Here is a 57,671-nt window from a genome sequence, read left to right as displayed (position 1 = left end):
GATATGCCTTGTCTTGGCTTTATGTGGATTAACGGCTCTCCGTTTTCTGTTTGGAACGACTTCATTTGTTCTAAATCGCTTTGAATGGCACGAACCGAACCGATTTGTTCATTCGATATTTCTTGAAGGCTCCACCACTTATCTTTTGATACAAGCAGTTTTAAAATTTTTATCCATCTCTTTGATTTATTATCAATGAGCTCCATTAAACAACTAACTCCTTCCCTTGGCTTGCCTCTATATTATGAAGTTCACTTAAAGAACATTTGATTTTCTAAATAGGCATAAAATGATTTTAATATTTAGGCTAAATCGTTTTGTCTTCACTTTTCATGATAAAAGAGAAAAAAATTAGACGAAAACAAATATTATTCGTTAATTCTCCATATTTTTCTTTTAAAAGGTGATAAGTAAGCCATGAATCCTATAAAAATGGATCATTTTAGATATTTTGTTTATTTTTTTGCTGTTGAAACGGTAAATGAAAGAATAAAATGCAGCAGATTTTTGATTACCATATGAAAGGGAGTAGAAAGGAATGCGGTCTATATGATGCTGAACTGTCTAACCATACATACCATATGATACATGCTTGTTTCATATGAACGAACTATATGTGAATACATGCTTATATATGCATGTAAACATCGTTTATTGTTCATTCAAGTATCAATAGAAAAATTCATATTTATTCTTTCATGATCCCTCTCACTATTCCCCATTTCTATGGACCCCAATCCAGTTATTGAATCCACTATCATGATTGATCAACTCATTTTATTCATAGGGTCGTAAGGTGCAATTTTTTAGAAAATATTTGATCAGAAGAGGAGTGATTGATCTGACAGTATACAACTGATTTTTTTATCATTGCTGAAAATTAATTTTAGAAAAGGGTGGATGTATTGAAAAGAATATTGTCGCTGGCACTCATTACAGTGCTAGTCATACAGTCTAGTATATTAGGAGTCTTGCCTTTAGCAGGGGCACAAGCAAAAGAAATTCAAGAAAATATTTATGGGGATATTGAGTTTGCTGATAGCGAAGGCAATAAGTTATCAAGCATGGAAGATCAGCAAGTAAGAAAGGCCACTGTGCATTGGTCAATAAAAGGAATTGATCTAAAAAAACAATATCCGTATGTTCTCACTCTTCCTTCAGCCATCCAGGTAGAGAAGGAGCAGAAGGAACCCATTACTGTAGGTGACATACCTGTTGGCGAGTATACCGTTTCAAAACAAAATGAAGTGACGGTAAAATTTAAAGAAGATGTTGAGATCGATCCAAATTTAGAAGGATCAATTGACATCGATGTCACCAGTATAACTCAGCAAGAAGAGAAAACAAAGCAAAATGAGGGTGAAGAAAGCCTTCCAAAAGATGACTCAACCTCATCTGAGAAAGATAAAGCTTCTAACAATCAAGAAGCCGCTCAAACGAAACAAAACGAAGAAGATGAATTACTAAAAAACAAAGTGAGCGTGTCTAAGCGTGCAGGGCTGCAAAGTGTTACAAAACAAACGCTGATACAAGAAAATCTCCTCACTGATGCGAAATTAATATTTGAAGATCCGGAAGGAAATTCAATTGAGAAACCTGATATCAACTCGCTGATTTCCATTAACTATGAGTGGGCCATCCCGAATGGGCATAGCTATAATGGCGGAGATGAATTCCATTTCAAGGTTCCAGAGGAATTAGTGATTTACGAAAAAATCGATCGTCTCGAGATGAAATTTAATCAGGCAACCGTTGGTTATTTCTCTGTAGATGAGAGCGGAAATGCCTCCATCGAGTTCACCGATTTTATTAAACAATATTCAAATATTCATGGAACACTTCAAGTTTGGACGCAATTAGATCAACAAACAGTCATCACTGAAGAAAAAGATGTCATCATTACCCCGATTGAAGGCAAGGATACGGTATCTATTCCGATTCAATACATTCCAAATGGTCCAAACGTCTCTAAAAAGGGAAAACCAAATCGATCTTACAATGCTGAAACCATTCAATGGACAGTAGATTTTAATATGGACTTAGACGATGTGAAACAAGCGAAGCTATTAGATCCGATTCAAGAAGGTCAGGCATTGAAAAAAGATTCAATCAAGCTTTATCGTATTGATACAAAGCTAAATGGAGAAACATCGATTGGACAGCTGCTTGACGAAAACCACTACACAATCGGTCAAACAGCAGATGGTCAAGATTTCACGATTGAATTTAAAGATGACGTGCATCTAGCTTACCGTTTAATGTATGAAACGGACATTACAAATCAAGATCAGTCTGCATTTCGTAATAAAGCGTCCCTTGTTTCTGGTGATAAAGTGATCAGTTCAGCAGAAGGCACAGTGAATGTGACAAGAGGCAGTCCTTTAAATAAAAAAGCCGCTCACTACGATCCAGTCACACAAACGATTACTTGGGAAATTCGATATAACTATAACGAAAAAAAGCTGGCTCAAAAGGATGCTTTGTTAGAAGACTACTTTAATGGCACACAGGCGCTGATTTCTGATTCATTTCAAGTCAAAGAAGTCACAATTGATCAAAATGGCAACGAAGCAGGGACAAAAGCGTTTGAAAATTATGTAGTTCAACCTCAAAAAAAGGATGAACAAAACGGGTTTACCTTGCAATTCAATCAAGATATTCAATCAGCTTATCTCATCACCTATCAAACAAAAGCAACCGAGCGGGTTTTTGAAGCTGAAGAGATCATCAATACCGTAACAGCTGGCAAAGAGAGCAAACAAGGGAAGCAAAGAATTGACCAGCAAATCCTAACGAAAAATCATGGAACACCAAATTACAAGACCAAGACTATTCCATGGCGTATCACCTTCAACAAAGATCAACAAACGATGAACAATCTAATATTAAAAGATACGTTTACAAACGAAGGATTGACGCTGCAAAAAGATAGTTTAAAAGTGACGACAGGCAATTCAGTGCTTGAAGAAGGCACAGATTACCTAATAATTGAACATGAAAATGGATTTGATATTCAATTTACGAAAGAAATTAAGACAGAACATATCGTCACATATACAACGTCTTTTGATTATGAAAAAAGAGCAGATAAAGACCAAAAGAATCTGCGTAATCATGTAAAGCTTGAATGGATAAATGAAGATGGCAAGGATTTGACGAAGGAAAATCAATCTGTCTTCACGCCTGACACATACACGCAGTCAAATGGTTTTAAGAACGGAACTTATGATGCAAAGAAAAAAGAGATCACATGGAATATCGGTGTGAACTATAATTTGAAACATCTAGAAGAGGCGAGAATCGAGGATTTCATTCAAGGAAATCAGCGTTTGCTTAAAGATTCAATCATCGTCTATTCGCTTGATTTACAAGGCGGGGAAAATGGAGCAGAAGAAAAAGAGGTATTAGCGAAAGAACATTATGACATCAAATTCCTTGAAAATGAAAAGGGAGAAACAGGCTTCGAAGTCATCTTCAAAAAAGCCATTGATTCCCCATACAAAATCACGTATCAAACAAGTGTTGAAGGAATGGATTTAGTACAGAAAACCTACGAAAATAAAGCGACCCTTTATGATGGACAGACAAAAGAATCAGATGTGAATGCTGTGGTGTCCATTCCAAATGGAGGGAAATACACGAGCAAATCAGGAAATCAACAAGGGAAAGTTATTGATTGGAAAGTAAATATCAATTTTGGTCAATCAACAGTCCAAGATGCGACGATTATAGACCATCCAAGCAGTAACCAAGCCATAATTGAAAACTCATTTCATCTCTATTCGACGACAATAGATGAAAAGGGGCAAGTGACAAAAGCAGAAGAGCTGGAAAAAGGGAAGGATTATGAACTAGACCTTGAATTCGACCCAGATTCTTTTCAAATCAAATTTAAAGAAGAAATCACGAGACCATATATTTTGGAATACCAATCTCTCATTTTAGATAAGGTGGGAAGTACACTTCAAAACGAAGTAACGTTTAGAGGTGAAAATGTAAAAGAAATCAAAAAGGAATCCGAAGCCTCAATTGTGGTCAAACGCACAGCTGGCATGGGGGACGGCACAGGAGCGATTGGTGCTTTAACCGTTAAAAAGGTAGATGCGAGTACTGGAAAAGCGCTAAAAGGAGCAACCTTCTCTCTGACAGATGCTGCGAGCGGCATCGTCATTGGTACAAAGACAACAGATGAAGAAGGATCTCTTCGATTTGATCGTCTTCTGTATGGTGATTATATCGTGACAGAAGAGAAAGCACCTGATGGTTATATTAAAACCAAGGATCCGATCCATATAACGATTGATCAGCCTTACGAATCTGGAGATCAAGCGAAAACAGGAAATAGCATGACGGTGCAAAACCAAGAAATCCGCCAGCATGTCAAGTTAACGAAAAAAGACAAAGAGACGGGTGCAGCATTAGAGAATGCAGAATTTGAACTGAAAAATGAATCTGGAGATACCGTCCAAACCGATTTGAAAACGGATGAAAAAGGAGAAATCCTTTTCAAACATCTTGAGCCAGGTTCCTATTATTTTGTTGAGACAAATGCACCGAAAGGCTATCAATTAAATCAGCAAAAATGGCCGTTCACCATTAAAGAAAATCAAACAGAAACAACAATTGTAACTGCAGTAAATGACATCATCAAAGGCTCAGCAGAATTGAGCAAAATAGGTGAAGGCGGAGAGCGACTAGAAGGTGCACAGTTCAAGCTTTTAGATCAAGATGGGCATGAGCTAAAAGGTTCGCTTGTCACAGGAGAAAATGGCAAGATCACGATAAACGAACTAAGGCCGGGCACGTATCAGCTCATTGAAACAAAAGCACCCGATGGTTATGTATTAGATGAAACGCCAATCAAATTTGAAGTACCACTTGATCCAAAGGAACCAGTCGTCATTTCGCAAAAGAACTTCTATGAAACAAGTGCATTAGAAGTGAAAAAAGAAGGGGAAGATGGCAAGAAGCTTCAAGGTGTTCAATTTGAAGTCTTGGATCAAAATGACAAAGTCGTACGTAAAGATTTGACAACAGATGAAGATGGGAAGCTTTTGGTTGATGACCTCAAACCGGGCAAATATCAGCTCGTGGAGACAGAGAGTATTGATGGTTACCAAAAGAAAAATAAATCTTATCCTTTTACCATCGAAATCGCACAAAAAACACCGGCAGAAATCAAAGTGATCAATGATCTCAAAACTGGATCTGTCCAGCTCACGAAGCTCGGTGAAAAGGATGATGTGCTTGAAGGAGCAGAATTCAAGCTTGTAGATGCAAATGGAAAAGAGATGAAAACAGGTCTTGTCACTGATCAGAACGGGAAGATCATCGTCAACGATCTGAAGCCTGGAACCTATCAGTTTGTTGAAACGAAGGCGCCATTTGGTCACGAGCTTGACGAAACACCTGTCACTTTTGCTATTCCATTTAACCCTGAGAAGCTGGTCAGTGTGACAAAAGAAAATAGCCGCAAAACAGGCGGAGTGCTGCTCCACAAAAAAGGCGAAGATGGGAAATCATTAGAAGGGGTTGTCTTTGATCTATCTGATGATAAAGGAAAGATAGTGGCAGGAGGAGAAGGAATTACAACCAATCAGGATGGAAAGATCACCTTCACAGGGCTAAAACCTGGAACCTATCAATTTGTTGAAAGAAAGAGTCTTGAAGGCTATGAATTGAGTACGAAACCACTTGTCTTTGAAGTTGAATTAGGTCAAAAAGAATTGATTCAAGTGGAGGCAATCAATCAGCTTAAGAAAGGTTCTGTAGAACTCACAAAAATAGGGGAAGAAAAAGAAAGATTGAAAGGCGCAGAATTTACACTTTTCAATGACGATGGCAAAGAAATGATGTCAGGTTTAACAACAAACGAGAAAGGCATCATCACTGTCAACGATTTGAAACCAGGCGCTTACCAATTGGTTGAAACGAAGGCTCCGTTTGGACATAAACTAGATGCAGAACCAGTAGAATTTAAGATTGATTTCAACCCAAATCAACTGGTGAAAGTGACAAAAGAAAATATTCGGACGACAAGTGCTGTGAAGCTTCAGAAAAAAGGAGAGGATGGTCAGTTGCTGGCTGGGGTGACCTTCGATCTGATGGATGAGCATGATCAGCGTATTCAGAAAGACTTAAAGACAGACAAAAACGGTCAACTGACAGTCGATCAACTGAAGCCAGGAACCTATCGATTTGTCGAAACAGCAAGCATTGCCGGCTATGAATTGGATCAGACACCTGTCTCATTTACGATTCGTTTAGGTCAAGACAAACCAGCAAAAGTAGAAATGATCAACAAACTGACGCCGGGAGCAGTGGAACTGACCAAAATCGATGATGAGGGACATCCGCTGGAAAATGCAGAGTTTGCTCTTCTGAGTAAAGAAGGAAAAACGTTGAAGAAATCACTTGTAACGGATCAAAAAGGAAAGCTTCACATCAACGATCTAAAACCGGGAGAATATCAATTCGTTGAAACGAAAGCACCTCATGGTTATGAATTGGATAATAAGCCGATCCTGTTCACAATTGAGAAAAATCAGCAGAAGCCGCTTCAATTAACAGCGAAGAATCACTTGATCTTAGGAAGTCTGCGTATCATAAAGGTAGACCAGCAGACAGATAGAACCTTAAAAGGGGCAGCCTTTGACATTCGTACAAAAGCTGGGAAAACCATAAAATCTGTGACAACAGGAAAAGACGGAGAAGCCATTGTCAAAGGGCTTAAACCTGGAGAGTATCTACTCACAGAGACGAAAGCACCAGATGGTTATGTAGCTTTAAAGAAACCGCTCGCTTTTACAATTCAAATAGGCGAAGTGGAGATCAAGACAATGATTGTGAAAAATGCACCTGTGAAGAGTGAAGAGGACCACACGAATCCTCCAGCCTCAGATAAAGGGGATCAACATCCGCCTCATGACTCAAACGGAGAGCTGCCAAAGACTGGAGAAGAATGGCTGCGTTACTTGATGTATGCAGGGATTTTACTAGTAGCTTCTGGAACTGTTCTTCTTGTTCTTAGAAGAAGAACCATTCAGTAAGAGGAAGGAACGAGTGTATTGATGAAAAAAAGAACCTTATTAGGCAGCTTTTTGGTGGTCACGGGGCTGATGCTCATCTCCGTTCCTTTTCTATATGAGTGGCGAACTTCTCAAGAGACAGCAGCAATGGAACAGGCATTAAAGATGATTGAAGAAAATGAAAGTGATGCCCTTTCTTCAATTCCACATTTAACTGTGTCAGAAGAAGACCTGCGAGATGTGATGGAGCTAGAGATCCCGTCAATTGATTTAAACGAAAAAGTGCTGCCTGTTACAACAAAAGAAAATTTAGGCATTGCACTGACTCAAATCAAATCTCATCAAATGCCAGGTGAAGGAAATTTCACGATTGCAGGCCATAGAGGGTATAGAGGCGACCGGCTTTTCCGGCAGCTGCCAGAGGTACCTAAAGGAGAAAAAGTCGTCTTACATCATCAAGCTGAAACATACGAATATAAAATTGTCAGCTCTGCTACGATAGAACCGACGGATGTGGATGTATTAAAGGATCGCGGGAAAAATGAACTGACATTGATCACTTGTACACTTGATGGTCAGAAACGCTTTGTCTTAAAAGGAATACGAATCAACGCTTCAAAGGGTGAACAGCTGTCGGATGTATAACACCAACATAATAAATGATGGATGCGATGGAAAAGCAGCGCTCACGACCGATATGTTACACCAATTGTTATCAGAGCAATATCCAACTTTAAAAAACGAATGTTGGGATGTTGATGTAGATACAATTCGGGCTTCACCTATTCTTCACCCTTTATTAAAAAGAAAGCTGCCAGTTGGTATTGAAAAATTCACATGTGTTTTGTTCACGCAACAGACAGCAGCTTTTGGAGAACCTTTGATTGTGTACTTTCTGTTGGATGAGAAAGGCGAATCGATTTACGCAATGGATCTATTGCTTGAGCAGCAAGATACCCATTAAACGAGAAAGATTTTAAGGTAGAAAAATAAAATCAGTCATATCATGAGGACTCTAATTCGTATACGAATTAGAGTTCTTTTATTTGTTTATATATAGGCGTTTTACTAACTTTATTATCTACTAAAATTAGCATATCAATTGGTAGAAGTCCGCTGACTAGCAGGTAGTCTCCAATGACTGCTTCATAAGAAATAGTAGAAAATGCTAAAGATCATAATGTGTTGACTCCTAAATACTGATAAAATTTATTTGGATATTCCTTAATTATAGGTGTGGAGGTAAAAGCATGCGAAAAGAAGACCCCCAATATATTTTTCATCATGATAAACGACCAGAAGTTGTTCATGATTTAGCCGATGTAGATGAAAATTCTACTGACTTGTTAATTACAGGGAAAACAATAAACATTGAAAGGTTAAAATCTTTTTCTAACCTGACGAAATTGTGGATTTACAAAGTGGACCAAAAGGAATTCAATACGATCTTGAGTTTAGTTAATCCAAAAATGCTCTTTGTGCATGAACTGAGAGTAGAAGATTTATCAATGATAAGTTCTCTTAAAGATGTTGAGGTATTGGCACTTGAATGGAATACAAAGGCACAAAGTTTATGGGATCTATCAAAAAACACGTTTTTAAAAGCTTTATCCATAACAGATTTTTCAAAGTTGAATGACATAGCCCCTTTGCAAAAAAACACTGGTTTAGAATTGCTGCAATTGTCAGGCGGGGTTTGGAATTCATTAAATTTAAATACGCTTCAACCTTTAAGATACCTCAAGAATTTAAAATATCTGTGCTTATCAAATATAAAAGTGAAGGACGAGTCTTTAGAGCCAATATCGGAATTAGACGGACTCAAGGAACTTGAAATCTCGAACCAATTCCCGACAGAAGAATATGCTAGATTATCCGTAACCCTCCCAAATACGAAGTGTGATCGTTTTGCACCGTACATCTTTTTATCAAGTCCTATTGTAGATAAAGATGTGATGGTAATTGGAAAGCGAAAACCGAAATTAAATTCAAAAATTGATATGAAAAAGTTGCAAAAGTACGAAGAACAATTTAAAGCGTACCAAGAAAAGTATATAAATTAACTTAAAAAGCAATGGAAAATCAATTCCATTGCTTTTTGTATTAAGCAAACAACTTCAGCCCAACCACACCAATCACAATCAGCAGCAGGCTGAGTATACGAATCATGTTTTTCGGCTCTTTAAATAGAATCATATTAAATAAGACAGAGCCCGCCGTTCCAAGCCCGATCCAGACCGTATAAGCGACGGATACTTGAACGGACGAGAACGAGGCGTATAAAAACAAAAAGGATAACGCAAACCCGCCGACAAATAAAATGCCTGTCGTGATTTGCTTTTTCTTACTAAACATATTGAGGCCAATGGTCCCGCCGATTTCGCAGGCAGAGGCTAACAGTACAAAAAACCAGCCCATGTTATACCGCTTCTCCTTTCTGCTCATGTGCATCTCCATCAGACACTTTCAGTCCAATAATCCCGAGAATTAAAATGCCCATAAATAAGAGCTTTTCAACTGAAAACGAACCGCCAAACAGTGCATAATCCATCAAAGATGTCCCAATTGTTCCAACACCGGCAAACACGGCGTACACGGTCCCTGTCGGCAGCTTTTCGCAGGCCTTCATTAAAAAATAAAAATCAACCGGGATCAGGCAGATAATGATGGCCCACTCCCACAACGCATCTGCTCTATTTAAACCAAACACCCAAAGTAATTCGAATAAACAAGTAAGTGCAACATACATCCAGCTTTTTTTCATTGTATTTCCTCCTAAAACTCAAAACTGACGATTCGTCATTTTAAAGCCAAAAAAGAGCGTACAGCAAGTGCTGTATTCAGAATGTCGACAAAGGGCTAAAATGAACTTTATTTTAGCCCTTTGTTTTCTTTTCTGCGTGATAGAAAACCTTTGCAGTCTAGGAAGGACGAGCACTGGCGCGGAGCGAATTTGACATTCGTGAGCACCAGCGCGCAGGACTGACAACGAATGCGAGGGTTTGTCTACACGCTGCGTACAGCAAGTGCTGTACTAAGTTAAGGTGTCTCTATGCCAAGTGCGTAAAGAAGAAATTGCTTCACCTCTCGCTTTTGAATCAGAACCTCTTCTGTATCTGTTTCCGTAAATAAGTACATTTGCTCAGCAGACGATTCGAGTAAACCGATAATGAATTTCGCCGCGTAATGACAGTTCAAATTCGCACGGACTCGTTTGTCCTGCTTTGCTTTTTCTAGAAAAGCAGCGACCCATTTGTAAATCGGCTCATAAATATCTTCCCATTCCTTTAAATGCTCGGTGGCGGCTAAGCCTGAGTAGGTGAGGGCAAGGACATCACGGTATTGCCTTGTAAAAGCAAAAATGAATTCAACAAGTGCATCTGCTTGATCGAGGACATCTGCATGCTGAGTGAGTTCCTTTTCGATCGCAGGCACCATCTGAGCGATCAGATGTTCAGCGATCGCAGGCATGACGGAAAGCTTTGAAGGAAAATATAAATAAAACGTTCCTTGTGCTACTCCTGCTGCTTTCACAATATCCGAAATGGTCGTCTTTTCAATGCCTTTTTCTTTAAACGCATCAATCGCAGCAAGCATAATCTTTTGTCGTTTCGACATATCATCACCGACCTTAAATGACTGAATGTCATTCAGTCTAGCGAGAAAATGACGATTTGTCAATATGGTTTTCTCTTCATTGAATGTGAGAATAAGTGATGAATAGATGCGGGCAAGCCTGAATAAGCTGTAAATATGGTCAAGCATCATCATGTGAGAAAGGGGCAGCTTTCTGTATGACATCCAGTGCTATGTTTTCCATTGCTTATTTTCTCCTGCTCGTCCCGCTCTATTTACATATGAGATACAGACAGGCAAAAAAGCAACATCGTTTTATCTATTTACGAACAGAGTTGGTCCTTGCCTGCCTGTTTATTTATACGAATGTTTTATTATATTTGACGGTCTTTCCAAATCGTTTTTCCGCCCCAAGGGATCAGGTGAGTGTGAATCTCATGCCTTTGCAGTCCATTTATCAAAATCTTCACGCCTACCATCACGGCTATCCAAATCTCGTCTTTTTAAATTTAGCAGGGAACATATTGTTATTTGTTCCACTCGGTTTTTTTCTTTATCAAGCCTTTCGAACGATGCGCTGGCAAAAGGCGGTTCTTGGCGGCTTTCTCCTGTCAACCATGATCGAAATGCTCCAATGGATGTTCTCGCAATCTGGTATCATTACAAGAAGCAGCGATATTGATGATATTCTTTTAAATACACTTGGCACAGCGCTAGGCTGTATCGTGTTTCAGATCTATCGAAAAAGGAAGGAGAAAACCTGAGTGAAGCGAGTTTGTATCATTCCATGTGGCGCGAAGAAAATTTGGGACGTCGATCCAGAGGCGGGGAGCCAGCCAGCGAACCTTGTTTATTTAAGTCCCCTGCATCAGCGTACGAAAAGCTATGCTCAAACGTTCTTTTCAGACTGGATGATCTTATCAGCGAAGCACGGATTCTTAAAGGCAGATGATATCATACATGAAAATTATGATGTGGCTTTTGGTATACCGCATGCTAAGCAGATCACACGAGAAGAACTGAGCCAGCAATTTCATCAAAAAAATCTTTTCGCATATGATGAACTGGTAGTACTAGGTGGGAAGAAATATCGAAAAGTGATCGACCCTTTATTACATCCTCATCAAAAAGCGAATTACCCGCTGGCTCCATATAAAGGAATTGGCTATATGCTTCAGGCGTTACATCAAGCAGTGGAATCAAAAATAGAACTTCCGCCGCATATTTAACACATTCACATCTATCGGTAAGCAGGGTTTTGATCATTAAAAAGAGAATAATTGAAATAGCGATGCTGATTGTTTCATATCTTTTCAGCAGGCACTAGGATGCCCGTATCGCTCGGGTGAAGTGGCTCAATGAAAAAGGGAGGCGTATGAACATGACAACCATCTATTTAGCTGGTGATTCGACCGTTTCATCTTATCCAGATCGTCCTGTTCAAGGAGGATGGGGAGAGTTTTTACACCGCTATACAGCGCACGGCGTTCACGTCGACAATCGTGCCATTGGTGGAAGAAGCTCAAAAACATTCATTGAAGAAGGACGCCTTGATGACATATTGGCTGACATTCAGCCTGGAGACTGGCTTTTCACACAAATGGGGCACAATGATGCTTCCAAGGAGAAGCCCGAGCGCCATACAGATCCTTTCACGACGTATAAAAGCTACCTGTCTCAATATATTCACGGAGCAAGGGCAAAAGGGGCAACACCACTTTTACTCACTCCAGTCGGCCGTTTTCATGAAAAAGACGGAGAATATATCAACGATTTTCCTGATTACTGTGCCGCTATGAAAGAATTAGCCGATGAAGAAGAAGTTCTTCTCGTCGATTTAAATACCGCAAGTCTTCAGTTTTATCAAATTTCCGGCATAGAGAAAACGACCTCTTACTTTATGCTGTCAACAGGAATTGAGGATCGCACGCACTTTACAAAAGAAGGCGCAGATGCGATTGCAAGACTTGTTTCTCTTGAATTAAAAGACCTTGGTTTAACGATCGTGTGATGAATGACAGGACGAGTGAGCGCTCGTCCTGTTCTTTTTTTGCAGAAAGCTATTGATTCCCTTCACTAGAGTAGACTACAATAGATACATATGATAATGAGAATCAATATCACTGATAAATAGATCATTCGATGGAAAACTGGAGGGACTCAAATGTCAGATCAGCTTGAATTGTTTGACGTCACCATTATTGGCGGCGGGCCAGCAGGCATGTACACCGCCTTTTATAGTGGGATGCGGGACTTAAAGACGAAGGTACTTGAGTACAACGAAAGCCTTGGCGGGAAAATCCTTCTGTATCCTGAAAAGGTCATTTGGGATGTCGGCGGTTTGCCGCCAACAAGAGGAGAACAGCTGATACAGCAGCTGGAAACTCAGGCGAAAACATTTGAACCAGAGATTGCACTGAATCAAAAAATCACGTCATTCGAGCGAGATGAACATAATCATATCCTACTGACGGCTGAAAATGGTGATCGTCATTTGACAAAGACCCTCATATTAGCGATGGGTCACGGCATTCCAGTTCAGCGGAAACTTGAAATCGAGCATGCAGACCGCTATGAAGTGACAAACCTTTATTACACTGTCCAGGAGCTCAAGACATTTGCAGGGAAGCGGGTTGTGATTTCTGGAGGCGGCGACTCAGCGGTTGACTGGGCCAATGCCCTTGCTCCAATTGCTGAAAGTGTCACCGTTGTGCATCGCCGTGACATGTTTGGCGGACATGAGAAAAACGTCGCCAATATGAAGGCGACTTGCAAACGAATTTTAACCCCGCATGAACTGACAGAACTGCATGGTCAAGGTGACAAAATTGATGCTGTCACCATTCAAAACATAGAGACAGGTGAAAAAGAACGAATCGAAACAGATGCTGTGATCGTTAATCACGGGATGAAAGGCGATTTAAGCGTGCTATCAGAATGGGGTCTCAAGCAAGGTGAATGGGGACTGATCGAGGTCAATGAAAAAATGGAAACCAATTTACCGGGCGTCTACGCAGTAGGCGACTTGTGTACACATAAAAGCAAGGTCCGCTTAATTGCTGGTACGTTTGTTGATGGAGTCAATGCGCTGAATAGCGCAAAGCTTTACATCGAACCAGAAGCCGAAAAAGTGGCATACGTTTCCTCTCATAATGAACGCTTTAAGGAGAAAAACAAAGAATTACAAACAGCTGGAGCTCGCTGATGAATATCCAGTCAAACATTGAAGTGCTAAAATTTTAGCACTTTTTTTATATGGAAGGAGAAAGAGAAAATGACAACCCGTACTCATACCATTCTGCGCATGAAAGAAAGTAAAGAGCGATCTCTTTCTGTCAAACAAACAGTCTCCTGGCATACATCTTTCCCTATGTTCTTGACATGCGACGGATCTGTGAGAATTGAAATGGAAGGATTGCAATATCAGCTAAACGCAAAAGACAGTATGTTGATCCGCTCAGGTATCAATGTCATGCTCCAATCTTTATCCAACGAACAGGTGGCGATTTATACGATCACATTTGATCAGTTTATCCTGACAAATGATGCGCAAAATGAATTGGTTTTTAAGATGAGTTATGATGATCTGCCGGATAATGGAGCAATGGTCAAAGGCTCTGCCGTGCTGTTTTCTTACATCAAACAAATGAAGGTGAGTCAGTGCATCCGAGAACAGGAGAAAAGGCTGGAGGACATCATGCACATTTTTCACCGTCAATCCAAGCCATACGCTGAGAAGGTGCATTATTCAATTGAAATGATTTTGCAGTATATGGCGCAGCATTATGAAAAAAAGCTTACGAGAAAAGACTTAGCCCATAAGATGGGTTTTCATGAGAGTTATTTTTCGACCTTTTTCAAACAAAGTATGGGACTGAGTGTGAGTGACTATATTGCACAAATTCGAATAGATGAAGCAAAAAAACGGCTTCTGCAAACAGATGATCAAATTCAAATGATTGCGCGGCAAGTGGGCTATACAGACAGTTTATATTTCAGCAGGAAATTCAGGCAGAAGACAGGAAGGTCCCCTAGTCAGTTCCGAAACAATCGAAGACCAGAGCGAATTGCTGCTTTTCAATTTGTCGGGTTATTGGGCGCGCTAGGCATTCGCCCTGTCTGCATTGACCAAGATACCTTTCACCATTCAGATATACTCAAAGATCAGCTGGCCGGTACGCTGGTCATAGATGAACACACGCCTGATGACGTATTCAAATCACTTCAACTAGATTTAATCATTATTCCTAACTATTTTTATTCGAAGCCTGCGTTGATCAAGCGGTTTGAGCGAATTGCCCCTGTCCTTGTTCTGCCATATGCCGGTGGTCATGTTGTACAAGAGGTCTTATCTACAGGGCGCCTGTTAGGAAGAGAGAAAGAGGCAGTTGATTGGGTGAAACGCTTTGAACATCTGAGTCAAAAGGCAAGAAAGGATCTATCTTCCTTTAGGGAAAAAGGAGAGACAGTGGCGATTTATGAAATGAGAGGACATGACAAAGTGTACATGTGGTCCTATGATGCTAGAGGTGCCTTCTACCTTTACGAAACGCTTGACTTAAAGCCTCCGAAGACGATTCTAGAAGAAGTTCTTCTCCCCAATCAACATACAGTCATTCCTTTAGAAAGGTTAAGAGAATACGAGGCGGATCACATGTTTTTTATTGTAGGTGTTGAACATGGGTGGTATGAACAAATGGATCAGCGGATGGAGGAAAGCGATGTTCTTCGTCAATTGTCCGCTGTGAAAAATGGAACCTTCTACCCATTAAAGCTAGAGGATTTTCGATTTGATGAAGGGGAGCGGGCTCTTCATTTGATTGACCGTTTTGTCTCCCGATTGACTGCGGCAGCCAATCCAACAATTATCCATATGTAAGTTGCGAGAATCCTCCATAGACCACTTCGTATGAGGTTGGTAGAATACATGAGACTAGTAATTGATAACTATTCTCATTTGTATCTAGGAAATGAAGGAGGAATACTCATATGAAAAAGACATATTGGATATGTGCTGTCATCTTCATGCTGGTATTGTCAGCCTGTGGCAAAAAAGAAGAAGCCAAAACGGCAGAAACAGAGCAGCAAACGAAAACCATTGAGACTGTTAAAGGAAAAATCGACATTCCAGCAAACCCAAAACGCGTTCTCATAGATGGATATTTAGGCAGTGCAATTGCATTGGATGTTCACCCTGTAGGTGCAACGACTCAAGATTTAAAGAATGTACACTTGAAGGACAAGATCAAAGGTATAGAGGACATTAGTGACGAGCGTTCAGCTGAAAAAGCACTCAGCTTAAAGCCTGATCTAATTATCACCGCAGTACAGGATGAAAAAGTCTATGATGTGTATAAAAAAATAGCACCAACACTCGTATATCCTTACAATTCATTCAAAGACGCACATGAAGAAATCACAACTTTGGCCAAGGTGTTAAACAAAGAAGAGGAAGGAAAGGCGTTTCTCGCCTCCTTTGACAAACGAATCGAAGCAGCTCGAAAAAAAGTAAAATCTGTATTAAAAGAGAATGAAACAGTTTCTATCATGGGCGCATTTAAAAATGATGTGTTTGTGTATGGGAACGGAATTTACCGAGGTGGACAAGCACTATATCAACAATTGAAAGTGAATCCGCCAAAAGAGGTCAAAGATACAATTTTAAATAGTAAAACAGGCTATGAGGTACTCTCCTATGAAACCCTTCCGAAATATGCAGGGGATTATATATTCATTGATGAATCCAATGGCGGGACATTTGATAAAAATAATTCTATCTGGAAGAGTTTAAAAGCTGTCAAAAAGGAACAGACCTATCAACTGGATGCAGAATTCTTTTGGCCTTATGATCCCATTGCAGTCATGAATCAAGCTGAAAAGTTTGCTGATTTATTGACAGATTTATCTCATCATTAGGAGGTCTGTCAATTGTTCAAACGTTTTTTTTCATACTACAAACCCTATATGGGGCTGTTTATATTAGATTTTTCCTGTGCGGTACTAGCGGCCTTACTCGAACTATCCTTTCCGCTAGCCATCAGTAAAGTGATGGACGATTTACTGCCAAATGGTGATTGGGAAGCCATTTGGTTCTGGGGCAGTTTGCTGCTCATTTTATATGTCATCAGTTCCACCATGCATTACGTTGTGACTTATTTTGGCCATAAGCTGGGGATCAATATTGAGACCGATATGAGGAATCAACTATTCTCTCATGTACAAAGAATGTCCTTCCGTTTCTTTGACCAAAAGAAAACAGGCAAGCTCGTTTCCCGCATGACCAATGATTTAATGGATATTGGAGAGATGGCACATCACGGCCCAGAGGATTTATTTATCGCCATCATGACATTAACGGGTGCGTTTGGCCTCATGCTATCGATTAACTGGCAGCTTGCGGTTCTCACATTTATTGTCGTTCCATTCCTGATCGGATTATCTGTCTACTTTACGAAAAAAATGTCTGCTGCTTTTGATAAAATGTTTTCAAGCATTGGACAATTCCATTCACGTGTGGAAAACAATATTAGCGGCATTCGTGTGGTGAAAGCATTCGGGAATGAGTCACATGAAATGGATCGGTTTATCGAGCATAACGAGCAGTTTAGAAAAACAAAACTGACCACATATCAAATGATGGCACTGCATACAGCAGTGAGTCATTTACTCATTAAAAGTGTCACCGTATTTGGGCTCGTGTGCGGTGCATGGTTTGTGCTGCAAAAAAATATGACATATGGTGAATTTGTTTCATTCGTCCTATTAACAGGTATTTTCTTAGGACCCATTCAACAAATCAATGCAGTCATTGAAATGTATCCAAAAGGTGCAGCTGGCTTTAAACGATTCGCATCACTGATCGATCAAACACCAGATGAAAAGGATGATGAGGATGCAATCGAAGTCCATGAGTTAAAAGGGAATATCACTTTTGAGCATGTATCGTTTCAATATGAACCAAACAAACCTGTGCTGCATGACATCAATCTTGAGGTCAAACAAGGAGAGAAAATTGCCATCGTCGGTCCATCTGGTGCCGGGAAATCGACCCTTTGCAATCTGCTTCCCCGTTTTTATGAATGGCAGGAGGGGAGCATTACAATTGATGGCATAGAAACGCGAAAGATGACACTTGCATCGCTGCGCGCACAAATTGGTGTCGTGCAGCAGGAGATTTATTTATTCCATGGGACGATACGTGAAAACATCCTATACGGCAAACTGAATGCATCTGAAGAAGAGATTTGGCAGGCAGTAGAGAAGGCTCAGCTGACGGACTTAGTCAATAGTTTGCCAAAAGGACTTGATACGATGATCGGTGAGCGTGGGATGATGTTATCTGGAGGACAAAAACAGCGTATCTCCATAGCACGTATTTTCTTGAAAAATCCGCCGATTTTCATTTTAGATGAGGCGACCTCTTCGCTTGATACTGAGACAGAGTCATTTATCCAAGCATCATTAGAAGAGCTGGCTGAAGGACGAACGACCTTTATCATTGCTCATCGTTTAGCGACAATTCAGCATGCCGACCGCATTATTGTTCTCACAAAAGAAGGCGTAAAAGAGCAAGGAAAACATGAAGAGTTACTCAAAATAGATGGTCTGTACCGTCGTTTATACGAAACACAATTTAGAATGTAAGATTCGAAAAGAAGACAAAGGGCTAAAATAAACATCATTTTAGCCCTTTTTGATGTTAGAAATTAACTGCGCGGCGCAAATAATATCACACTGACTCCAGCCAAACAGATCAAAGACCCCATCCAGTCATATAGATCAGGTGTTTTTCGATCGACCCACCAGCCCCAGAATACAGCAAGAATGACAAAAACACCGCCATAGGCAGCATAAACCCGTCCGAAAGTCGGAAACTGCTGAAAGGTCGGAATGACGCCATATGCGACTAGGATAAGGCTGCCGGCGATCCCGAAGCTGACAGGCTTTGCTTCACGGAGCCAAAGTCACACCAAATAGCCGCCGCCAATTTCTGCTAAACCTGCTAATAAAAAAAGAACTATCGTCACCATCATATATGGACACTCCAATTTCTCCAATTTACACCCTATTATGACATGCGGAAAGAATGCGTTCTACCTCAATTGAATGGAGAGATCAACTGATTAGAGAGTGGTCACACATGGATTCTTGACTTTTGTACCATGAGTGATCCAAATGGTCTGTTATGTCGTAAAGTAAGTACATTCTCATGAGGAGCACACTTCCTTTTTTAGCGCTCTTTTTTTCTCCTTGAAAAAAGAGTAAAGTACAAGGTAGGCTTATTTCAGTAAATCGAGTGATAAGCAATACGTGAAGGATTTCATGATGGATGCGCATGCTCTTTCTCATGAAAAAGGAAGGAGATGACCATGGACACACTGAAAGATTTTGAGCTGTATCACAAGATCAAATATGATCGTCACAAGCCCTCGCTTGAAGTGCTGTACGATCGCTATGAACGTGTATTATATTCGTTTATTTATAAAATGACTGGAAACCGTGAGCTCGCGGAGGAAGTGCTTCAAGAGGTCTTTATCAAGCTCTGGCGCGGCATAGGAGAATATCATACGGATAAAGGGAAATTCTCTTCGTGGTTATTCATGATGTCACGCAACACGGCCATTGATCTCTTAAGAAAGCACCGGAATGAAACGGCTTTGGAAGATGAGCATATTGAATATTTAGCCGATCATCAAGAAGATGTATCAAAAGAAGTGGAATGGAAAGAGGAAAAACAGATCATACGTGAAGCAGTATCTACATTGTCAAAAGAACAGCAAACCATCATAGAAGATGTCTATTTTAAAGGAATGACACAAAAGAGCATCGCTGAAAAGCTGGGCATCCCTATTGGTACGGTAAAGGGAAGGGTTCGATTGTCTTTGAAGCATTTGCGATCGAAACTGTCTCGCGGAGGAAAGGAGGAAGAGGCATGACTCAGTGTAAACATCAAGTGATTGATTATTTCAACGGGCATTTGCAAGGAGAAGAAAAAATGCAATTTGAAGAGCACATCAAGCACTGCCCAGCTTGCAAAGAAGAGCTTGAAGAATTGACAGCGCTCATGTCTGACATTCCACTTCTAGCCGAAGACCAAACACCTCCGGCAGGGATGAAAGACCGTATTTTATCCCAGGTGTTTGAAGAAGAGACAGTCGAAGAAAACAATAGCGATAGAAAAGAGCAAAAGGCTGCACCTGAGCCAAACGAAATCAAACCGCTGCAAAAGAAACGAAACCAATGGCTATTACCGCTCGTTGCCGCACTGCTTCTTATTTCATCAGCTGGAAATGTGTATTTCTTATCGAATGGAAAACAGCAGGCGGAAGAATCTGTCAGGGTTGTTGCCACAAAATCACTGGCTTCTGCCGCATCACCAAAAACGACAGGTGCTTTCTCAGTGATAGAGCATAACGGCAAAAAAGAACTTGTTGTGAGTGCAGACGGCTTAAAGGGTCAACTTGATTCATCTGCTGTTTATCAAGTGTGGCTCATTAAAGGAGATCAGCCAGTGCCAGCCGGTGCTTTTAAAACAGATAACAACGGGGAAGGAACCGTCACCTATGCGTTATCTGAAAAAGAAGCAAACGAATCATGGGATACTGTGGCTGTTACCCTTGAACCAAAAAAGGATAACAAGCTTCCGCAAGGTCCAGTCGTACTAAGCGCTGCTTTTTAAGTTTGATTCATCAAGGATGCCTTTTTAGGGGTATCCTTTTTTTATAGGTTTGGGAAACTTTTCGGCAAATGAAACGTAGTACATATGGAGGTGAAACAGATGAAAACATCTATAGAAAAAGTCCTATTTCTTTTATCAGTCAGACACGCATTGATTGCCTGTTATTTTTTAGTCTTTCCGTTCGTTGCACAAGTCCTTTATACCCCATCACCTTTATTGCTCGTCCTCATCGCTCTTTTTATGATTCATAACCTAACAGAAAGTATTATTTTGTTCTACAAATCGAGAAGGATCAGAAAGCACCAGTCTGGTGATCTAACAAAACGCGGGCATGTCTTTAGCCAGCTCGTGCAAAGAGTTGAACAGCTCCTCATCGTCGGTTTTGTGATTCTTTTGATCAATGAATGGATACAGGGAAGAGTAGATCTAACTACTCTCTCATTCACTCTTTTTCTATTAATCATCGTTTTTCTGCAGCACATTCAGTTTTACTACGTTCAGCTATTTTTTAAATCCAACAGCTGGTTCACTTATGTTCCTTCTTTGCAAAAGGCACGTCCTTCATACATGGCGAGAGGGCGAAAGGCCCTGAAGAGGTCATAAATGTGCCATCACTCGTTTGACCCAGCCATAAACATCAGAAAATTATGATAAAATGTGGAAAGAAAGAATGGAGAAAGGGAGTGCGAGCGAGTGAAAGCAGTTGGACTATTGGAGTATTTACCGATTGAGCATGAGCAAAGCCTGATGGATCAAGAGGTTGAAAAGCCTAAAGCGTCTGGCAGGGATGTACTGGTGAAGATAGAGGCTGTGTCCGTGAATCCAGTTGATACAAAGGTGAGATCACCGAAGGATCAGAAGGAAGAAAAACTGAAAATTCTTGGCTATGATGCAAGCGGTACGGTTGTTGAAGTGGGCGAAGCGTGTACATTATTTCAGCCAGGCGATCACGTTTACTATGCGGGAGATATTACGCGTCAAGGCTCGAATAGTGAATACCAGCTTGTGGATGAGCGTATTGTGGCGAAAAAGCCAGCTAATCTATCCTTTGCAGAAGCAGCCGCGATGCCCCTTACAACAATTACGGCTTATGAGGCTTTATTTGACCGGATGCATATGAAGCGGAATGCAGAAGGCTCAACCTTGCTGATCATTGGTGGTGCAGGCGGGGTTGGTTCAATTGCCATTCAACTAGCCAAATTAGCGAAGGCAACTGTGATCGCAACCGCATCAAGACCAGAAACAAAAGAGTGGTGTCTGTCCTTAGGGGCCGATCATATCATTGATCATCATCAGCCGCTTCTCGAGCAGCTCAAGGAAAAAGGAATCGGTGAAGTGGATTTTATTTTATGCTTAAATGATACAGATGGACATTTCAAAGGCATGGCAGAAGCCATCAAACCGCAAGGCACGATCTGTACCATTGTCGAGAACAAGCACAACCTAGACATTCAGTTACTCAAAAATAAAAGTGCGGCATTTGTATGGGAATTCATGTTCACACGTCCTATGTATGAAACAGCGGACATGATCAAACAGCATGAGCTTTTGACAGAGGCGAGTGAGTTATTTGAGCAAGGAAAAATAACGCATACCTTAACAAAGGTTCTCAGTCCGATCAATGCTGCTAACTTGAAGCAGGCACATCAAACACTTGAGCAAGGAAAGATGATTGGAAAATTTGTTCTTGAAGGATTTGAGAGAGGAGAGAACGTATGACGTCATTACAATATCCGATTGGCTTATATGAACCAGTAGAAACAAAAACGAAAGCACAGCTGGAAGCATGGATTAATGAGCTGGCTGCAATCCCCGAAGAGTATGAAGCAGTGACTGCACCGTTGACAGATGCTCAGCTTGATACACCTTATCGGCCGGGAGGATGGACTGTTCGTCAGCTCATTCACCACGTAGCAGACAGCCATCTGAATGCATACTTACGATTCAAACTTGCTCTCACAGAAGATACACCGGACATACGTCCATATGATCAGGAGGGATTTGCCTCACTTCCTGACAGCAAGGCGCCCATCAGTTTATCCCTGCCTTTGATCAGCAGTCTGCATCGCAGGTGGGTCACTTTACTGCGGGGAATGTCAGAGAAAGACTTCAACGCTTCTTATTATCACCCTGCCGATCAACAAACGGTGTCCTTATATGATGCAACGGGAATGTACGTCTGGCATTCAAAGCATCACCTTGCCCATATTACGGAATTAATCAAAAGAAATCAGTGGAAGTAAAGGAGTAAACGCATGTCTGGAAGGAGAATTGTCGGCGCCATGTTTATCTGTATGGCGGCATTGTTTTATATAGCGAAATATGTTCTTTTTGAGATACGCTATAGTAACAGCTTAGGCTCAGAAAGAACGATTGAGGAACTTGAACAGCTGATTCCTGGCGGTACGTGGATCAGTATCCTTTTTCTCATTTTCGGCTTAGCCTATCTTTTATGGGATGACAGGGAAGTCATTCGTAAAAATCTTTTCACCCCAGATCGACAAATAGAAGAAACAAAAAAGACGGACCTCAAGTGACCGTCTTTTTTCTTTTTTACTTTTTTTAGCCGCGTTCAGGACGCAGTGCTTTTTCTAAGATAGCAAGGCCTTCATTGACTTTTTCTTTTTCCTCGTCATTGAGCCGCTGCAGGGAATTTTTGATTTTTTCGTGTCCTTTTTGATAAATACTTCTGAAAATATTTTTCGCTTCCTCTGTCAGCTCTACGACAATGATTCTCCGGTCACGCTCAGAGTGCTTTCGCACGACAAAGTTAGACTGTTCTAACCGGTCAAGCAGACCTGTCATATTGGACAAAGAAGCGCCCATTTTTTCAGCGATTTCGGATACTTTGAGAGAGCCATGGTTATTGAGCAGCATGAGCACCTTCATTTGAGGCATACTCATATCAAGCTTCATCCATTCAGAAACATCTCCAAGACCTGCAGCTGTGAGCACTTTCATATAAAGAACCCATGTCTTTTTTTCCTCTGGAGATAGAATCTCTTCTTTTAATACGGTGGTGTCATGAATATTATATTCCACGCTTGTTCACTTCCTTTAAGCGGCTCTTTTTCTTTATATTACTGATTTTTACTTCTAATTGAAAGGTTCGTCAAGCTTTTGAATGTTAAACTGCATGAATCAAGTGGTATTTGTTGTATAATAATGTTCAGTTGAAATAATTGAAGCAACCTAGAAAGTTGGGAAAAACATGTGGAACAAAAAAACGGGTATGACGATCTTAAAAATGCTTTTTCCGATCGTGATTATCCTTGTATTGATCTTTGTCGCGAAGCAGGAGCTAAGCGGACTTTCCATTAAAAAGACGTTTTATATTATTGACAGCTTGAACCGAATGGATTTGTTTATTCTTGTCTTTCTTGGACTTGTTGCGGTTTTATCGATGTCCTTATATGATTTTATTTTACGAAAAAGCCTAAATATGCCGATCAGCGGTTGGAAAACGATTCGCATTTCCTGGATTGCAAACTCCTTTAACAGTGTTCTTGGATTCGGCGGTCTATCAGGAGCAGGGCTTAGAACGCTTCTCTATAAGGAGTACATAACAGATACGAAAAAACTGCTGAAAGGCATTGCCCTTTTGACTTCCTCTGTCCTTTTGGGCTTATCTATTTTCAGTGATCTGATCTTGGTCAGGGTGCTTCCTGTTGAAAGTATTATCAGCCAGGAGCCGTGGCTATGGGCATTTGTCATTATCTTTGCCTGTATTGTACCAATATATATCGTCATGGCATCTATTCGAAAAAGCTCGATTGAGAGCGGTGAAAATGGACTAAAGCATCCAATTTACGCTTATATCGGTGCATCATTTTTAGAATGGCTGGCAGCTGGACTTGTTATGTACATGGCTGTCGTCTCTATGGGAATGAATGTCGATGTCCGAATTGTATTAGGTGTATTTGCGATTGCATCAATTGGCGGTTTAATCAGTATGGTTCCGGGCGGATTTGGCTCGTTTGACCTCATCTTTTTACTGAGCATGCAGTACATTGGTTTTGATAAAGAGATGGTTCTGACGGCGCTCGTCTTGTATCGCTTCGTGTACTCAATCTTCCCGTTTATCCTAGGGCTTTGTCTAGCTGCTTACGATTTAACGGGCACGACGCTTAGACGTCTTGAAGGCAATCCGAAAATGGCACCTGCCATTGAAACAACGAACGTCTTAATTGTTTTGCACCGTGCTTTATTAATCCGGTTATTGTACGGATCTTTATCGATTTTAACCTTTGGAAGCGGCTTGCTTATCATGGCATCTGTTGTGCTTCCAGTCGATCGATTAGGTGTGATTACCAGCATTCCGCGCTTTCTTTTATCAGGATTTAATGGTCTTTCTTTAATGTTCGGAATCATTCTGATGATTTTGTCCATTGAAGTGTATAAAAGAACGAAAAGATCGTACGTGCTGACAATGATCTCCTTAGCAGGCGGTTTTGTGTTTACTTTGTTAAAGGGGTTTAACCTCAGTCTGATCTTTATTTTGCCAGTCATCATGGCTGTGTTTTTCTCTCTTCGAAATCAATTTGTGAAGCAGCAGGCACCTTATTCTTTGAATCAGTTTGTGGCGGCTGCCGCTGGATATTTATTCGTGCTCTTTAACTATAATGTCATTGGCAACTATATTTGGACAAAAATAGGGCATTTCTTGAGTAAGGATTATCTCGTTCACAATGAACGGCATATCACGATGACAAGCATGATTGCTCTCATCGGTGTCCCGCTTTTCTTCTTCATTAGTAAATTGATTTTTAATAAGAAAGCATTTCCGATTGGAGAAAAAGCAGATGAGGAAAAATTAAAAACGTTTTTAGAAGAAAAAGGCGGAAATGCCCTCAGTCATCTTGGCTTTTTAGGCGACAAAAAACTATTTTTCTCAAGTGATGGAGAAGCGATGCTTCAGTTTGGACGAATTGGCCGCTGCGTCATTGTGCTCGGAGATCCATCTGGACGTGAGGCGTCTTATCCGCTTGTACTTGAAGAGTTTTTACAGGAGACAGAAAAAGCCGGCTACCGCGTCGCTTTTTATCAAGTAGAACGAGAAGGGATGGCTCTTTATCATGACTTAGGCTTTCACTTCTTTAAGCTTGGGGAAGAAGCCATGGTCGATTTAGAAACGTTTACTCTGTCAGGTAAGAAAAAATCAAATTTACGAGCTGTGGCGAATAAATTTGAACGAGAAGGCTACACCTTTGAAATGCTGGAACCTCCCTTTTCAAATGAGTTGATCTCAACTTTAAAACAAATCTCTGACAGCTGGCTCGGAAAGAAAAAAGAAAAAGGGTTTTCGCTCGGTTATTTTCAAGAAGACTATCTTCAAAAAGCACCGATTGCGATTTTAAAGGATGAACAAGGGCAAATCATTTCCTTTGTATCATTAATGCCGATGTATCAAGAAGGGGAGATTTCCATCGATTTAATGCGTCATATGCATGATGCACCGAACGGGATGATGGATGCGCTGTTTATCCACCTGTTTCAATGGGCGAAAGAAAAAGGCTATAAATCGTTTAACATGGGAATGGCACCTTTATCGAATGTGGGGACGTTCCATCAGTCCTTTCTCACGGAGCGTTTGGCGAGTGTTATTTTCAACAATGTCAGATATATGTACAGCTTCAGCGGTTTACGGTCGTTTAAACAGAAGTATAAGCCTGAATGGCGTGGGAAATATTTAGCGTATAAAAAAAATACGTCACTGCCTGTCACAATGGTGCTTGTCACCAAGCTGATTGGGACGGACCCAAATCGAAATCGGCGTCGATAAACCAAAAGACCTTTACCTTTCACTAGGTGAAGGTTTTTTTAGACAAAAGAATAGCAAAAGTGGTAAAGTTGAAGGGTAAGGGGGATGTTCATATGACATTAAATGAATGGTTTACAAAGGGATTAGCTGAACGTACATATGTACACAACATGGAGAAAAACCGGGAAAATCTACTCACGGTGTACAACCAGTACGCAATTCATCAAAAAGAAAAAGAGCTGCTTCAAAAGCTGCAAAAGAAAAAGCTCAGAGCACTTGTCATCACAGCGGATTGGTGTGGGGATGCAATGGTCAATGTCCCGATTTTCATGCGTATTGCAAATGAAGCACTCATTGATGCGCGCTATTTCATTCGGGATGAGAATCTAGACCTGATGGATCAGTATTTAACGAACGGGACCGCAAGATCGATTCCGATTATCGTCATCATTGATCAGGACGGGAATGAAGTGGGGAAATGGGGACCTCGCTCAGCAGAAGCACAGCGCTTTGTGGACGAGAAAAAACCGGACAAAGATGCACCTGATTATGAAGAAGCTTTTCAAGTATTTGCGAAAGAAGCCGCACATCACTATACGACAGACCGTTACTTATGGAAAGATATTGAGAAAGAAATAGTAGAAGTTTTGGCAAAAATATAAACCAAAAGACTACTTCGCCGCAATGGGAAGTAGTCTTTTTTTATCTTGTTTTTGCGTTTTACCTACAAAACCACCGCATAAAGGTGTAGAAAACCGCAGAATTCTATCAAAAACCGCAGAAAACCGCAAAGCACCACGATTTTCCCAACCACTTTTAGTTGAAAAACCTCATATATGCCATGAAATCAATGATTTTGCCCTTATCCAAAGGCTCATATAACGCACAAGGGTTGGCTTTTTCCCAATACAAGAGGCCCAGCAACTATAGTAATCTAGTTGTAATCTCCTTTGAACGAACTAAAAAAATGACAGAAAAGGACAGGCGATCAATTTATGAAAAAAATCATTTATCTCGATCAAGAAAAAAAGAAGCTCGCTGAATCGAAAAAAAGAGAACAGCGTTCCATCAAATCACTGAGACTGCTTGTGTTTTATGATGGACAAAGTCCTTCATGTGCAAAAATGATTGATTTGTTAAAATCACTCGATTGGAAAAATCGGATTCACTTTGAATCCTTTAGACACTCGCAGCTGCTCAGGCTGAATAAAATCAGTGAAGAGAAGGCGGAAAAACGAATCGTGTCTATTTCCCTAGCCAAAAACCAAAAGAATTCAGGGATCTATACTTGGCTGCGTATGGCTTGCCATATCCCTGCATTATGGGGAACGGTCCCATTCATCATGCTCAGTATTTGGCTTGGCTTTGGACAGCATGCGTACGATTTTTTTGCAAAAAGACGGTATATTCATTCTGTCAAACGGATGAACCATCATGACACAGATCAACAAAAGACTATTTAATAAATAGAAAAAGCATGACCTTCGATCGGCAGAAGGTCATGCTTTTTTGTAATAGGGAAGATATACTGTTAAATGATCTAGCAGCTTCTTTGTGTAGAACTTATAGGCCTGATCATCAAGCTCAGCACCTGCATAGGTAAGCAAGGTTCTAAGCGCAAACAAATATTCACTGTGCAGCTCATTGTGTTCAAAGTAAGGAAGGGCTGCTTCGATCAAATAGGTTTTCAAATCAAGAGGATTTTCCTCAATCATCAATTTATAGATTTTGATCATATATAAACAGTTTGGCTGAATACGAGGCTGTTTTAACAGCTCATGTATGTAGGGAAGTGCCTTTTTGCGGTCATATTCAGCATATAGTGTCGCAATTTCATATAGCGTTTCACAGTAGCGATCTTCTATCTGTTCTTGATTAAAGTAATTGAGTGAATCTAGTAAATAAGGCACAGCTGAAGAGAAATCACCTTCACGTTTTAAAAGCACCCCGTAATAAAAATATGCGGACATTTTAATATAGGCATCAGGGTAAAGGGAAGTGTGCAAAATCACTTCCTTTATATATTTCTTCGCAGTTTGATAGGCTTTTAGTTCAAGTGAGATCACGCCGTGAATAAGTGTACAGTGAATAATCCGCTTGAAATTGTTCTTTTGTCTATATAAATCCATCGCTTGATGTGTCGCTTCAAGCGCGTCACCGAGCTGTCCCATGTTTCCGAGTGCTTTTGCATAGTGATAATACAAATCACTTTGTTCAACTGAGGCGTAGGAAAAGCAGCTTTCAAGCTTTTTCAGCCCATCCTCAAGCTGACCAATTTTAATTTGATGAATACCGTCTAGATATTCAAAAATTTCTTTTTCCGTTTCAATAAACGTTTTTTCGAATTTTTTGAGCACGCGGTGTGTTTTTAAGGCAAGCGGCTGTTTTTCCGTTAATAAATAAAATTGAAATAAAGACAAATGATACTGAATGCCTAAATCCAGTGAAAAGAACTGCTCCTCGTGCTGAATGATCATTTCTGCATTTTGTTCAGCCTGATCGAGAGCATAGAAGTACATATTCATTTGAAACTCATCCAAAAGTGATAGCAGATGACGTGCCTTTTGTGACAGCTTTTCTTGGCTGATACCAAGCCGTTCAAGCAGCAGATTGATCGTATCTTGATTGGCCTCCTTTGAGCCATTTTCAATTTTACTTAAATGAGAGACAGAACAAATTCCTTCTGCCAATTCAGATTGGGTCATATTTTGTTTATAACGATAGAGTTTAATGATTTGTCCAATATTAATTTTCATTCCATCCAGAAGCCTCCCTTCCAATCATGGTTGAAAGCCTTTTGACAAAAAAACTGAATCAGACAAAATGGGAATACTTGAAAATCATTTCATCATCTTGGCTTTTTTCTCAAAATTTGTTTAAAACGTAATATGATTGTAACATTACTTGAAAAAGTCAAACAACTATTTAGCAGACGGGGAGGAGAGATACTTGATTTGCAACTGCACGCGATGATGTTTATAATGTGAATGAGAATCAATTTCAATTAAGGTTGATTGAGAGGATGACATATATGCCAGAAACGAAACAACAAAAAGACGCGTTAACGGTTCGAGACGCTGTCAGATATAGACGATCGATTCGCAAATTCAAAGACACACCGGTGACGATTGAACAGCTTCAGCCGCTATTAGAGGATGCAGTCTATGCACCAAACCATAAAATCACGGAGCCGTGGCGCTTTTTATATGCGGTGACGGATGAAGCCAAAGCCACTTTTGTAGAGCGCTTCATTGCGTTCTTTCAGCGCAACAACCCAGATGCAAAAGAAGAAAAGATCAATCAATACAGAGATTACTTTTCTAAGGTCCCAGCGCTTTTACTTGTCGTACTAAAAGAAGACGAGAACCCTGTGGTGAGAAATGATGATTTTGCCGCCGTGAGCGCGCTCATTCAAAATCTCCAGCTGCTTGCATGGGATCAAGGAATCGGTATGGTATGGAAGAGCGGACGTATTTTATACGATAAAGGCTTTCAACAAGACATGGGATTAAAGGAAAACGAACGGTTTGCTGCGATCCTTCATATAGGTTATCCAGAAGAGGTGCCAGAGGAAAAATCACGCCAGAAAGCATCAAGTCTTCTTACTGAAATCAAATAAAAGAAAAGCAGACCGCTGAATAAGGTCTGCTTTTTTACTTATTGTTTTTTGGCGCGCTGATCGGCTGCTTTCATACGTGCCATTGCTTTTAAGTCATTCGGATCTGCAAGTTCTTTGGAAAATTCAACATATTCGCCATCCGTCTCTTGTGCTGCGAGCTCGTGGTTGGATTTTTTGTGTTGGTCTTTTTTCAAAGCCTTTCCCTCCTTTACAAGATCACTTTAGTTATGTGCTTGTTGGAGGGGAATATCCGTTTTATTTGTTTCTTTTTTCTGCTGCTCTTTCCGCTTTTTTGAATTCCTGCTGATACAGGACTTCCTGAGTTTTCTTCAGCTTCGAAGTTGGCTGGTGTTCTTTTTTCTTCATCAAAATCGCCCCCTCATATCATTTCTAATAGGATGGGTGTTTTTGACAACATTTATTCCTCAGAATGCAAAATCGCTTCTTTTAGTTCAGGGTGCAAAAAGTCATAAGAAGAGAGCAGTGCTTTTTTTGGCAGAGCACGCTGGCCTTCTAAAACAAGCAATGACATTTCACCGAGTGCCGTTTTGATCACAAACGATGGCACCTTCAGCCAATGGGGACGGTGAAGGGCAGAAGCAATGGTTTGTCCAAGCTGTTTCATTTGAACAGGATTCGGTGATGTCACATTGAGCGGGCCTGAGAGGTCGTCATTATGAATCGCATAGGCAATGAGATGTGCCACATCCTCAACATGCACCCATGAAACCCATTGCGAGCCAGCGCCAATTGTCCCGCCGGCAAACATCTTGTAAGGAAGTGTCATCAGCGGCAGTGTGCCTTTTTCTCCTAACACGACGCCAAAGCGTGTGTAGACCGTACGAATGCCGAGGGCTTCAATCTTTTGCCCTCAGCCTCCCAAAGTTTTGATGTATGACTTAAGAAATCAGTATCTGCAGGAGGTGACTCCTCCGTAAAATCTCCTGTTTGAGATGTGCCATAAATCCCGACAGCACTTGCTTGAATCAGCACAGATGGTTTTGATTCCTGCGCTTCTATAATGCGTCTTACCTCTTGTGTTGATTTGAGACGGCTGGAGAGGATGCCTTCTTTTGCCTTGTCTGTCCAGCGTGTGAAAATGGATTTTCCAGCAAGGTTAATCCATACATCGATGGCAGGCAATTCATGCTCAGGCGCAGCACCTTCGGTCAGCCACTGCACATAATGTAAATGATTTTGTTCGGATTCCTTTGGATTTCTTGTTAAAATATATAGATGATGTCCCTCAGCAGCGAGCACTTTTGTAACATGCTGGCCGATAAAACCGGTTCCTCCGGTAATGGCGATATTCAATTGACATCTCTCCTCTCATATACATACCTATATCTTTCACGATTTTGAATCAGAAGAAACATCCTGACTGTTTTGGAAAAGGAGTGATCACAGGATGCCCTATATTACAAAAATTTCTGCTCAGAAAAACAATACAGAGCGGGTCAACATCTTTCTTGATGAAAAGTACGCCTTTAGCGTTGATTTAGATGTGCTCGTCCAGCACGATTTGAAAAAAGGCAAAGAGCTGGACGAAGCAGATATCATTGAGATTCAATTCGGTGATTCGGTGAAAAAAGGATTTCAGCAGGCCGTTGATTATTTATCCTACCGTATGAGATCAGTGAAAGAAGTCACCGATTATTTAACGAAAAAAGAAATCCCGGCACCTGCTATTAGTGAAATTATACACAAATTAAAGCATTATAAGTATGTAAATGATCTTGAATTTGCAGAAGCCTATGTCAGCACCCATCGCAAAACGAACAGCAAAGGACCGTCCGTCCTAAAAAAAGAATTGAAGCTCAAGGGGATAGACGATGACACGATTGAGCAGGCGCTATCGCAATACCCTGATGACTTACAGCTCGAGGAAGCTGTAAAGCAGGTTCTCAAGCTTGTCAAAAAAGAAAAAAATCGTTCTGCAAAAGAGATCGAGCAGCGCATCAAGCTGCAGCTGCAGCGAAAGGGATTTTCGTTTGAGATCATTGATAAAGCCCTTCAAGAAGCCTATGATGGACAAGAAGAGGAAAAGGAAGAAGAAGCCCTCCTTTATATGCTGGAGAAGGCAAAACGCAAGGTAGGGTATGACGGATCATTTGAAAAGAAGATGAAAGTGAAGCAATTTTTATTCAGAAAAGGCTTTGATCTCGATACAATTGATCACGTTTTAGACAAAGGGGAATGACAGATGGAAAAACGCTATAGTGAGATGACAGAATACGAATTGAAGCAGGAAATTGCCGCCCTTTCTGAAAAAGCACGAAAGGCTGAACAGCTTGGCATTGTGAATGAATACGCAGTTTTAGAACGGAAAATCGATATGGCGAAAGCCTATTTATTAGATCCAGCCTCGTTTCAAACGAAAACGACTTATCAAATCAAAGACACAGAAGAAGAGTTTTATGTGGAATATTTAAATGGCGTGTTTGCGTGGGGATACAGAGTATCGGCTCCAAATATGGAAGATGCCCTGCCGATTTCAATGCTGACGCAAAAGGACTGATCCAAAGAGATCAGTCCTTTTCTTTACTTCGAACGTTGTTTACGGACGTTGTTCTGAAGTACGATGTCGTGCTGCGTTTGCTGCGTTTCTCCGTTGACCTGAGAGGCAGAATGCTTTGCATTTGCCCATGGTTGAGGGTAAGCGGTTGTCCTTAATTGAACAAAGTCTGCCATATACGATTTCCCATTTGAACTCATATCTCAAGCACTCCCTTTGGAAAAATTAGCGTTTCCCTGATGCCCTCATCCGTTCCTGTGGACGTGTATTCGTTTCACCATTCGGCCGTTTAGACGCATAAGCATCTGTAGCGCCTGGTTCGCCTTCAAACTTGTGATTTACCTGATTTGGAAAGCCTTTTGCTTTATTACGCATATCAAATCCCTCCAAACAATACAAATCATTTGCGTCTTTTGAAGACGTAAGGGTAGTATATGAAAAAAGAAGTTTTTTTAAAAAGGCACTTTCTGTTAGATGAAGGAGGAACAGGCATGGAACAATACTTTGAGCGATTAACAGAACAACTTATGGAAAAAAACAATATGCTGACATATGACGAAGCACGTACATGGGTAGAGCTGCTTTGGAGTGATTTTGAAACGACTTATGCAAAGGCTGGCCGCAAGTATAAAGGACAGGAAACAACAGAACGAATTGTCCAAGAGTGGATCGAGAGCTACGGCGCACAGCTGCATCTATTTCAAAATAAACAATCAAAGGCAAACGAGCATCTGCAACAAAACAATCGAGGGCTGCTTCACTAAAAAGGTTGCCCTTTCACTTCCATTCATCTTTTTCGATTATTAGGAAAATATACAAATGAACAAACAACTTTATGAAACAATACCCAGTCTGTGATCGAAATTACAGGCTTTTTACAATGATTAAACTTAAAATTACATTAAATTCATCCTGTTGAAAATCAATGGAAATAAAACTCTGATATAATGAAACGATTAAAGAGACATGTAATTTATGGATAATAAAAAAGGGTTTCGTTTTCTGACAAAAAAGGAATAATGAACATATCAGACTATGTGAAAAAAGTGAAGAGAAGGTGCGATATGGAACGGGAATTGCTCTCTGTGATAATTCCTTCTTACAATGAAGGTGAAAACATCAGACGAATCTTTGAGGCACTCGAGGAAGAGTTTCGCGATTTTCATTATGACTTTGAAATCATCTTTGTGAATGATGGAAGCAAAGACAATACGCTTCAATACATGAGAGAGCTCTCTCGCAAAAGTGCAAAGGTCAAATATATATCCTTTTCGCGTAACTTTGGAAAGGAAGCCGCTATTTTGGCAGGTCTTGAACATGCAAAAGGAGCAGCTGCGATTATTATGGACGCCGATCTGCAGCACCCGACGTATTTAATTCAGGACTTTGTCAGAGGGTATGAAGAAGGCTACCATCAAGTCATTGCCAAACGGAATCGTAAAGGTGACAGCAAGCTGCGCTCTTACCTGTCATCCATGTACTATAAGGTGATGAACAAGGTAGTAGAAGTGGACTTGCGTGATGGCGTCGGGGATTTCCGTTTAATTTCACGCCAAGCCATCGATGCACTGCTTCAGCTGAAAGAGGGAAATCGTTTTTCTAAAGGGCTTTTTTGCTGGATTGGGTTTGAAGAAAAGGTCATCTATTATGAAAATGTAGAAAGACAGCATGGTGATACAAAATGGTCACTGAAGAAATTATTTAACTATGGCATTGATGGCGTTATTTCTTTTAACAACCGCCCGCTGCGAATTTGTTTTTATACTGGCATACTGATCTTATTTCTCTCATTGATTTACATCGTGGCCACATTTATTCAAATCGTCAGAACGGGCATTATGGTGCCGGGTTATTTTACTTTAATATCAGCTGTGCTGTTCCTCGGAGGTGTCCAGCTTTTGAGTCTAGGCGTGATTGGAGAATATATTGGCCGTATCTATTATGAAACGAAAAAGAGGCCGCATTATTTAATCCAGGAATCAAATGTGATGGAACAAGAGACAAGCTCAAAGGAACAAGACCGAGTGTTAACACAGTTATTTAAATAACGTGGAGTCAAATAACCGGCAAGCACGAATCGCTTGCTGGGTTGTTTTGTTTCAAAGAACAGTGGATCTTTTGTGGAAAGGATTTAGATGATGAAACGTAGATGGATAATCATAGGAATGTGCCTCATTCTCGCTTTATTAGGACACTCCTTTTTCTTATATGAATATACACAAGGCCGGTATATGACAGGAGATGGAGACGGGATCTCACAAATGCTCCCATTTAAAAAGCTGCTTTACGATGAATACGTCAAAGGAAACTTCTTTTATTCCTATCAATTCGGTCTAGGCGGCGGTACATATACGCAATTAGGTTATTATTTCACAACCTCGACTGTCTTTATGGTCACAGTCGCTGTCGTCTGGCTGATGAATGCGCTTCATGTCATCCAGTCAACGGACATTCATTTCTGGGCAAATGCCGTCATTTGGCTGAGTGTGATGAAGCTGACGCTTATTCTTTTCATCGCTTACCGTGTGCTTCTTTCCATGGTCCAGCATAGGCTGAGTGCATTAACAGGAGCCGCAATTTACGGATTGTCTATTGTGTATTTTCGGCATCAAACGTTTTGGGAGTTTTTCACCGACAGTATGATGTGGCTCCCGCTGCTTGTGCTTGGGGTTGAACGGATTTTCAAAACGGGTAAGCCGGCTTGGTTTATTGCGGCGTGTAGCCTGATGCTTATCAACAATTTTTACTTTGCTTATATTCATTTTATCTTTTTAGCGATCTATCTTGTCTTCAGGTATATCATCAAGCTTCGAAGTGAGGAGAATGGGTGGAAGGTGTTCTGGACGCTGGCGGTCTCTACGCTGTTATCCTTTGGAATAAGTGCTGCCTTTTTTGTTCCGTCTGTCTATGGATTTCTTAATAATATAAGACCGCCATATGATCAATCTATACCTTGGTTTGATCTGCATGATCATCTGCTGTTTACAAGCAGGGTGTATTTATTACCTGTGATCTTTCTCATTTGTATGTTCCTCGTTCCGCTCTATCGGAACAGGTGGTTTTTTATGTTTACATCGATCAGCGTTCTGCTTATTGTTTTTCACTACAGTCCAAAGATGGCGAGCGTGTTTAATGGTTTTTCAGCACCGCAGTACAGATTTGAATACATTCTTGCCTTTACAGTTGGAGCGGTCGTAGCCATCACCATCAAGCATTTCTCGCAAATCGAGTGGAAGTGGAAAAAGCGTGCGGTCTTAGGCGCTTGGATCGTGTTTCTTCTCGCAGTCATCTTATCAGAACGAGCAAAGGGAAATATGGATGTTGTTGTATTTACAGCCATAGGACTGCTTGTGATCAGCGTGTTTTTCCTTGTGATTCATGCGGAAAAACGCCAGCACCTTCGTCTCTTTTCAGCTGTGCTCATCGTTGTCAGCTTACTGACAGCAGGCGTGTATCAGCAGGGCTACTTATCTGAAAGAAGCAATATTAAGAGCGTATCAGATACGTATCTGAATAGTGAGGCATATGCTGGACATGAGCAAATGAAGCTCATTCAGCAGATTCAAAGCCGCTCTTCAAAAGATCCGCTTGCCCGGATTGATTGGATGAATGGCGTGCGCAACAATACCCCGTTATTTGAAGGCTTTCAAGGCATGAGTGCGTATTCAAGTATATTGAATCAGCATTTGCTCAATTTCTACTGGAATGACCTGCAAATCGATATGGGACGTGAAAGTGTCAGCCGTTATGCAACAATGGGGGACAGGGTGAATTTATACAGCCTGACCTACGGAAAGTATTATATGAGAGACAATACGATGCCTTACTCACCACCAGCTTATTTTAAGCCAATATTGGAAAGCGAGCATTATAAAGTGTATGAAAATACACGGCCGCTGCCATTTGCAAGAACAACAAGCACGATTTATTCAGAAGAATCCTTAAAAAATGCCTCAGCGCTTGATAGAGAGCATGCAATGCTGCAAGGTGTGATTTTAGACAAAAAAGGAAACGCTGAAATTGAGATTACGCCAAATCGAGTCAAGGATACAAATATTCATACCGAACAAGCTATATACGAACATGGTGTGCTTGATGTATACGGAGAAACAGGCGGCCTGAATATCACGCTGCCAGATGATATGGCCCGCGCTGGAGATGTGTATGTGAGCTTTTATGTGAAGCGGACAGACCGAAACGAAGGATTTCAGTTATCCGTTGACAACTACGTCACCTCACGAAAAAGCAATACATCCATCTACAAAACAGGCGTCAATGAAGTGACAATTCGAGTCCCTGCGGAAAAAATCCTTTCCATTCGAGTACCAAAAGGGACGTATGAACTCGATCAACTAAAGCTGTACCAAGAGCCTTACCGCATTCTAGAAAAAGCATATGAAAAAGAAAAACAGGACAATGGCAGCCAGCAAGTAAAGCTCGAAAATAACCGCTTTACGATTTCATATGATAACAAACGTGGCGATGATTATATGATCTTGCCAGTACCATATGAAAAAGGCTGGGAGCTCACAGTAAACGGACAGCAGACAGATATTGAACAAGCCAATTACGCCTTTATCAGTTTTCCAATAGAAAAAGGCAAAAACGAGATTGTGCTAACCTACTATCCGCCTTATATCAGAATTCTCGCGTTGATTTCACTCGTCAGTTTGATTGGTGCAATCCTATATGCACGAAGGAAACACAAAAAACACCACTTTTCATCATAAGTGGTGTTTTTTTATCTTCCAAGGGCTGATCGATTATATGAAGCAAATCACTAAGCTTCCTTCTCAAACGAAAACGTCGCATAATCAAACAAAAAATGAAACAACCAAAGGCTTAGGGCAAAGAGAATTTCCTCAGAAGTAGACAGTAAAATGCCGCCCACCAATTCATCTGATAAATAGACAGCACCCCAAATAAACAAAAGATGCATTGAAATGGCATATAAAACGATGGAGCGTTTTTTGGAACGGCACTTTCTAACAACCCTCATGAGCATATGCTCCACATGCTCAAAGGATATCCCAAGTACCACATAGATGCCCATAAATAAAAGCATCGATAAAATCGATTGATAAAAAGCACCCGTTAAATGAAAGAACAGTACACAAAACAACAAAAATATGTAACAGACAGCCGACGCCGCCATGAACCATTTCAGCCCTTGCCATAAAGCGTGAACAGATTGCTGCATAGTTGAACAAACACTCCCTTACATGAAGATACCTGCAAAAAGGACAGCCTTTTTGCAGGAAGTTATATGTTAATCCTCTTTTTTAGGTGCAGCGATCACAGGATGTTTTTCAGTATCAAGCAGTTTTAAGAAATCTTCGCCTTGATCTAAATGATCAAGAACAAGCTGTTTCGGTGTGACTGCAAGCCACTGATTGAGTGAGATGTCTGCATAATGATCGCTCTTAAAGATTTCTAAGAAATAAAGCGGTTCGTCGCCTGTATTCTCTACATAATGCCCCATCGCAAATGGGACATATCCAACGTCTCCCGCCTGATAGTTGAAGGTTCTCGCATGTCCATCAGAAGCAAATACCGTCATTCGTGCTTTTCCAGAAATGAAATATTGCCATTCATCCGTATTTGGATGCCAGTGCAGCTCACGAATGGCACCTGGATCAACTTTCACAAGAGCAGATGCAATCGTCTTAGACGCTTTGAAATTGGTAGAGTCCGCAATCCACACCTGTCCACCGCTTGACGTAATCGGCTCCTGTTTTAACAGCTCATATTTAAAGGAATTCGGGACTTCTCCTTGCTCTATTTTTACCTTGTCACATTCAAGGGAACCAGGAATTCCTTTTTGGAAAATATATTTTTCTTTCTCTGGCAGCTTGTCAAACTGCTCTTTTGTCATACCGAAGTTCTTAAGCACGACTTCCTCTGGCGTATGGGCAAGCCAATCGGTTACTTGGAACGTACTATTTTCTGAGAATGACCCATCATCAAACACAAGCAAGAATTCAGCTCCCGGTTCAAGTGCTTGGATAGAGTGCGGCAGGCCAGAAGGGAAGTACCACAAATCACCCTCAGTCACATCCTCTGTAAAATTGCGCCCCTCTGCATCAACCGATGTAATCCGAGCTTCCCCATAAATCATGTACGCCCATTCCGCTTCCTTATGCCAGTGCAGTTCACGAATGGCACCAGGCTTTAATCGCATATTGACAGATGCAAGACTTTTAGAGATCGGCAGTTCACGGACCGTAACTTCACGGGCGTAGCCGCCTTTTTCTAAACGATTGTGTGTATCAGAAAAAGAATATTTCAGATTGGATACCGTTCCATGATCGGTTTCTGGCGGCGTAAGCATATCTGGATTTTGTCTGTCCCGCTCGAGATTACGTGGAATTTTGACCGTTGCTCCTTTTTCTCCTCGAATTGGCTGTGGTATTCCATTTTGCTTTTCACTCATGATAAAATCCCCTTTCAACATCGTATGGTGTGAGGTGACTAAAAGGCCTTTCATTTCGCCCTCGTTTTCATAAGGTGAAACGAATCAAGCAGATGTCAATCTGATTCATCATTTTTTTGAGCAGCGACTAATCGTTGGATGAGCTTGCTTAATTCATCAAACTTTCGTTCAAAGCGTGTCAGCAAGTAAACCGTCAAAATGGCAGGAAAGCCAGCCTGACCGAGCTGCTTCAGCCATTCCTCTGAAAAAAAGGTCTCCATTTGTCTCACCTCCCAGCGGATGCTCGTCTTCTATATAAGTGGTATGAAAGAAGAAAAAGGAAAGCAGAGGAGGAGAAAATGAATCATTAGACCCGTTTCACGAAGTTTACTTTTTTTAACTTTTGTCCACTTAATGCTAGTAGAGGGAACAAAGGGGAGGATGCACATGGATTATCGGCTGTTATTGAAAGCAAAATGGAAAGAAATCATTGATCACCCGCTCATTCAGCAGTTTTTAAGCAACCCGAAAAACGAGCAGCTGCTCCGGCAAGTTATGGAAGAGCCAAATGAGGAAAATGCCAAAAAACTAGATTCCGAGTTCAAACAGTTCTATCAAAAAATCCGCATCATCAAGTATATCTCCACAATGATACGCATCTTTTCAGTCGACTTTGACAAACGAGTAAAAAAGAAGCAGCAGCGTTTTCCGCTTATACTCGATCATCCTGATACACAAGAAGTGAAAGACCCTGTTCAAACAGATACGTATGAAGCCGTGCTCTTCAACCAGCAAGACTTAGGGGAGCATCTGCAAGACCAAACATTGTACAAGGCCTACCAGCAGCTCACAGAAAAACAAAAAATGGTCTTAACCCAAATCTATGTCGAAGGCCAGACGATGAAAGAAATAGCCGATCAGTTAGGCGAAACAAGACAAAACATCTCAAACATTCACAAAAAAGCACTCAATAAACTAAAAGAAAAAACAGGGGGAGATGTCCGTGCACGAAGACAAAATGACCAATGGAGAAATGGAAGAACTCATTGAAACCTTCACACCCATGATCAAAAAGAAACTACAAAACACGGCATATCAAGAAAGAGAAGACCTCGAACAAGAACTCTATATCAAACTCATCGAAAAAATAGACCGGCTGATTTACCAAGAAGGACCTGGATTTTGGGAGTTTATTGTGGAATATATGACGAAGTTGTAAAAGTGAAGCACAAAAAAAGACTCGCTCACACAGAGCCGAGTCTTAATTTTTTTTGCAGTTTTTCTTCACTGAAAATCCAGCCGGTATAGGAATTTTTGATTTGATGATCCATGTCAATATGGCAGATCGCGACAAAAGGATAATGACCTTTGCTGCGGTAGCGCAAATCAATGAACCGTACCTCATAATGATCCTTGAATTTATCCACTTCCCACCGGTAGACAGGGGAGAAGGAGAGAAAGGCTGAAATGTTTTCATCTTGCTTAGCAATTTTCATAATTTCAGTATCAGGGACCGGCACTCGGTTAAAGGTGTCTAAAATGACGACCTCTCCATTCATACTGCGCCCAACATGGAAAGAGGATTTACATTTCACGGCAATGCGCCATTGTCTGAACTTCATTGTAGGCGAAATAATAATCTCTTCAATTTCATCGAATCGTGTACGCAGCTGACGTTTAATTTGAAGCTGCATGATGACCCTCACGATATAGTAACAGAAAATCACCGCATACAGCGTTATGAACGTATAGCCGGGATGTCCGCCAATCGCCCAAACGACAATGGCGACAAGATGTGTAAAAAAGATAAACGGATCAAACGTATTAATGATCCCTAGCGCTACCCACTTCTTCGAAAATGGACGAATGGCCTGCGTACCGTATGCGTTGAAAATATCAACAAACACATGAAGCACAACAGCTAATAGTGTCCATAACCAAAGGTGAAGTAAATTCGCCCCCGGCACAAATGGAAAAATCACAGCCGGAATCAGCAATGACCAAAACAGTACAGCCGGAATGGAATGTGTAAATCCTCGGTGATTTCTTATATAAACCGCATTATTTTTTAGTTTTAGCACAGTATCAATGTCTGGTGCTTGGGAGCCGACGATGGTCGCGATCATCACGGCGTGTGCCATGTGTGGATCTGCGCTGACGGCTGGATCTAAAAGTGCAAGTCCCCCAAGAGAAATGCCCATTACTACATGAGTACCAGTGTCCAATTGATTACCTCCTAGTTGTCATGCTTAGGAACAATCATACAAAGTATACGTCTCCAATCAAGACTATGTGCAAAATCACTTTTGCTTTATCCCGATTTAATGTAACATGTTAACGTATCTACAAACAGTATACAACAAATAAGGTTCTATTCAGAACGTTAGCCCTCGGTCCAATGAGAAGGAGTATAGATATGAAAGACATTCAAGAAAAGCTGGACCGCAAAGATATTGCGGGCTTTCAGCATGATTTAATTGATTGGTATGAAAAAGAACAACGAACATTGCCATGGCGTGAAAATCAAGATCCATACCGCGTCTGGGTATCAGAAGTGATGCTTCAGCAAACGAGAGTGGATACGGTCATTCCGTATTTCAACCGGTTTATGGAGCAATTCCCTACGGTGAAGGATCTCGCTTTAGCTGATGAAGAAAAGGTCATGAAAGCATGGGAAGGTCTTGGCTACTACTCAAGAGTGCGTAATTTACAGGCAGCTGTGAAAGAAGTATATGAATCCTACGGTGGCGTTGTCCCTGATACGAAAGAGCAATTCTCAAAGCTCAAAGGTGTAGGCCCATATACGAGCGGCGCAGTGCTGAGTATCGCCTATAACAAGCCGTATCCTGCGGTAGACGGCAACGTGATGAGGGTCATTTCTCGTATTTTGTCCATATGGGATGATATTGCAAAACCAAAAACGAGAAACATTTTCGAATTTGCGGTCGATCAGCTCATTTCCCGGGAAAAGCCGTCAGAATTTAATCAAGGACTGATGGAGCTTGGTGCGCTCATTTGTACCCCAACATCCCCTACCTGCCTCATTTGCCCTGTGAACATGCATTGCTCAGCATTCGAGGAAGGCGTTCAACATGAGCTCCCAGTGAAAAGCAAAAAGAAAAAACCGACTGCGAAATCAATGGCAGCAGCGGTGTTATTTGATGACGCAGGCAACCTATATATTCATAAGCGGCCAAGTACAGGCCTCCTTGCGAATTTATGGGAATTCCCTAACATGGAAACAACGAAGGGAAGAAAAACGGAAAAAGAGCAGCTGATTGATTTCTTAAAAGAGGAGGCAGGTGTACAAGCGGAGCTTGGTGATTTAGAAGGCACCATTCAGCATGTATTTACCCACCTCATCTGGAATATTTCTGTTTTCTTTGGACGAGTTACCTCTATATCTGATGACACGATGCTGAAGAAAGTCACAACAGAAGAATTTGAGGCGTATGCTTTGCCAGTCTCACACCAAAAAATTTGGAAGCTGGCACTTGAGCAGCCTAGTCGTATTTAACCGTTGTACCGTGGGTATAATCAGCTTCATTTCGGTGCAGACCCCCGCGGTTTTCGATTTCAGAAATGATTTCTCGATACTTAGATTGCCCTTCTTCATTCAAATAAGGTAAAATTTGTTGGAAAGCATGATGAAAGTAAGCAAGCTCAGTATCTTTCCATTGATCCTTGGACATCATGCCAAGCTGGCTTAAATCGCGTCCGACATACATGAATGTAACCTCCTAATAGGAACTTTCCTATTAGTGTGAAGCGAATGAACGAAAACTATTCAAATCAGGAGATGAACCATAATGAGTCAACGTAAATGTGCATTAATTACAGGAAGCAGCAGAGGAGTAGGGAAAGAAGTGGCCCTTCGCCTCGCGGAAAAAGGATATGACATTGTCATTAACTATGCGAGAAGCAAAAAAGCTGCACTTGAAACAGCGGAAGAAATTGAAGCGATGGGTGTCAAAACATTGGTTGTTAAAGCCAATGTAGGCCAGCCTGAGAAAATCAAAGACATGTTTCAGCAAATTGACGAAACCTTTGGCCGTTTAGATGTATTTGTAAACAATGCAGCATCAGGTGTTCAGCGTCCAATTATGGACCTTGAAGAAAATCATTGGGACTGGACGATGAATATCAATGCGAAAGCCTTGTTATTCTGCGGACAAGAAGCGGCGAAACTAATGGAGAAAAACGGGGGCGGACATATCGTCAGTATTAGCTCGCTTGGCTCTATTCGCTACCTTGAAAATTACACAGTAGTCGGCGTATCAAAAGCAGCATTAGAAGCTTTGACACGTTACCTTTCAGTGGAGCTTTCACAAAAAAATATCGTCGTCAACGCTGTATCAGGCGGTGCGATCGATACCGATGCACTTAAGCACTTCCCGAACCGAGAAGAGCTTTTAGAAGATGCGAAGAAAAATACACCTGCCGGCCGAATGGTGGAAATTAAAGACATGGTCGACAGCGTGGAATTCCTTGTATCAGGTAAAGCAGACATGATTAGAGGCCAGACGATTATTGTCGATGGCGGACGTTCTTTGCTTGTTTAAAAAAAATCATGAATAGGATGTACACCTTCTGCACAAATTAATGTGCGTGGAGGTGATAATGATGGATCAACAACAAAACAAAACAAACGCACAACAAGTGAAGAAACAAAACCAAGCTGCTGCACAAGGTGGTCAATACGGCACTGAATTTGCTAGCGAGACTGACGCACAGCATGTAAAAAAATACAACCAAAAAGCTGAGCAAAACAAACAACAAAACAGCTAATCACTGAAACAAAGGAAAGCACTTCATATACGAATGAAGTGCTTTTCTTTTTGCCTCGCACCACCATCCGACAAAACCTGTAAAACCTCTACATAAACAGTCAAAGGATTTCCTCCTTCTTTCAAGAAATGGTATACATACAAAAAGTGGATTCGATGAAAAGGGAGGAGTTAGATGTCTGATTTCGATCAGCTTGTAAAAGAACAAATGCAGCTCATGGATCAGCTGCTCGACGTGCAGGGAGAACTCGATCTATGCTTAGAAACAGAAAAACAATTGCTGCAGGATGAAAAAAAAGAAGAGTGGCACAGGCTTTGTGTTCAGATCAAACAGAAACGTGAGGAACTGCAAAATGTGCAAACCTTATTTACAAAACAGACAGAAGAGGTCATCAATTCATATAAACAGATGGAAAAGAGTTCTAGCGTGATGTAAATCAGTGTGCCGTTCAATTGGGTTGAATGGCTTTTTCATTTCATTTTTTAATGATGTAACGGTATAATATAATAGAGACATGTTTAGTTGGGAAATTAGGTCTTTGGACTGTTAGGTTTGTTTGTTATAGAAAGTAGGGGAGAAAATATGGGCTATCCCAAGGAAGGAGAAACCATCCAAATTCAAAGCTATAAACATAATGGCTTGATCCACAGGATTTGGAATGAAACCACCATTCTGAAAGCAACGGAATTGTGTATCATTGGTGCAAACGACCGTACAATGGTGACTGAATCCGACGGCCGTACTTGGATGACGAGAGAACCGGCTATTTGCTATTTCCATGCAAAACAATGGTTTAATGTAATTGGGATGCTTAGAGATGATGGGGTATATTATTACTGCAACATCAGCTCTCCTTTTGCGACAGATGATGAGGCAATTAAGTATATTGATTACGATTTAGACGTCAAAGTCTTTCCAGACATGACGTACAATATTTTGGATGAGGACGAATATGCAGATCATAAGAGGCAGATGAATTATCCAAAAGAAATCGATAGTATCTTAAGAGAGCATCTAAATACATTACTGCATTGGATTCACCAGCGGAAAGGTCCGTTTGCTCCTGAATTTGTGGATATGTGGTATGAACGTTTTTTACATTATACAAAATAAGCAAGAGCATCCAAAAACCTGTTTGGCTTTTTAGGCTAACAGGTTTTTGACTGCGTACGGATAAGAGGCACTGATAGATTGGGAAGGAGATTTACATGGGGGTCATTAAACGCTACATGGCTTTTGTAACACCGTATAAAAAACAGATTGCATTAACAATGGTCATCGGGATGATTAAATTCTCGATTCCGTTAACATTGCCTCTGCTTTTAAAGTATGTCATTGATGATGTCATTCAAGGCTCGGGGTCGCCTGAAGAAAAGACATCAACTCTACTGATCATAATGGGAATCATGCTCGTATTATTTTTAGTGATGAGGCCGCCTGTTGAATACTATAGACAATACTACGCACAGTGGACAGGCAGTAAGGTATTGTTTGATATTCGGGAGAAGCTGTTCTCGCATATTCAAAAGCTAAGTCTTCGTTATTATGCCAACACGAGAACAGGAGAAATTATTTCAAGAGTGATCAACGATGTGGAGCAAACAAAGGAATTTGTCATCACAGGTCTTATGAACATTTGGCTGGATATGATGACTGTACTGATCGTTATCGCCATTATGTGTACACTGGATCTGAAGCTCACCATCGTGTCTGTCATTATTTTTCCGCTATATGCGTTTGCAGTAAAGTATTTTTACGGACGGCTTCGTAAGCTGACAAAAGAGCGGTCACAGGCGCTGGCTGAAGTGCAAGGGCATTTGCACGAGCGTGTTCAAGGAATGCCGGTCATTCGCAGCTTTGCGATTGAAGAATATGAACAAGAGAATTTTCATGATGAAAACAAAAATTTCTTAAACAAAGCAATCAACCATACGAATTGGAACGCCAAAACATTTGCTGTCGTCAATACCATCACCGACATTGCGCCGCTGCTCATTATTGCTTTTGCTGGCTATACCGTCATTAACGGATCGCTTTCGATTGGGACGATGATTGCCTTTGTCGGCTATATTGACCGGATGTACAATCCGATTCGCCGTCTCATTAACTCATCTACGACTTTAACTCAGTCGGTTGCGTCAATGGATCGTATTTTTGAGTTTATTGATGAGCCATATGAGGTCACAGACCGGCCGAATGCAAAAGAAGCCATTCATTTAAAAGGAGAGGTAGAGTTTAAAAATGTGTCGTTTCGTTATGAACACACGCAGGAAGAGATTCTGCACAATATCTCCTTAAAAGTAGAAAAAGGACAAACGGTTGCCCTTGTAGGAATGAGTGGTGGAGGAAAATCGACACTCGTCAGCTTAATTCCAAGGTTTTATGATGTGACGAACGGGTCACTTGAAATTGACGGCATTGATATAAAAGAGTACAAAGCAAGAAGCCTTCGAAATCAAGTCGGAATGGTGCTGCAGGATACATTCCTATTCAGTGACACGATTAAAGAAAATATTGCGGTTGGTGACCCTGAAGCACCATTTGAAAAAATCGTGTCGGCTGCAAAAGCGGCAAATGCACATGATTTTATTATGTCTCTTCCTGAAGGATATGACACGAAAGTAGGAGAACGTGGCGTAAAGCTGTCAGGCGGACAAAAACAGCGGATTTCCATTGCAAGGGTATTTCTAAAAAATCCACCGCTGTTGATTTTAGACGAAGCGACGTCTGCACTTGATTTAGAAAGTGAGCATTACATTCAAGAAGCGATGCAAAAGCTGGCGAAGGACCGCACAACCTTTATTGTCGCACACCGATTATCAACCATTACACACGCTGACCAAATTGTGGTCATGGAACAAGGCGAAATTGTGGAAAAAGGAACACACGAAGAACTAATGAACCAAGACAGCCACTATCGTCATTTATTTACCATTCAAACATTAAATTAGTAGAAGCCTATCCGATTCTAGCGGATAGGCTTTTTTGTGTTGTCAAAAACATGACATATTTCCCAGCTTGTCTCAATACAATTTTAAAAAGTATGACGGGGTGGTGAATATGTGAAAGAACAAGACGTGCTGCTAGATGTCAAACAGCTGTCCATTGCGTTTCAGCAGAAAAAGCAAAAAGTGCCCATCGTCCATCACATTTCTTTCTCAATTCAAAAAGGGGAAACGTTAGGGATTGTGGGCGAATCTGGCTGCGGGAAAAGTATCACAAGCATGTCATTAATGGGTCTGAATCAGCAAACAGATACAACGGGCGAGGTTCATTTCGAAGGACAAAATCTGCTGTCACTTTCAGAGAAAGAGTGGCGAGAGATAAGAGGAAATGACATTTCGATGATTTTCCAAGAGCCCATGACTTCTCTGAATCCATTGATGACCATCGGCAAACAAATGACGGAAGCCCTTTTCACACATCAATCAATCGGTCAAAAAGAAGCAAAAGCGAAGGCGATTGATCTGCTTCAAACAGTTGGGTTGAAGCAAGCAGAATCGCTGCTGAAAAAATATCCACATGAATTATCAGGCGGTATGCGCCAGCGTGTGATGATTGCAATGGCAATGCTTTGTCACCCAAAGCTCATGATCGCTGATGAACCGACAACTGCACTTGATGTCACCATCCAAGCGCAAATCCTTCGTCTGCTCAAAAAGCTGAACGAAGAGATGGACACTGCTATTTTATTTATTACCCATGATCTAGGTGTCGTGCGGCAAATATGCCAGCGAGTCATGATTATGTATGCCGGTCGAATTGTAGAAGAAGGAACCGTTGACCGTATTTTTCAAAAACCTCTGCATCCCTACACGAAAGGTCTTTTCGCCTCAGTTCCATCGTTTAAAGAGAAAAAAGAAAAACTCATCTCTATTGCAGGTCATGTGCCTAAGCCAGGGGCCATCCGGTCCGGCTGTCAATTTGCACCACGCTGCCCATATCAAATGGCGCAATGTCTTGAAAAAGATCCAGCCTTACAATCCATTGAACAGAATCATCGCGTGGCATGTTTTCTAATGGGAGGAGGAGAAGACACTGAGTCACCCACTCTTGCAAGTGAATCAGCTGACAAAACGGTATGACACAGACGCTTTTTTTTCTAAACATAAACAATCGACTTTGGCTTTAAATCAAGTGTCCTTTCACGTGAAGGAAGGAGAAACGCTTGGCATTGTTGGTGAATCAGGCTGCGGGAAATCAACACTTGGCAAAAGCCTAATGAGATTGACTGAACCGACGTCAGGCTCTATTCAATTAAAAGGGCAGGAGATCACCCTTCTGAAAGAACGAGACATGCGTTCCTTAAGAAAAGATATTCAAATGATCTTTCAAGATCCTTATGCTTCTTTAAATCCGAGAATGAAAATCAAAGATATTTTAGAGGAACCGCTGATTGTTCATCATCATGGGACGAAAGCAGAAAGACGGAAACGGGTTAAAGAGATGCTGCACATTGTTGGATTTGATCCTTCCTACGGGGAACGTTATGCGCACCAATTCAGCGGCGGACAAAGGCAGCGTATTGGCATTGCTAGAGCGCTCATTACGCACCCAAGTCTTGTCATTGCCGATGAACCAGTTTCGGCTTTAGATGTATCCGTTCAAGCGCAAATTTTGAATTTGATGCTTGAATTACAAAAGACGCTTGCTCTGACGTATCTATTTATTTCTCACGACCTTGGGGTTGTCAGATATATGAGCGACCGGATCGCCGTCATGTATGCTGGGCGCATTGTCGAGATGGGGCCTGCCGAAGAGGTGTTTCACAGCCCGCTTCATCCCTATACGTCGCTTCTTCTGAAATCCATTCCACATATGGATCACGTACTAGAGTCGCAAGATGTGGCAGCAGAAGAGACCACAATGGCGGAACGCGGCGGCTGTCCTTTCTACAAAAGGTGTCCAAAAAGATGGGAGAAATGCCTGAAAGCAGTTCCTGCTTTGTATGAGAAGGAATCGGGACATGCGGCCGCGTGTTATTTATATCAAAAGGAGGAACACAATGAAGAAGACATGGTTATTCAGTAGTTTCATTTTTGTGCTGGCACTGGCGCTCTTTTTAGGGGGATGCTCGTCTTCACCGACATCGGAAGAAAAGGCAACAAAAGATACCCTCGTATTTGGCAGAGGGGGAGATTCCACTTCACTAGATCCAATCACAACGACAGAAGGCGAAACCTTCAAGGTCACAGAGAATATATTTGAAAAGCTTTTGAATTACGGTGAGAAAGACACGACCATCCATCCTGGCCTCGCAACAGATTGGGATGTTGCAAAGGACGGAAAATCATACACGTTCTACTTAAGAGAAGGTGTGAAATTTCATGATGGCACAGATTTTAACGCAGAAGCAGTGAAATTCAACTTTGACCGCTGGATGAATGGAGACGCAGAAAAGTTCCCTTACTATGGCATGTTTGGCGGCTATAAAAAAGATAAAGGGCATGTCATTAAAGACATCATCGTCAAAGGCGAGTATGAAATTGAATTTCAGCTAAAGCGTCCGCAGGCAACATTCCTCAAAAACATTGCCATGTCACCATTTGGCATTGCCAGTCCAGCGGCCGTTGAAAAAAGCGGCGATTCATTTAGAGAAAACCCAGTGGGGACAGGACCATTCAAGTTTAAAGAGTGGAAGCAAAACGACCGTATTGTGTTAGAAAAGAACGAGGATTATTGGCAGAAGGATAAACCAAAGCTGAATCAAATCATCTTCCGCTCCATTCCAGAAAACTCTGCTCGTTTAAATGCTCTTAAAACAGGCGAGATCGACTTAATGGATGGCGTGAATCCGTCAGATTTAGATGGAATTAAAACCGACAAAGCACTCCAGCTCATTGAAAGACCATCGATGAACGTAGGCTATATCGGACTGACCGTCACAAGAAAGCCGCTCGATAACAAGCTGGTTCGTCAGGCACTCAATTACGCGGTCGATAAAGAATCGATTATTGAGTCATTTTATGGCGGACTTGCTGAGCCAGCAAAAAATCCATTGCCGCCAGCTTTAGAAGGCTACAACGACGACATTGAGCCATATCCGTATGATCCAGAAAAAGCGAAAGAACTATTAAAAGAAGCGGGCTTCCCTGATGGCTTTCGCATCAAACTTTGGGCGATGCCTGTACCACGTCCATACATGCCAGATGGGATGAAGGTAGCAGAAGTCATTCAGTCAAATTTTGAAAAAGTCGGTGTCAAAGCAGAAATTGTGACATATGACTGGGCGACCTATTTAGATAAAGCAAGTAAAGGGGAAGCAGATGTGTTCTTATTAGGCTGGACAGGGGACAATGGCGATCCAGATAATTTCATTTACACACTGCTGGACAAAGATAGCATTGGCGGTAACAACTATACATTCTTCGAAAACGATAAAATGCATGACATCCTCATTGAAGCACAAACAGACACAGATCAAAAGAAACGAAATGAACTGTATAAAAAAGCGCAGGAAATCATTCATGACGAAGCGCCTTGGATTCCATTGGTGCATTCAATTCCAATGCTTGCCGCATCTAATGATTTAAAAGGCTACCAGCCGCATCCAACTGGTTCAGAAGCTTTAACTGACGTGTATTTCGAATAAGCAAATAAGGGAGATCTTGTATCTCCCTTATTCAAACAAAGAAAAAGGCGGTGAAAGCTGTTTGTTTGCTTATTGTATGAAGCGGGCAGGAATGCTCATCCCAGTACTGATCGGAATGACATTGGTCGTGTTTTCAATTATTCGTTTTATACCTGGAAATCCAGCGCAGGTCATCTTAGGACAGCGGGCAACGAAAGAGGCAGTAGAACAATTAACGATCCAGCTCGGTTTAGACCAGCCATGGTACGTTCAATACGGTCATTATATGCTTGGCCTTTTAAAAGGGGATTTAGGGACTTCCATTCGAACAGGAGCGGCTATTGCCCAGGAAATGAAGCCTTACTTATTTGCGACGTTAGAATTGACCTTTTTTGCCATGGTGCTGGCGATTGTTGTGGGAGTGAATGCCGGAATCATTAGTGCTTGGTTTAAGCATTCTTTCTTTGATTATGCCGCAATGTTTATTGCACTCATCGGAGTGTCCATGCCAATTTTCTGGTTAGGCTTAATGGGGCAGTGGCTGTTCTCGATCGAATTAGGTATTTTGCCGACAACGGGCCGAGAAGACGTAAGGAATCCAGTCGAATCGATTACGTATATTCATACGCTGGACACGCTTTTGCAAGGCCGGTTTGATCAATTCGCTGACAGCATCAAGCATTTGATCTTACCAAGTACAGCACTCGCCACAATCCCTGCAGCGATTATTGCGAGAATTACAAGGGCAAGTATGCTGGAAGTGCTTCATTCAGACTTTATTCGAACAGCAAAAGCAAAAGGGGTACGTTCATTGTTCATCATTTATCAGCATGGTCTGAAAAATGCGCTCATTCCGATCTTGACGATTATTGGACTTCAAACAGGCCTCTTGCTTGGTGGAGCGATTTTAACAGAAACCATTTTTGCTTGGCCGGGGATTGGCCGGTATATATATGACGCCATTAGTTATCGTGATTACCCAGTCATTCAAACAGGCATTCTCGTCGTTGCGCTCATATTTGTCCTAATCAATTTCATTGTGGACATCTTGTATGCGGTCATTGATCCAAGGATTAAATATTAGGGAAGGGGAGTGACAATATGGAAGCACAAAAAGAGCTTGACTCACCTCAGCCAAAAGATGAACGCCCTCAATCATTGATTCTTGAATCGATGAAGCAGTTCTTTCAGCACAAGCTGGCGGTCATTGGCAGTGTGATTGTCTTTTTATTTCTGATCCTAGCGATCTTTGCACCGCTTATTGCTCCTTATGGAATCAATGAACAATCACTTGGTGAGCGATTTAGTTCCCCCTCAGCTGCACACTGGTTTGGTACAGATGATTTCGGTAGAGATATCTTTTCAAGAGTTGTGCATGGAGCACGGATATCCTTATGGGTCGGTTTCTTCTCGGTTCTCGGGTCTGTCATTTTAGGCACACTGCTTGGATTGATAGCTGGCTATGGCGGAAGAGTGCTAGACGCTGTGATCTCGAGATTGTTTGATATTTTACTTGCTTTTCCTAGCATTCTCTTAGCGATTGCTATTGTCTCCATCCTAGGCCCCTCCTTACAAAATGCCCTTATTGCCATTGCGATTATTAATGTCCCAACTTTTGGACGGCTCGTTCGTTCAAAAGTGCTGAGTATTAAACAAGAAGAATACGTGCTGGCAGCAAAGGCGGTTGGGATGTCACACCGCCGCATCGTGCTGCGCCACATTCTGCCAAATAGTATGGTGCCAGTCATCGTACAGGCAACGCTTGCGATCGGAACGGCAATTATTGAGGCAGCCGCTTTAGGCTTTTTAGGATTGGGTGCACAGGCGCCAAGTCCAGAATGGGGGAAAATGCTCGCCGACGCGAGACCTTATCTCGTTCAAGCCCCTTGGACATTATTCTTCCCAGGGATAGCAATCATGCTGACGGTTCTAGGCTTTAACCTGATGGGGGATGGATTAAGAGACACACTGGATCCTAAAATGAAGAAAATAAAATAAGACCGATTCTCAGAATCGGTCTCAGCGCACTGACAAACCCTCGCATTCGGTGTCAGTCCTGCGTGCCGGTGCTCACGAATACTCAATTCGCTCCGCTCCAAATCAAAATCATTTTAGCTCTTTGTCAACAATTTAAGACCGATTCTAGGAATCGGTCTTTTCTGTTTATGCTTCTTTTTCCTCTGTCTCAATCTCACTATCTTTTGGGTGATACGTCTGGAAGCTTGTAATCAATGTATCTAAATGCTCTAATTCATCACGGTATTCAATGATGCTGGACATGACATTCAGCATGTTGTAATCGAGCAGGTCATTTTCTTGGTTTTGCTGATGCTGAATAAATGATTTCGTTAACGTCTCAAGGCGAAGAGAGCATTCATTTTGAAATTCATCATCCTGCGGCTTCATTTTTCCGACGAATTTCATCAAGGTGCGCTCATGCCAATACAGTAAATAATCAATTTCATCCGTTAAGCTTTCCCTGAAATGCTCTGGCATCAAATGAATCTCATTTTCTAATTTATGAAGCTTTTTCAGCAAATATAGCGCGCGATTCGATGCCATAATGGCCTGCCTGAACAAAACAAGTTTTCTTGATTTGACATAGGTTGTTTTCTTTAAATAGCTTCGTTCTTCTTTGTATAACAAGTAAATGTGATCTAATTTGATCATGCGTTCTTTTATTTGATCGATGTCATCCTTTAAGGTGGAATGATCAGTAGACTGTCTGGAGGTCAGACGGATCCATTTTAAAATCTCCTCCGTATTTTCCATAATGTGATGAACAAGCTTTGTTTCATACTTTGGCGGCAGGAAGATTAAATTCACTAAAAATGAAGAAAGAACTCCTAACACCACAGTAGCTGTTCGAATTAAGGCAAAGGAAAGGAAATGATCCCCTGCACTTTCTAAAATCGCGATGACGGTTACAAGTGCAATCGGAATGGTGTGTTCAATCTTCAGTTTTAAATTAATGGCGATGACCATGACGGCGGTTAAACCGATAATGACTGGTCCTGTGCCAAAAAGTAGACCGAACGTAATGGCAAGTGCTGCTCCAATAATATTGGCTTGCACTTGATCAACAATAGTTAAAAAAGATCGATAAATAGATGGCTGGATAGCAAATACAGCTGCAATTCCCGCGAAGACGGGCGTTGGCAACCCAAGCCATGTTGCCAGGTAAAGCGCGAGTACAATGGCAATACCAGTTTTTAAAATACGGGCTCCAAGTTTCATTGGTTTTGTCCCTGCATTCCTTTCTTTTCGATAATAGATGATCACTCGTCATTTATCATTCATATTTTGATGAAACAACTAAGTAATATACAGCGGTCTTCCGAAATATTCAAGTGATTTTTGAAAGTTCATGAAAACATCAAAAGAAGGTATTGAGAAGAAATGTAACAGATTCGCACGCTTTTGACAAACAAGAGCTGGTCAATAAAAAAACAGGCGCATGTTTTTACGCCTGTTTTGGACTTCATTATGATTGTTTCAGCTGTGCAAACGCATGATCTACAGCTTGCAGCGTCTCGGAAATATCTTTTTCAGTATGTGCAATTGTTAAGAACCAAGCTTCATATTTAGAAGGAGCGAGGTTAATGCCTTGCGCGAGCATTAATTTGAAGAAGCGGGCAAACATTTCGCCATCCGTATTTTCAGCCTGCTCGTAGTTCACAATCGTTTCTGTTGTGAAATAAATTGTGAGAGCACCTTTTAAGCGATTTACTGTAATATCTACTTCATGCTTTTTGGCATGGGCTAAAATGCCTTCTTCTAACATAGCGCCAAGCTGATCAAGACGTTCGTAAACGCCGTCTTCTTTTAACACTTCCAAGCAGGCAATACCTGAAAGAATGGATGCAGGATTTCCTGCCATTGTGCCAGCTTGATAGGCTGGTCCAAGCGGAGCCACTTGCTCCATAATTTCTTTTTTACCGCCGTAAGCACCGATAGGAAGTCCGCCGCCAATAATTTTTCCTAATGCAGTAAGGTCCGGTTTTACTTGAAGCAAGTCCTGTGCACCGCCATACATAAAGCGGAAAGCGGTAATGACTTCATCATAAATCACCAGTGCGCCTTTTTCATGTGTGAGGTCATTGACCTGCTGCAGGAAACCGTCCTTAGGTTCCACGATGCCGAAGTTCCCGACAATTGGCTCGACAAGGACAGCAGCTACTTCATCGCCCCAGCGATCTAATGCTTCTTTATAGCTGTCAATATCATTAAATGGAACGGTAATGACTTCATTGGCGATACTCTTTGGTACACCCGCGGAATCAGGTGTTCCTAAAGTGGAAGGACCAGAGCCTGCTGCCACTAGTACAAGATCAGAGTGGCCGTGATAGCATCCGGCAAACTTAATAATTTTTGTTCTGCCTGTATATGCGCGAGCCACTCGAATCGTTGTCATCACCGCTTCTGTACCTGAGTTGACAAAACGAACTTTGTCCAAAGCAGGCATGGCTTCCTTCAGCATTTTAGCAAAAGTGACTTCATGCTTCGTTGGTGTTCCGTAAAGGACACCTGTTTCAGCCGCTTTCGTGATGGCTTTTGTAATATGCGGGTGGGCGTGTCCTGTAATAATTGGACCGTATGCTGCTAGATAGTCGATATAGCGGTTTCCGTCAACATCCCAAAAATAAGCGCCTTCTCCTCTTTCCATCGCAACGGGTGAACCGCCGCCTACTGCCTTATATGAACGAGACGGGCTGTTGACACCTCCAACAATGTGCTCCAGCGCCTCTTGATGTAATTTTTCTGATTCTGTGAATTTCATAAATAGCCTCCTATCTCAACGTATCACGTCGTCTATCATTATTTTAACATGCCGATGCAAGCGTCCTTAGTTGAATATCCTCTCAAAATTGGATAGGCTAATTAAAAAATAGGTTGGAGGGATTGTGTCATGACAATCGAAGTAGGGCAGCAAGTACCTGACATTGAATTAACCGGTGACAATGGGGAGAAAGTAAAGCTTTCTGATTTTAAAGGAAAACATATTGTTCTTTATTTCTATCCAAAAGATATGACACCAGGCTGTACAACAGAAGCATGTGATTTCCGCGACCGCCATCAAAGCTTTGCAGAACTAGATGCTGTCATTATCGGCGTAAGCCAGACAGTCAGGACAAGCACCAAAAGTTTAAAGAAAAACATGATTTGCCGTTCCTGCTTCTTGTAGACGATGAACAGAAATTGTCTGAAGCCTTTGGCGTATGGAAGCTGAAAAAGAACTTTGGCAAAGAATATATGGGAATCGAGCGTTCAACGTTTCTTATTAATAAAGAAGGCACGCTTGTGAAAGAATGGCGAAAAGTAAAGGTGAAAGACCACGTAGAGGAAGCGCTTGAGGAATTGAAAGCTCACGCTTAATATCCTAACAGGATGAGATCGGCAGTCATGCCGGTCTTTTTTGTAAGGAAGAATAGGTAAAAAAGAGGATTGTAATTGACAAAGTTTCGGCTCTGGGGGTACACTATTTATAAAGATTACAATATAAGAATATTTTTGAAGAGAGGTGCATGATGAAATGGCTGCTCACGAACTAAAAGACGCTTTAGATGCTCTAAAAGAAACCGGTGTTCGAATTACTCCGCAGCGCCATGCCATCTTGGAGTTTCTCGTAAATTCTATGACTCACCCAACCGCAGACGATATATATAAAGCACTTGAAGGAAAATTTCCAAATATGAGTGTCGCAACGGTTTACAATAATTTACGAGTTTTCCGGGAATCTGGATTAGTAAAGGAATTAACGTATGGTGATTCCTCAAGCCGATTTGATTTTGCGACATCTGACCACTACCATGCGATTTGTGAAAACTGCGGAAAAATCGTGGACTTTCACTATCCTGGCCTTGATGAAGTTGAACAGCTTGCATCCCATGTGACGGGCTTTACAGTTAGTCATCATCGCTTGGAGATCTATGGAACTTGTCAAGAATGTGCGAAAAAAGAAAATCATTAATGAAAAAAGCTGACCGGTTAAATGGTCAGCTTATTTTTATGACTTTTTTCGATTGTAGGATTCATCAAACTCTTTACCTTCTAATGTTGGATCAAGTGTAAGCGGCTCCCTGCAATGCATGCACATGTCCACACGCCCAAGCACTTTTGTTTCTTTCTCACAGCCTGGACAAACGACACGTACTGCCTTCGTAGAAAGCATACCAATCCAAAAGTAAACGGCTGTACTTAATCCAATCGATAAGACGCCGAGCAGCATGAAGAAAGTCGACAGCCAGATCGATTCCTTGAAGAACACACCGATATACATGATCAGAAAGCCAACAAAAACCAAACTAAGTGCAAATGTTCTGATTTTATTAATCTTACTGGAGTATTTCGCCATCCCTAGTCCCCCTTGTCTCCAATATAGCACATTTTACCTTTCCGTTTGAATTAGTTATAGAGTTTTGTGAATAAATTGCTTATAATGATTCAATGATCTTTTTTCATGTATTGAAGGAATTTTGATTCTATGAGGAGAAATACATAGCATTAGAGAAGAACTTTACACCCGAGTATTGGAGGAATCACTATGGAAAATCTTCTCCGTCCTATTTATCAAGAGAGAGCAAGCCATCCAGATACATTAGCTGTGATTATAGTAGAAAGAAGACATAAAGTATCTTCTGAGACGGATAACTTTGATGCAGCACTTTTAGTCATCGTAAAAGAAGCGGAAGAGCCGTTATTTATCAAGCACTATGAATCCGATCACCAAACAGCTTCTTTAAACGTTGTCACAGATGATCAACTGAAGGAATGGATTACCCTTGGTACTAACCGCCGAATCATCGATTGGATTTTGAATGGAAAAGTCCTGTTTGATCGAAATGAATATATTTTCAACTTAATTGATGAACTAAGTACATTCCCGTTTTCAAACCGCAAGCTCAAAATCGGTTTAGAATATGGCAAGCTCATTCGCAGATATATAGAAGGAAAAGCATTTTTTGAGTCAAATCAATTCCTTGATGCATATAATTCCATTGTGCATGCCCTGCACCACTTAGCACGTATTGAAGTAATTGATAAAGGCTTCCACCCAGAAGTGACCGTTTGGAACCAAGTGCGTCATATGGAGCCCGAAGTATACAAACTTTATTCAGAACTGATTGAAAGTCATGAAAGTCTGCATAAGCGTTTAGAACTTTTATTTTTAGCAAATGATTTTTTGATCCATTCAAAAGCAGAAATTGGTGCCGCTCATTTGCGTCATGTCATGGAACAGAAGGATATATGGCTTTTTGGTGAGCTTCTTGCACACCCTGATCTAAAGTATTTCACGCCTGACCTTAGCGTGATGATTGATTTCTTTGTGGAAAAAGGAATTGTTCAAGTAGAGCCGATTGAGACAAAGGGACAAAAAATCTATCATCGAGGATATTTTGTGAAAAAAGATATTGACGCATGAATATTATGATGGTATATTATTAAACGTCGCTAACGAGCAACTGAGTTGCTTTGAAAGAAAAGCTGACAAAAAGAAATTCTAAAAAACACTTGACGCACACGGTGCTCAAATGTTATATTAAGAAAGTCGCCTCTGAGCGATAACGAACATGATCTTTGAAAACTAAACAAGACAAAACGTACCTGTTAATTCGATTTTTTATAAAAATCCTATGATACTTCATAGGTAGTCAGTCAAACGCTGACGAGGCAGGAAATGATCAGTTTTGTACTTTTTCGGAGAGTTTGATCCTGGCTCAG

The 57,671-nt window shown here is 41.2% G+C and carries 58 protein-coding genes and 4 pseudogenes (1 of these 62 running past the window's edge); 42 read left to right on the top strand and 20 right to left on the bottom strand.

Annotated elements, in window-relative coordinates:
- Nucleotides 1-206 carry the start of a helix-turn-helix domain-containing protein gene (locus AOQ70_RS17465; protein ID WP_058837459.1) on the bottom strand. The gene continues 1,303 nt to the left of window position 1, outside the view, so the window shows 206 of its 1,509 coding nt (coding positions 1-206); it begins with the start codon at nt 204-206; its stop codon lies off the left edge, out of view.
- Between the two features lie 699 nt (nt 207-905).
- Here AOQ70_RS17465 and AOQ70_RS17460 point away from each other — a divergent pair.
- The 4 genes from AOQ70_RS17460 (at nt 906) to AOQ70_RS17445 (ending at nt 9,091) form a co-directional block, all read left to right on the top strand.
- Complete coding sequence (locus AOQ70_RS17460; RefSeq protein WP_059377664.1) at nt 906-7,049, top strand: SpaA isopeptide-forming pilin-related protein; 6,144 nt, start codon at nt 906-908, stop codon at nt 7,047-7,049.
- A gap of 21 nt (nt 7,050-7,070) precedes the next feature.
- Nucleotides 7,071-7,673, top strand: coding sequence for a class D sortase (locus tag AOQ70_RS17455; protein ID WP_058837499.1), 603 nt, complete (start codon nt 7,071-7,073; stop codon nt 7,671-7,673).
- Complete coding sequence (locus AOQ70_RS17450) at nt 7,666-7,992, top strand: hypothetical protein (protein ID WP_059377662.1); 327 nt, start codon at nt 7,666-7,668, stop codon at nt 7,990-7,992. Before AOQ70_RS17455 ends, AOQ70_RS17450 begins: the two co-directional genes overlap by 8 nt.
- A gap of 286 nt (nt 7,993-8,278) precedes the next feature.
- Nucleotides 8,279-9,091: a leucine-rich repeat domain-containing protein gene (locus AOQ70_RS17445; protein ID WP_059377659.1), complete on the top strand. Its 813-nt coding sequence runs from the start codon at nt 8,279-8,281 to the stop codon at nt 9,089-9,091.
- Between the two features lie 40 nt (nt 9,092-9,131).
- Here the strand turns inward: AOQ70_RS17445 and AOQ70_RS17440 are convergent, their stop codons facing one another.
- The 3 genes from AOQ70_RS17440 to AOQ70_RS17430 all read right to left on the bottom strand — a co-directional run bounded on the left by AOQ70_RS17440 (nt 9,132) and on the right by AOQ70_RS17430 (nt 10,646).
- Nucleotides 9,132-9,446: a DMT family transporter gene (locus AOQ70_RS17440; protein WP_003217878.1), complete on the bottom strand. Its 315-nt coding sequence runs from the start codon at nt 9,444-9,446 to the stop codon at nt 9,132-9,134.
- A gap of 1 nt (nt 9,447) precedes the next feature.
- Nucleotides 9,448-9,792 carry a DMT family transporter gene (locus tag AOQ70_RS17435; protein WP_059377657.1) on the bottom strand — a complete coding sequence of 115 codons (345 nt, stop codon included), beginning with the start codon at nt 9,790-9,792 and terminating at the stop codon, nt 9,448-9,450.
- A gap of 275 nt (nt 9,793-10,067) precedes the next feature.
- Nucleotides 10,068-10,646, bottom strand: coding sequence for a TetR family transcriptional regulator (locus AOQ70_RS17430; RefSeq protein ID WP_059377721.1), 579 nt, complete (start codon nt 10,644-10,646; stop codon nt 10,068-10,070).
- 176 nt (nt 10,647-10,822) lie between these two features.
- Between AOQ70_RS17430 and AOQ70_RS17425 the strand changes: the two genes are divergently transcribed.
- The 7 genes from AOQ70_RS17425 (at nt 10,823) to AOQ70_RS17395 (ending at nt 18,248) form a co-directional block, all read left to right on the top strand.
- Nucleotides 10,823-11,368 (top strand): VanZ family protein, encoded by a 546-nt coding sequence (locus AOQ70_RS17425; protein ID WP_059377654.1) that lies wholly within the window; start codon nt 10,823-10,825, stop codon nt 11,366-11,368.
- Nucleotides 11,369-11,833, top strand: a complete 465-nt coding sequence (locus AOQ70_RS17420; protein ID WP_041087307.1) for a DUF6884 domain-containing protein — start codon at nt 11,369-11,371, stop codon at nt 11,831-11,833. It abuts the gene before it with no gap.
- 152 nt (nt 11,834-11,985) lie between these two features.
- Nucleotides 11,986-12,615 (top strand): rhamnogalacturonan acetylesterase, encoded by a 630-nt coding sequence (locus tag AOQ70_RS17415; RefSeq protein ID WP_059377652.1) that lies wholly within the window; start codon nt 11,986-11,988, stop codon nt 12,613-12,615.
- A 153-nt stretch (nt 12,616-12,768) separates the two neighbouring features.
- The gene (locus AOQ70_RS17410) at nt 12,769-13,809 is read left to right on the top strand and encodes an NAD(P)/FAD-dependent oxidoreductase (RefSeq protein ID WP_039177215.1); all 1,041 of its coding nucleotides are present in this window, start codon (nt 12,769-12,771) and stop codon (nt 13,807-13,809) included.
- A 69-nt stretch (nt 13,810-13,878) separates the two neighbouring features.
- Nucleotides 13,879-15,483 (top strand): helix-turn-helix domain-containing protein, encoded by a 1,605-nt coding sequence (locus tag AOQ70_RS17405; protein ID WP_059377650.1) that lies wholly within the window; start codon nt 13,879-13,881, stop codon nt 15,481-15,483.
- A 110-nt stretch (nt 15,484-15,593) separates the two neighbouring features.
- Entirely contained in the window at nt 15,594-16,520 is a 927-nt protein-coding gene (locus AOQ70_RS17400) for an ABC transporter substrate-binding protein (protein WP_039177229.1), read from the top strand.
- Nucleotides 16,521-16,532: 12 nt separating this feature from the next.
- A complete protein-coding gene (locus AOQ70_RS17395; protein ID WP_059377648.1) occupies nt 16,533-18,248 on the top strand; it encodes an ABC transporter ATP-binding protein in 1,716 nt (571 codons plus the stop codon).
- A 62-nt stretch (nt 18,249-18,310) separates the two neighbouring features.
- Here AOQ70_RS17395 and AOQ70_RS19445 read toward each other — a convergent pair.
- Nucleotides 18,311-18,637: pseudogene (locus AOQ70_RS19445) on the bottom strand (YnfA family protein).
- A gap of 336 nt (nt 18,638-18,973) precedes the next feature.
- On the opposite strand from AOQ70_RS19445, the gene AOQ70_RS17390 reads away from it, so the two are divergent.
- The 6 genes from AOQ70_RS17390 to AOQ70_RS17365 all read left to right on the top strand — a co-directional run bounded on the left by AOQ70_RS17390 (nt 18,974) and on the right by AOQ70_RS17365 (nt 22,820).
- On the top strand, nt 18,974-19,540 hold the full coding sequence (locus AOQ70_RS17390; protein ID WP_039177235.1) for an RNA polymerase sigma factor: 567 nt from the start codon (nt 18,974-18,976) through the stop codon (nt 19,538-19,540).
- On the top strand, nt 19,537-20,283 hold the full coding sequence (locus AOQ70_RS17385; protein ID WP_059377645.1) for an anti-sigma factor: 747 nt from the start codon (nt 19,537-19,539) through the stop codon (nt 20,281-20,283). Before AOQ70_RS17390 ends, AOQ70_RS17385 begins: the two co-directional genes overlap by 4 nt.
- Nucleotides 20,284-20,382: 99 nt before the next feature.
- The gene (locus AOQ70_RS17380) at nt 20,383-20,886 is read left to right on the top strand and encodes a hypothetical protein (RefSeq protein WP_059377641.1); all 504 of its coding nucleotides are present in this window, start codon (nt 20,383-20,385) and stop codon (nt 20,884-20,886) included.
- A gap of 90 nt (nt 20,887-20,976) precedes the next feature.
- The gene (locus AOQ70_RS17375; protein WP_058837450.1) at nt 20,977-22,002 is read left to right on the top strand and encodes a zinc-binding alcohol dehydrogenase family protein; all 1,026 of its coding nucleotides are present in this window, start codon (nt 20,977-20,979) and stop codon (nt 22,000-22,002) included.
- Nucleotides 21,999-22,526, top strand: a complete 528-nt coding sequence (locus AOQ70_RS17370) for a YfiT family bacillithiol transferase (protein WP_058837449.1) — start codon at nt 21,999-22,001, stop codon at nt 22,524-22,526. Before AOQ70_RS17375 ends, AOQ70_RS17370 begins: the two co-directional genes overlap by 4 nt.
- Before the next feature lie 12 nt (nt 22,527-22,538).
- Entirely contained in the window at nt 22,539-22,820 is a 282-nt protein-coding gene (locus tag AOQ70_RS17365; RefSeq protein ID WP_058837448.1) for a hypothetical protein, read from the top strand.
- 25 nt (nt 22,821-22,845) lie between these two features.
- On the opposite strand, the gene AOQ70_RS17360 is transcribed toward AOQ70_RS17365, so the two are convergent.
- The gene (locus tag AOQ70_RS17360) at nt 22,846-23,325 is read right to left on the bottom strand and encodes a MarR family transcriptional regulator (RefSeq protein ID WP_024425228.1); all 480 of its coding nucleotides are present in this window, start codon (nt 23,323-23,325) and stop codon (nt 22,846-22,848) included.
- A 169-nt stretch (nt 23,326-23,494) separates the two neighbouring features.
- Between AOQ70_RS17360 and mprF the strand changes: the two genes are divergently transcribed.
- The 3 genes from mprF to AOQ70_RS17345 all read left to right on the top strand — a co-directional run bounded on the left by mprF (nt 23,495) and on the right by AOQ70_RS17345 (nt 27,507).
- The gene (gene mprF, locus AOQ70_RS17355) at nt 23,495-26,065 is read left to right on the top strand and encodes a bifunctional lysylphosphatidylglycerol flippase/synthetase MprF (protein ID WP_039177250.1); all 2,571 of its coding nucleotides are present in this window, start codon (nt 23,495-23,497) and stop codon (nt 26,063-26,065) included.
- Between the two features lie 92 nt (nt 26,066-26,157).
- On the top strand, nt 26,158-26,706 hold the full coding sequence (locus tag AOQ70_RS17350; protein WP_039177253.1) for a thioredoxin family protein: 549 nt from the start codon (nt 26,158-26,160) through the stop codon (nt 26,704-26,706).
- 333 nt (nt 26,707-27,039) lie between these two features.
- Nucleotides 27,040-27,507 carry a thiol-disulfide oxidoreductase DCC family protein gene (locus AOQ70_RS17345; protein WP_039177256.1) on the top strand — a complete coding sequence of 156 codons (468 nt, stop codon included), beginning with the start codon at nt 27,040-27,042 and terminating at the stop codon, nt 27,505-27,507.
- A gap of 36 nt (nt 27,508-27,543) precedes the next feature.
- On the opposite strand, the gene AOQ70_RS17340 is transcribed toward AOQ70_RS17345, so the two are convergent.
- Nucleotides 27,544-28,800, bottom strand: coding sequence for a transcriptional regulator (locus AOQ70_RS17340; RefSeq protein ID WP_039177258.1), 1,257 nt, complete (start codon nt 28,798-28,800; stop codon nt 27,544-27,546).
- A gap of 275 nt (nt 28,801-29,075) precedes the next feature.
- On the opposite strand from AOQ70_RS17340, the gene AOQ70_RS17335 reads away from it, so the two are divergent.
- Nucleotides 29,076-29,663 (top strand): nitroreductase family protein, encoded by a 588-nt coding sequence (locus AOQ70_RS17335; RefSeq protein ID WP_039177261.1) that lies wholly within the window; start codon nt 29,076-29,078, stop codon nt 29,661-29,663.
- 38 nt (nt 29,664-29,701) lie between these two features.
- Here the strand turns inward: AOQ70_RS17335 and AOQ70_RS17330 are convergent, their stop codons facing one another.
- The 3 genes and pseudogenes from AOQ70_RS17330 to AOQ70_RS17325 form a co-directional block, all read right to left on the bottom strand.
- On the bottom strand, nt 29,702-29,857 hold the full coding sequence (locus AOQ70_RS17330) for a YfhD family protein (protein ID WP_041087330.1): 156 nt from the start codon (nt 29,855-29,857) through the stop codon (nt 29,702-29,704).
- 61 nt (nt 29,858-29,918) lie between these two features.
- Nucleotides 29,919-30,029, bottom strand: a complete 111-nt coding sequence (locus tag AOQ70_RS19440; RefSeq protein ID WP_017358836.1) for a YfhE family protein — start codon at nt 30,027-30,029, stop codon at nt 29,919-29,921.
- Nucleotides 30,030-30,081: 52 nt separating this feature from the next.
- Nucleotides 30,082-30,977 (bottom strand): annotated as a pseudogene (locus AOQ70_RS17325) (TIGR01777 family oxidoreductase).
- A 94-nt stretch (nt 30,978-31,071) separates the two neighbouring features.
- Here AOQ70_RS17325 and recX point away from each other — a divergent pair.
- On the top strand, nt 31,072-31,863 hold the full coding sequence (recX, locus tag AOQ70_RS17320; RefSeq protein WP_024425808.1) for a recombination regulator RecX: 792 nt from the start codon (nt 31,072-31,074) through the stop codon (nt 31,861-31,863).
- Between the two features lie 3 nt (nt 31,864-31,866).
- A complete protein-coding gene (locus AOQ70_RS17315; RefSeq protein ID WP_059377637.1) occupies nt 31,867-32,181 on the top strand; it encodes a YfhH family protein in 315 nt (104 codons plus the stop codon).
- A 23-nt stretch (nt 32,182-32,204) separates the two neighbouring features.
- On the opposite strand, the gene AOQ70_RS19435 is transcribed toward AOQ70_RS17315, so the two are convergent.
- Both AOQ70_RS19435 and AOQ70_RS17310 read right to left on the bottom strand, forming a co-directional pair.
- A complete protein-coding gene (locus AOQ70_RS19435; protein WP_008360604.1) occupies nt 32,205-32,378 on the bottom strand; it encodes a YpzG family protein in 174 nt (57 codons plus the stop codon).
- A gap of 25 nt (nt 32,379-32,403) precedes the next feature.
- Nucleotides 32,404-32,553 carry a small, acid-soluble spore protein K gene (locus AOQ70_RS17310; protein ID WP_003217849.1) on the bottom strand — a complete coding sequence of 50 codons (150 nt, stop codon included), beginning with the start codon at nt 32,551-32,553 and terminating at the stop codon, nt 32,404-32,406.
- A gap of 116 nt (nt 32,554-32,669) precedes the next feature.
- On the opposite strand from AOQ70_RS17310, the gene AOQ70_RS17305 reads away from it, so the two are divergent.
- The 3 genes from AOQ70_RS17305 (at nt 32,670) to AOQ70_RS17295 (ending at nt 36,908) form a co-directional block, all read left to right on the top strand.
- Nucleotides 32,670-32,942 (top strand): YfhJ family protein, encoded by a 273-nt coding sequence (locus AOQ70_RS17305; protein WP_024425219.1) that lies wholly within the window; start codon nt 32,670-32,672, stop codon nt 32,940-32,942.
- A 300-nt stretch (nt 32,943-33,242) separates the two neighbouring features.
- Nucleotides 33,243-34,226, top strand: coding sequence for a glycosyltransferase family 2 protein (locus AOQ70_RS17300; RefSeq protein ID WP_024425218.1), 984 nt, complete (start codon nt 33,243-33,245; stop codon nt 34,224-34,226).
- Between the two features lie 87 nt (nt 34,227-34,313).
- Nucleotides 34,314-36,908 (top strand): YfhO family protein, encoded by a 2,595-nt coding sequence (locus tag AOQ70_RS17295; RefSeq protein ID WP_059377635.1) that lies wholly within the window; start codon nt 34,314-34,316, stop codon nt 36,906-36,908.
- A gap of 50 nt (nt 36,909-36,958) precedes the next feature.
- Here the strand turns inward: AOQ70_RS17295 and AOQ70_RS17290 are convergent, their stop codons facing one another.
- The 3 genes from AOQ70_RS17290 to AOQ70_RS19430 all read right to left on the bottom strand — a co-directional run bounded on the left by AOQ70_RS17290 (nt 36,959) and on the right by AOQ70_RS19430 (nt 38,871).
- Complete coding sequence (locus AOQ70_RS17290) at nt 36,959-37,378, bottom strand: regulatory YrvL family protein (protein WP_059377633.1); 420 nt, start codon at nt 37,376-37,378, stop codon at nt 36,959-36,961.
- Between the two features lie 69 nt (nt 37,379-37,447).
- A complete protein-coding gene (locus AOQ70_RS17285; protein ID WP_059377631.1) occupies nt 37,448-38,611 on the bottom strand; it encodes an oxalate decarboxylase family bicupin in 1,164 nt (387 codons plus the stop codon).
- A 95-nt stretch (nt 38,612-38,706) separates the two neighbouring features.
- On the bottom strand, nt 38,707-38,871 hold the full coding sequence (locus AOQ70_RS19430) for a YvrJ family protein (protein WP_073204399.1): 165 nt from the start codon (nt 38,869-38,871) through the stop codon (nt 38,707-38,709).
- Nucleotides 38,872-39,037: 166 nt separating this feature from the next.
- Between AOQ70_RS19430 and AOQ70_RS17280 the strand changes: the two genes are divergently transcribed.
- Together AOQ70_RS17280 and rsoA are read left to right on the top strand one after the other, a co-directional pair.
- A complete protein-coding gene (locus tag AOQ70_RS17280; protein WP_059377628.1) occupies nt 39,038-39,640 on the top strand; it encodes a sigma-70 family RNA polymerase sigma factor in 603 nt (200 codons plus the stop codon).
- Nucleotides 39,588-39,809, top strand: coding sequence for a sigma-O factor regulator RsoA (gene rsoA, locus AOQ70_RS17275; RefSeq protein WP_029707333.1), 222 nt, complete (start codon nt 39,588-39,590; stop codon nt 39,807-39,809). Before AOQ70_RS17280 ends, rsoA begins: the two co-directional genes overlap by 53 nt.
- A 25-nt stretch (nt 39,810-39,834) precedes the next feature.
- Here rsoA and AOQ70_RS17270 read toward each other — a convergent pair whose 3' ends face one another.
- Nucleotides 39,835-40,815: a metal-dependent hydrolase gene (locus tag AOQ70_RS17270; RefSeq protein WP_059377626.1), complete on the bottom strand. Its 981-nt coding sequence runs from the start codon at nt 40,813-40,815 to the stop codon at nt 39,835-39,837.
- Between the two features lie 191 nt (nt 40,816-41,006).
- On the opposite strand from AOQ70_RS17270, the gene mutY reads away from it, so the two are divergent.
- Nucleotides 41,007-42,107, top strand: a complete 1,101-nt coding sequence (gene mutY / locus AOQ70_RS17265; protein WP_059377624.1) for an A/G-specific adenine glycosylase — start codon at nt 41,007-41,009, stop codon at nt 42,105-42,107.
- Here the strand turns inward: mutY and AOQ70_RS17260 are convergent.
- Nucleotides 42,094-42,318, bottom strand: coding sequence for a hypothetical protein (locus tag AOQ70_RS17260; protein ID WP_044139672.1), 225 nt, complete (start codon nt 42,316-42,318; stop codon nt 42,094-42,096). The two genes, mutY and AOQ70_RS17260, sit on opposite strands and share 14 nt — an antisense overlap.
- Before the next feature lie 81 nt (nt 42,319-42,399).
- Between AOQ70_RS17260 and fabL the strand changes: the two genes are divergently transcribed.
- The 10 genes and pseudogenes from fabL to AOQ70_RS17210 all read left to right on the top strand — a co-directional run bounded on the left by fabL (nt 42,400) and on the right by AOQ70_RS17210 (nt 51,947).
- Nucleotides 42,400-43,152 (top strand): enoyl-[acyl-carrier-protein] reductase FabL, encoded by a 753-nt coding sequence (fabL, locus tag AOQ70_RS17255; protein WP_024425211.1) that lies wholly within the window; start codon nt 42,400-42,402, stop codon nt 43,150-43,152.
- 76 nt (nt 43,153-43,228) lie between these two features.
- A pseudogene (locus AOQ70_RS17250) lies at nt 43,229-43,378 on the top strand (gamma-type small acid-soluble spore protein); the annotation flags it as partial.
- 174 nt (nt 43,379-43,552) lie between these two features.
- A complete protein-coding gene (locus AOQ70_RS17245) occupies nt 43,553-43,813 on the top strand; it encodes a YgaB family protein (protein ID WP_059377622.1) in 261 nt (86 codons plus the stop codon).
- A 147-nt stretch (nt 43,814-43,960) separates the two neighbouring features.
- On the top strand, nt 43,961-44,491 hold the full coding sequence (gene ntdP / locus AOQ70_RS17240; protein WP_024425209.1) for a nucleoside tri-diphosphate phosphatase: 531 nt from the start codon (nt 43,961-43,963) through the stop codon (nt 44,489-44,491).
- A 95-nt stretch (nt 44,492-44,586) separates the two neighbouring features.
- Nucleotides 44,587-46,329 (top strand): ABC transporter ATP-binding protein, encoded by a 1,743-nt coding sequence (locus AOQ70_RS17235; protein WP_059377619.1) that lies wholly within the window; start codon nt 44,587-44,589, stop codon nt 46,327-46,329.
- 111 nt (nt 46,330-46,440) lie between these two features.
- Complete coding sequence (locus tag AOQ70_RS17230) at nt 46,441-47,463, top strand: ABC transporter ATP-binding protein (RefSeq protein WP_059377617.1); 1,023 nt, start codon at nt 46,441-46,443, stop codon at nt 47,461-47,463.
- The gene (locus tag AOQ70_RS17225) at nt 47,432-48,409 is read left to right on the top strand and encodes an ABC transporter ATP-binding protein (protein ID WP_082700876.1); all 978 of its coding nucleotides are present in this window, start codon (nt 47,432-47,434) and stop codon (nt 48,407-48,409) included. The genes AOQ70_RS17230 and AOQ70_RS17225 overlap by 32 nt, the downstream gene beginning before the upstream one ends.
- Nucleotides 48,384-49,970: an ABC transporter substrate-binding protein gene (locus AOQ70_RS17220; RefSeq protein ID WP_059377614.1), complete on the top strand. Its 1,587-nt coding sequence runs from the start codon at nt 48,384-48,386 to the stop codon at nt 49,968-49,970. The genes AOQ70_RS17225 and AOQ70_RS17220 overlap by 26 nt, the downstream gene beginning before the upstream one ends.
- A 61-nt stretch (nt 49,971-50,031) precedes the next feature.
- On the top strand, nt 50,032-51,033 hold the full coding sequence (locus tag AOQ70_RS17215; protein ID WP_041087395.1) for an ABC transporter permease: 1,002 nt from the start codon (nt 50,032-50,034) through the stop codon (nt 51,031-51,033).
- Between the two features lie 17 nt (nt 51,034-51,050).
- Nucleotides 51,051-51,947 (top strand): ABC transporter permease, encoded by an 897-nt coding sequence (locus AOQ70_RS17210; protein WP_059377613.1) that lies wholly within the window; start codon nt 51,051-51,053, stop codon nt 51,945-51,947.
- 165 nt (nt 51,948-52,112) lie between these two features.
- Here AOQ70_RS17210 and AOQ70_RS17205 read toward each other — a convergent pair whose 3' ends face one another.
- Together AOQ70_RS17205 and AOQ70_RS17200 are read right to left on the bottom strand one after the other, a co-directional pair.
- Nucleotides 52,113-53,186, bottom strand: a complete 1,074-nt coding sequence (locus AOQ70_RS17205; RefSeq protein WP_039177329.1) for an FUSC family protein — start codon at nt 53,184-53,186, stop codon at nt 52,113-52,115.
- 247 nt (nt 53,187-53,433) lie between these two features.
- Complete coding sequence (locus AOQ70_RS17200; protein WP_059377610.1) at nt 53,434-54,729, bottom strand: glutamate-1-semialdehyde 2,1-aminomutase; 1,296 nt, start codon at nt 54,727-54,729, stop codon at nt 53,434-53,436.
- A 129-nt stretch (nt 54,730-54,858) separates the two neighbouring features.
- Between AOQ70_RS17200 and bcp the strand changes: the two are divergent.
- Both bcp and perR read left to right on the top strand, forming a co-directional pair.
- Nucleotides 54,859-55,325, top strand: a pseudogene (gene bcp / locus AOQ70_RS17195) (thioredoxin-dependent thiol peroxidase).
- Nucleotides 55,326-55,482: 157 nt separating this feature from the next.
- Complete coding sequence (perR, locus tag AOQ70_RS17190; RefSeq protein WP_003217782.1) at nt 55,483-55,920, top strand: peroxide-responsive transcriptional repressor PerR; 438 nt, start codon at nt 55,483-55,485, stop codon at nt 55,918-55,920.
- Nucleotides 55,921-55,956: 36 nt separating this feature from the next.
- On the opposite strand, the gene AOQ70_RS17185 is transcribed toward perR, so the two are convergent.
- A complete protein-coding gene (locus tag AOQ70_RS17185) occupies nt 55,957-56,304 on the bottom strand; it encodes a YgzB family protein (protein WP_047203845.1) in 348 nt (115 codons plus the stop codon).
- Between the two features lie 189 nt (nt 56,305-56,493).
- Between AOQ70_RS17185 and AOQ70_RS17180 the strand changes: the two genes are divergently transcribed.
- Complete coding sequence (locus AOQ70_RS17180) at nt 56,494-57,372, top strand: nucleotidyltransferase-like protein (protein WP_024425790.1); 879 nt, start codon at nt 56,494-56,496, stop codon at nt 57,370-57,372.
- Nucleotides 57,373-57,671 lie beyond the last annotated feature (299 nt).

The organism is Bacillus sp. AM 13(2015), assembly GCF_001518755.1.
Lineage (GTDB): Bacteria > Bacillota > Bacilli > Bacillales > Bacillaceae > Bacillus > Bacillus safensis.
This window is presented reverse-complemented; position numbering and strand designations above follow the sequence as displayed.

Bases quoted from the DNA above. Each gene is read 5' to 3' on its own strand.
- AOQ70_RS17455 (WP_058837499.1), top strand. From the start codon at position 7,071: ATGAAAAAAAGAACCTTATTAGGCAGCTTTTTGGTGGTCACGGGGCTG.
- AOQ70_RS17450 (WP_059377662.1), top strand. From the start codon at position 7,666: ATGTATAACACCAACATAATAAATGATGGATGCGATGGAAAAGCAGCG.
- AOQ70_RS17445 (WP_059377659.1), top strand. From the start codon at position 8,279: ATGCGAAAAGAAGACCCCCAATATATTTTTCATCATGATAAACGACCA.
- AOQ70_RS17440 (WP_003217878.1), bottom strand. From the start codon at position 9,446: ATGGGCTGGTTTTTTGTACTGTTAGCCTCTGCCTGCGAAATCGGCGGG.
- AOQ70_RS17435 (WP_059377657.1), bottom strand. From the start codon at position 9,792: ATGAAAAAAAGCTGGATGTATGTTGCACTTACTTGTTTATTCGAATTA.
- AOQ70_RS17430 (WP_059377721.1), bottom strand. From the start codon at position 10,646: ATGTCGAAACGACAAAAGATTATGCTTGCTGCGATTGATGCGTTTAAA.
- AOQ70_RS17425 (WP_059377654.1), top strand. From the start codon at position 10,823: ATGACATCCAGTGCTATGTTTTCCATTGCTTATTTTCTCCTGCTCGTC.
- AOQ70_RS17415 (WP_059377652.1), top strand. From the start codon at position 11,986: ATGACAACCATCTATTTAGCTGGTGATTCGACCGTTTCATCTTATCCA.
- AOQ70_RS17410 (WP_039177215.1), top strand. From the start codon at position 12,769: ATGTCAGATCAGCTTGAATTGTTTGACGTCACCATTATTGGCGGCGGG.
- AOQ70_RS17405 (WP_059377650.1), top strand. From the start codon at position 13,879: ATGACAACCCGTACTCATACCATTCTGCGCATGAAAGAAAGTAAAGAG.
- AOQ70_RS17400 (WP_039177229.1), top strand. From the start codon at position 15,594: ATGAAAAAGACATATTGGATATGTGCTGTCATCTTCATGCTGGTATTG.
- AOQ70_RS17390 (WP_039177235.1), top strand. From the start codon at position 18,974: ATGGACACACTGAAAGATTTTGAGCTGTATCACAAGATCAAATATGAT.
- AOQ70_RS17385 (WP_059377645.1), top strand. From the start codon at position 19,537: ATGACTCAGTGTAAACATCAAGTGATTGATTATTTCAACGGGCATTTG.
- AOQ70_RS17380 (WP_059377641.1), top strand. From the start codon at position 20,383: ATGAAAACATCTATAGAAAAAGTCCTATTTCTTTTATCAGTCAGACAC.
- AOQ70_RS17370 (WP_058837449.1), top strand. From the start codon at position 21,999: ATGACGTCATTACAATATCCGATTGGCTTATATGAACCAGTAGAAACA.
- AOQ70_RS17365 (WP_058837448.1), top strand. From the start codon at position 22,539: ATGTCTGGAAGGAGAATTGTCGGCGCCATGTTTATCTGTATGGCGGCA.
- mprF (WP_039177250.1), top strand. From the start codon at position 23,495: ATGTGGAACAAAAAAACGGGTATGACGATCTTAAAAATGCTTTTTCCG.
- AOQ70_RS17350 (WP_039177253.1), top strand. From the start codon at position 26,158: ATGACATTAAATGAATGGTTTACAAAGGGATTAGCTGAACGTACATAT.
- AOQ70_RS17345 (WP_039177256.1), top strand. From the start codon at position 27,040: ATGAAAAAAATCATTTATCTCGATCAAGAAAAAAAGAAGCTCGCTGAA.
- AOQ70_RS17340 (WP_039177258.1), bottom strand. From the start codon at position 28,800: ATGAAAATTAATATTGGACAAATCATTAAACTCTATCGTTATAAACAA.
- AOQ70_RS17335 (WP_039177261.1), top strand. From the start codon at position 29,076: ATGCCAGAAACGAAACAACAAAAAGACGCGTTAACGGTTCGAGACGCT.
- AOQ70_RS19440 (WP_017358836.1), bottom strand. From the start codon at position 30,029: ATGAAGAAAAAAGAACACCAGCCAACTTCGAAGCTGAAGAAAACTCAG.
- recX (WP_024425808.1), top strand. From the start codon at position 31,072: ATGCCCTATATTACAAAAATTTCTGCTCAGAAAAACAATACAGAGCGG.
- AOQ70_RS17315 (WP_059377637.1), top strand. From the start codon at position 31,867: ATGGAAAAACGCTATAGTGAGATGACAGAATACGAATTGAAGCAGGAA.
- AOQ70_RS19435 (WP_008360604.1), bottom strand. From the start codon at position 32,378: ATGAGTTCAAATGGGAAATCGTATATGGCAGACTTTGTTCAATTAAGG.
- AOQ70_RS17310 (WP_003217849.1), bottom strand. From the start codon at position 32,553: ATGCGTAATAAAGCAAAAGGCTTTCCAAATCAGGTAAATCACAAGTTT.
- AOQ70_RS17305 (WP_024425219.1), top strand. From the start codon at position 32,670: ATGGAACAATACTTTGAGCGATTAACAGAACAACTTATGGAAAAAAAC.
- AOQ70_RS17300 (WP_024425218.1), top strand. From the start codon at position 33,243: ATGGAACGGGAATTGCTCTCTGTGATAATTCCTTCTTACAATGAAGGT.
- AOQ70_RS17295 (WP_059377635.1), top strand. From the start codon at position 34,314: ATGATGAAACGTAGATGGATAATCATAGGAATGTGCCTCATTCTCGCT.
- AOQ70_RS17290 (WP_059377633.1), bottom strand. From the start codon at position 37,378: ATGCAGCAATCTGTTCACGCTTTATGGCAAGGGCTGAAATGGTTCATG.
- AOQ70_RS17285 (WP_059377631.1), bottom strand. From the start codon at position 38,611: ATGAGTGAAAAGCAAAATGGAATACCACAGCCAATTCGAGGAGAAAAA.
- AOQ70_RS19430 (WP_073204399.1), bottom strand. From the start codon at position 38,871: ATGGAGACCTTTTTTTCAGAGGAATGGCTGAAGCAGCTCGGTCAGGCT.
- AOQ70_RS17280 (WP_059377628.1), top strand. From the start codon at position 39,038: ATGGATTATCGGCTGTTATTGAAAGCAAAATGGAAAGAAATCATTGAT.
- rsoA (WP_029707333.1), top strand. From the start codon at position 39,588: ATGTCCGTGCACGAAGACAAAATGACCAATGGAGAAATGGAAGAACTC.
- mutY (WP_059377624.1), top strand. From the start codon at position 41,007: ATGAAAGACATTCAAGAAAAGCTGGACCGCAAAGATATTGCGGGCTTT.
- AOQ70_RS17260 (WP_044139672.1), bottom strand. From the start codon at position 42,318: ATGTATGTCGGACGCGATTTAAGCCAGCTTGGCATGATGTCCAAGGAT.
- fabL (WP_024425211.1), top strand. From the start codon at position 42,400: ATGAGTCAACGTAAATGTGCATTAATTACAGGAAGCAGCAGAGGAGTA.
- AOQ70_RS17245 (WP_059377622.1), top strand. From the start codon at position 43,553: ATGTCTGATTTCGATCAGCTTGTAAAAGAACAAATGCAGCTCATGGAT.
- ntdP (WP_024425209.1), top strand. From the start codon at position 43,961: ATGGGCTATCCCAAGGAAGGAGAAACCATCCAAATTCAAAGCTATAAA.
- AOQ70_RS17235 (WP_059377619.1), top strand. From the start codon at position 44,587: ATGGGGGTCATTAAACGCTACATGGCTTTTGTAACACCGTATAAAAAA.
- AOQ70_RS17220 (WP_059377614.1), top strand. From the start codon at position 48,384: ATGAAGAAGACATGGTTATTCAGTAGTTTCATTTTTGTGCTGGCACTG.
- AOQ70_RS17210 (WP_059377613.1), top strand. From the start codon at position 51,051: ATGGAAGCACAAAAAGAGCTTGACTCACCTCAGCCAAAAGATGAACGC.
- AOQ70_RS17205 (WP_039177329.1), bottom strand. From the start codon at position 53,186: ATGAAACTTGGAGCCCGTATTTTAAAAACTGGTATTGCCATTGTACTC.
- AOQ70_RS17200 (WP_059377610.1), bottom strand. From the start codon at position 54,729: ATGAAATTCACAGAATCAGAAAAATTACATCAAGAGGCGCTGGAGCAC.
- perR (WP_003217782.1), top strand. From the start codon at position 55,483: ATGGCTGCTCACGAACTAAAAGACGCTTTAGATGCTCTAAAAGAAACC.
- AOQ70_RS17185 (WP_047203845.1), bottom strand. From the start codon at position 56,304: ATGGCGAAATACTCCAGTAAGATTAATAAAATCAGAACATTTGCACTT.
- AOQ70_RS17180 (WP_024425790.1), top strand. From the start codon at position 56,494: ATGGAAAATCTTCTCCGTCCTATTTATCAAGAGAGAGCAAGCCATCCA.